This window comes from Hydrogenophaga aquatica (assembly GCF_054780915.1).
The window spans coordinates 1-53,502 of sequence record NZ_BAAGVK010000026.1; the positions used below are offsets into that span (position 1 = coordinate 1).

Genomic DNA, 53,502 nt, shown 5'->3' on the forward strand with positions numbered 1-53,502 from the left:
TGGCCGCCACGGCCGAGGAGATGAGCTCCCAGGCCAACAACCTGCAGCAGCTCATGAGCTTCTTCAACCTGGGCCATGTGCAACGAACGGCACGGACACCAGCAGTGAGTCCGGACAACGCTGCCAGTGCGCATGCCGCCCCAAAGACCACTGCCATGTCCCCCCGCAAGCCACTCGCGCTCAACGGCGTGGACGAGGCCAGCTTCGCGCGGTTCGCCTGAGGGAAGCGGAATGACGCAAGCTCCCTCTTCGGAAACTGCGAGCGGCGCGCAGCCCTCAATGCTACTGGCTAAACCCCTTACCGGCGAGCAACAGCAGCAGTACCTTACCTTCACCCTGGCCGAGGAGATGTTTGCCATCGGCATCCTCTCCATCCGCGAGATCCTGGAGTACGGCCAGCTCACCGAGGTGCCCATGACGCCGCCTTTCATCCGGGGGGTCATCAACCTGCGCGGCGCGGTGGTGCCCGTCATCGACCTGGCAGTGCGCTTCGGCCGCCAGCCGCGCGACGTGACCAAGCGCACCTGCATCGTGATCATCGAGACCGGCACCGGGCAGGGCCAGACCCAGCAGATGGGCATCGTGGTGGATGCGGTGTCCGAGGTGCTGGAGATACCGCCTACCGAGATCGAGCCGCCTCCGGCATTTGGCGCTCGCATCCGCATCGACTTCATCAAGGGCATGGGCAAGATCGCCGGCAGGTTCGTCGTCATTCTCGATGTCAACCGCATCCTCTCGATTGATGAAGTCGCCGTCGTCGCGGCCGCGCAGCAGGAGGCGTTGGCGGCCTGACCTAAACTCCACCCTGCGGTTACTCGTGCCGCAGGGCCTCGATGGGGTCCAGCCGTGCCGCGCTGCGTGCCGGGAAGTAGCCGAACAGCACGCCAATACCGGCAGAGAACACGAACGCCAGCACATTCACGCCCACGTTGAACACGAAGGGCACGCTCATCAGGGCCGACAGGCCCACGCTGGCCGCCAGCGCCAGGGCCATGCCCACCAGGCCGCCCAGCGCCGCCAGCACCACGGCCTCGATCAGGAACTGCAGCAGCACCTCGCGTTCCAGCGCGCCGATGGCCAGGCGCAGGCCGATTTCGCGGGTGCGCTCGGTCACGCTCACCAGCATGATGTTCATGATGCCAATGCCGCCCACCAGCAGGCTGACGGCTGCCACTGCCCCCAGCAGCATGGTCATCACCCGGGTGGTGCCGGAAAGCGTCTCCCCGAGCTGCTTGGTGTCGAGCACGTTGAAGTTGTCCTCGTCGCCATCGGCCAGCTTGCGCCGCTCGCGCAGCAGTTGGGTGACGCCGCGTTTGACGCTGTCGGCATCGGCCCCTTCCACCATGGACACCAGCAGGGTGTGCACGCGCGTGTGTCCCACCACACGGCGGTGCATGGTGTTGATGGGCATGAGGACTAGGTCGTCCTGATCGTTGCCAAAGGCGCCCTGCCCTTTCGAGCCCAGCACGCCGATCACTTCACAGGACATCTGCCGCACCCGCACGGCGCTGCCCACGGGCGAGGTGTTGCCGAACAGCTCGCGCCGCACGGTCTCGCCAATCAGGCACACGGCAGCCCCGGCGCGCAGTTCGTCGTCTGTGAAGTCACGGCCGTCGGTAACGCTCCAGTTGCCCGTGACCAGCCACTCGTTGGTGCTGCCGATGATGCTGCTGGACCAGTTGCGGCCCATGGCCACCACTGTGGTGCTGGTGCGGGTTTCCGGCGCGGTGGTAAGCACGCCGCCGATCTGCGAGGCAATGGCCTCGGCATCGCCCAGCTTGAACGACGGCGCCGAGAAGCCACCGCTGCCTGGGCCCAGCCGCTGGCCGGGACGCACCTGCAGCAGGTTGGTGCCCAGGCCGGAGATTTGCGTCTGTATGGCCAGCGTGGCGCCATTGCCCACGGTGACCATGGTGATGACCGCCGCGACGCCAATGACGATGCCCAGCACGGTCAGGAACGAGCGCAGCAGGTTGCGCCGGATGGAGCGGATGGCAAGGACGAGGGTGTTGAAGAACATCAGTGTGCCTCCACCACTGCCGCAGTCTGGCCCGCCGTGCCGTTGTGGTGCTCACGCTCCACCACGCCGTCGCGGAAATGAACAATGCGCCGGGCGTAAGCGGCAATGTCGTGTTCATGCGTGACCATGAGCACCGTGATGCCGAACTCCCGGTTGAGACGCTGGATGAGTTCCATGATCTCGTGGCTGCGCTGCGAGTCCAGGTTGCCGGTGGGTTCGTCGGCCAGCAGCACCTGCGGCTCGGTGACGATGGCACGCGCGATGGCCACGCGCTGCTGCTGGCCGCCGGACAGTTCGGCAGGCGTGTGGTGCTCCCAGCCCTCCAGACCCACGGCCTGCAGCGCGCGCCGGGCGGCAGCGTGGCGCTGCGCAGCGGGTTCGCCCCGGTACACCAGGGGCAGTTCCACGTTTTCCTGCGCTGTGGTGCGCGCCAGCAGGTGGAAGCCCTGGAACACGAAGCCGAAGAAACGGCGGCGCAGGCGCGCCCGCTCGTCGCGCGAAAGGGATTGCACCGGCACCCCCTGGAACAGGTATTCCCCGGTGGTAGGCGTGTCCAGGCAGCCCAGCAGGTTCATGGCGGTGGATTTGCCCGAGCCGCTGGGGCCCATGATGGCGACGAAGTCCCCCCGGTCAATGGCCAGGTCCACGCCCTTGAGTGCCTGGAAGGCCGTGTTGCCCTGCCCATAGACCTTGGTGATGCCACGCAGCTCGATGAGCGGCGCGCCCGGCGTCGGCTCGCTCATTTGCCTGCCCCGGCACTCATCAGCCCGGTGATCACGGTCATGCCCTCTTGCAGGCCTTCGCCAGAGACTTCGGTGGAGCGGCCGTCGCTGATGCCAGTGGTGACCTGCATGGCCTGGGGCTGCCCATCCTTGAGCACCCAGATCTGGCGCACGCCACCACTGCGTTCGGCACGTGCCGTCTTGGTGCCGCTGCTGGGCATGCGCGGGAACATCTTTGACAGCACCCCGCTGCCCTGTTGCGCAGCACCGTTGCTGTTGGGAGGGGTAAAGCGCAGTGCCGTATTGGGCACCAGCAGCACACCCTTGCGCTCGGTGGCCACGATGCTGGCCGTGGCGGTCATGCCGGGGCGCAGGCTCAGGTCGGCGTTGTCCACGTCCAGCGTGGTGACGTAGGTGACCACGTTCTCCGTCTTGGTGGAACCGTAATCCACGCGCGTCACCTCGGCGGGGTAACGGCGGGTGGGGTAGGAGCTGACCGTGAAGGTGGCCTTCTGCGCAGGTTTGACCACACCCACGTCAGCCTCGTCCACGTACACCTCCAGCCGCAGTTCCTTGAGGTCTTGCGCAATCGAAAAAAGCGTGACCGCCTGCAAGGAAGCCGCCACCGCATTGCCCGGGTCGACCGAGCGCGTGAGCACCACGCCGTCGATGGGTGAGCGGATGGAGGCCTTGGACAGGTTGGTTTCGTTCGTGGACAAGGTGGCCTGCGCCTGCTGCACGGCGGCGCGGGCGCTGGCCTCGGCGGCCACAGCTCGGTCCACGGCGGCGCGGGCACTGTCCAGCTCTGCGGCGGAGGGCACCTTGCCGCCAGACAGGCGTGCCACTTCCTCCTGGCGTTCCAGCTGTGCCTTGGCCTCCTTGAGGGTGGCTGTGGCCTGTGCCACCTGGGCCTGGGCCGACGCCAGCGCGGCACGCGAGCTGTTGACCTGGTCCTGCAGCTTGGCCGTGTCCAGCACCACCAGCACCTGGCCTTTCTTGACGCGGTCGTTCTTGTCCACCAGCACCTCGCGCACGGTGCCCGACAGTTCGCTGCCCACGTTGACCAGCCGGGTGGGTTGCAGCGTGCCGTTGGCCGAGACAGTGAGCGTGAGGTCGCCAGTGCGCAAGGGCTCGGTCACGAAGCTGGGAGCCGCCTTGCTCTTCTGCGTGGACAGGTAGTAGTACCCGCCCCCAGCCAGCGCCGCCACAGCCAGCACCGCCCCCCACAGCAGCGGGCGCTGCCACCACCTGGGCGGCCTGTCATCGCCCAGCAGGGCATGCACGTCGTTGGAAGGGACAGTAGGCTTGGTGTTCATGAGGCGTTGGAAGAAATGGCTTGGACAGCGCGTTCAGCGTCGGCGGGGGTCCAGCCGCCGCCCAGGGCCTTGTAAAGCCGCACATGGTCCGCGCTCCAGGTGGCGCGGGTGGTTTCCAGTTCGGATTGCGCGGAAAGCAACGTGCGCTGCGTGTCGAGCAAGGTGGGGTAGTCGATGAGGCCGCTGGCGTAACGCTGGCGGGCCAGAAGCTCCGCATTCGATGCGGCCTCGACGGCGGCTTCCAGCCGCGCCAGGCGCTCGCGGTTGCCATCCAGGGCCACGAGCACGTCCTCCACATCCTGCAGCGCGGTCAGCACGGCCTGCTCGTGCGCCAGCCGCGCCTGCTCCAGTGCAGCCTGCTGCACGCGCACCTGGGCACGAGCCGCGCCACCATCCAGCAGCGAAGCGGACACGCTGGCCAGCACGCTGCGGGTGAGGGATGCCACGTCCAGCAAATCACCCAGACGGGGGGCCGCCAGGCCCAGGGAACCGCTGAGCGACAGGCTGGGAAAGCGGTTGGCGTCCGCCTGGTGCACACGTGCCCAGGCGGCCACGACGCGCTGCTCGGCCACACGCACATCGGGCCGCTGGCGCAACGCGTCTGCAGGAAAGCGCATGGCCAGTTGCGCTGGCGGCTGCGGCACGCCGCTCAAGGCCGCGTCACCCGCCTGGGCGAGTTCGCGCTGCAAGGCACCCGGCGCGCGGCCCGTGAGCACGGCCAGCGCATTCAGCGTTTGCTGAATGCTGGTCTCCAGCGCTGGCAGCGCGGCGCGGGTCTGTTCGATGGCGGCACGCGCCTGCTCCAGATCCAGCGATGAAGCCAGGCCCGCCTGCACACGCCATTGTGTCAACTGCTGCGATTCGAGCTGCTTGGCCAGGCTCTCGCGGGCCAGGCGCAAACGCGTCTGGTAGCCACGCAGCTGTATGGTGTTGACCGCCACTTCGGCGGCCAGACTGATGCGGGCCTGGCCCAGGTTGGCTGCCGCGGCCCGCAGATCGGCCTCGCTGGCGGCCTCGGCGCTGCTGCGCGCGCCAAAGACATCGGGCTCCCAGCTGGCATCAAAGCCGGCACGGAAGGCGTTGCCTGTGGCGTTGTCACCCGCCTTGCTGCGCTGCGCGGAACCCGATGCCCCCACGCGTACGGCGCCGGACGCGGCCGTCACGTCGCGCTGGGCGCGCGCCTGCTGCAAGGCCGCCTGGGTGCTGCGCAGGCTCTGGTTGGACTGCAATGCCTGCTCAACCCAGCGGCTGAGCAAGGGATCGTTGAAGGCGAGCCACCACGTGGCCACTGCCTCGGCACCGTCAGACGCTGTGATGCCTTGCGGCGCCCGGCTCCACTGGGCTGGCACCTCGACCGAGGAAGCGGGCACCTCGCTGGGTGCAAGACTGGCGCAACCGGCCAATGCCAGCGCCGTTACCGCAACAGCCGCGCGGGCAGCGAAAGTCCCTGGCGTGGGGGCCGCGTCAAGTCGCCTGAACTGATGGAAAGAACGCATGAATACCCTGTGTCTTGCCGTCACGGATTCGAACAGCCATATGTATAGTGTGGCGCAATCGTTTTTCGTTCCGGCGAAACACGGGTAAAGGCTGTGTAAAGCCCCTTGCGGGGGGGTCAACCCGCCGCGATGACTGTGCGCTGCACCAAGCGGTCGTCGCCCAGCACGATCAGCGCGAACAGCAGCTCCTCCAGGCTGTCGGCCTGTGCGGTCTTGCGCGCCAGCAGGGGCGTGGCGCCCGGATCGAGGACGAGGAAATCCGCCTCGCAGCCCGGGGCAAGATTGCCCACCACGCCGTCCAGCCCCAGGGCACGTGCGGCACCCGCCGTGTGCTGCCACCACAGGTGGCTGGGCGCCAGGCTCACCCCCTGCTTGGGCAAGCCACCACCCGTAACGCTGGCCCGCCCCACGTGGTAGGCGGCCAGCATGGTGTGGAAGGGGCTGAAGCTGGTGCCGCCCCCCACGTCGCTGGCCAGGCCGTAGCGGAAACCCGCGCGGTCTGCGCTCGCGTAATCGAAGAACCCGCTGCCCAGGAACAGGTTGCTGGTGGGGCTGACGGCGGCGGCTGTGCCGGTCTCGCGCATCAGGGCGCGGTCGGTGTCGTCCAGGTGGATGCAGTGGGCGTAGATGGCGCGTTCGCGCAGCAGGCCGAAATCGCCATACACGCCCAGGTAGCTGCGCGCGTTGGGGTACAGCGCCTGCACCCACCGCACCTCGTCCACGTTCTCGGCCACGTGGGACTGCACCCACACGTCGGGGTAGCGTGCGGCCAGCTCGCCTGCGCCACGCATCTGCGCATCGGAACAGCTGGGCGCGAAACGCGGTGTGATGGCGTAGCCGAGCCGCCCCTGGCCGTGCCAGCGCTGGATAAGGTGCTCGGTGTCGATCAGGCTCTGCTCGGTCTGGTCACGCACGCCGTCGGGGGAGTGGCGGTCCTGAAGCACCTTGCCTGCGATCAGGCGCAGGCCGCGTGCCTGGGCGCGGCTCATCAGGGCGTCCACCGACGCCGGGTGGGACGTGGCGAAGGTCAACGCGGTGGTCACGCCGTTGCGAGCCAGCTCGTCCAGGAAGAAACCGGCCACCTCGCCCGCGTAGGCGGGGTCGTGAAAGCGTGACTCGTGCGGGAAGGTGTAATGCTCCAGCCAAGGCAGCAGGCCTTCGGCGGGCGAGCCGATCACGTCGGTCTGCGGGTAGTGGATGTGCAAGTCCACAAAGCCCGGGGCGATGAGCCGCCCAGGCAGTTCTTCGATGGGCACGCCGGGAAAGCGGTCTGCCAGCTCCCGGTAGGCGCCCACGGCCCGCACCAGCCGCGGCCCTTTCGCCCCGTCCGGCCCTGGACCGACCACCAGCAGGCCGTCGGCCTCGTAACGGGGGGTGGGAAGATCTGCATCGGGGTCGAACCAGAGAATGGCGGCGCGGTAGGCTTTCATGGCGGCAAGCTTAGCGCGTACAGCCCCGATGCGCATAACACCGGCCCGATAGACTTTATGTGCTGGGCACAGGCACGCCAGGGGCTTGACAGCTTTGCTACGCTGGAAGCAAGGGCACAGTCTGCCCCCGTGATCCACCGTTTTTGAACAAGGGAACAACCATGCGTAACCGCCACCTCCTGTCCATCGCCACCTGTATCGGCCTGCTCTGCGCCCCCGCCTGGGCGCAACAACAACACAGCGACAAGGAGATCAAGGAAGACATCCAGCGCCACCGTGCCATGGCCGCAGCGCACGAGGCCGCCGCCAAGTGCCTGGAATCGGGCAAGGGTGAAAAGGTTTGCCAGGAAGAACTGCAAAAGGCCTGCAAGGGACTGGCCCTGGGCAAATCCTGCGGCATGCGCCACGCGCATTGAGGCCGGACCCGGCAGGGTTTTGAGCGCGGGCACAAAATGGCGCCTTTGCCATCCACTGGACTTGCCGACACCATGACCGCCCGCCTCAAGATCGACTTCGTTTCCGATGTTTCCTGCCCGTGGTGTGCCATTGGCCTGGCTTCACTGGAGAAGGCCCTGTCGCGCCTGGACGGCGAGGTGAGTGCCGACCTGCGTTTTCAGCCCTTCGAGCTGAACCCGCAGATGCCGCCCGGCGGGCAGGACATCACCGAACACCTGACCGAGAAATACGGTTCCACGCCTGAACAGCAGGCACAGATCCGCGAAACCATCCGCCAACGCGGCGCGGACGTGGACTTTGTGTTCAATGCAGCGGGCCGTGGCCGCATCTGGAACACGTTTGACGCGCACCGCCTGCTGCATTGGGCGGCGGTGGAGCACCCTGCCCTGCAGCACACGCTGAAGAAGGCCCTTCTGGTGACTTACCACGGTGAGGCGCGCAGCATGGAGTCGCACGAGGTGCTGCTGGACGTGGCCGGGCAGGTGGGCCTGCCGCTGGAGCGTGCCCGGGCTATCTTGGCCGGCGACGAGTTCGCACAGGACGTGCGCGAACACGAAGCCTTCTACACCGGGCACGGCATCCGCTCGGTCCCGGCCGTCGTCATCAACGACCGTCACCTGATCTCGGGTGGCCAGCCGCCCGAGGTGTTCGTGCAGGCGCTGCGGCAGATCGCTTCGGGCGCAGCCTGAACAGGGCCGCGCAGCGAACCTGGGGGGCTCAGTCGTGCTCGCGCAGGCGGGTGAAGTAGTCCTTGAGCTGGTGTTCCCAGCTGCGTTTTGACGCTTCGTCGGCAAAGCTGGCCTCGAAGCTGTTCCACGCCAGCTGGTAGGCGTGGCGCACGTCCAGGTCAAGCGCAGCGAAGAGCTGCAGGTAGTTTTCGTTCAGGTAACCGCCAAAGTAGGCCGGGTCGTCGGAGTTGACGGTGGCACGCAGCCCCGCATCCAGCAACTGGCGCATGTTGTGCTGCGCCATGGTGGGGAACACGCACAGCTTCACGTTGGACAGCGGGCACACCGTCAAAGGCACCTGTTCGCTGGCCAGGCGTTGCATCAGGGCTGGGTCTTTAACGGCCTGCACGCCGTGGTCGATGCGTTCGGCCTTGAGCACGTCCAGCGCGCTCCAGATGTAGGCCGGCGGCCCCTCTTCCCCCGCGTGCGCCACCACGTGCAAGCCCAGTTCCCGGCACTTGGCGAACACACGTTCGAACTTTTCGGGCGGGTGGCCCAGCTCGCTGGAATCCAGCCCCACACCGATGAAATGGTGGCGCCAGGGCAGCGCGGCCTCCAGCGTGGCGAAGGCGTCTTCCTCGCTCAGGTGGCGCAGGAAGCACAGGATGAGCTTGGCGCTGATGCCGAACTCCTGGTGCGCGCGCTGGCAGGCGTGGTGCAGCCCAAGGATGACCGTTTCCATGGGCACGCCGCGCGCGGTGTGGGTCTGGGGGTCGAAAAAGATTTCGGTGTGCAGCACGTTCTCGGCAGCGGCCTTTTCCAGGTAGGCCCAGGCCATGTCGAAGAAGTCCTCCTGCTTGAGCAGCACGCTCGCCCCGGCGTAGTAGATGTCCAGGAAGCTCTGCAAGTCCTTGAAGGCGTATGCCGCACGCAGCTCATCCACGCTGGCGTAAGGCAATTTCACGTGGTTGCGCTCGGCCAGCTTGAAGATCAGCTCGGGCTCGAGCGAGCCTTCGATGTGGATGTGCAGTTCGGCCTTGGGCATGCGGCGCAGCACCTGCGGCAGACGGGCGGGCGAGACGTGAGGTACGTGGAACATCAGCAGACTCCGAAGGTGACGCCCAGGCGGGCAAGGTAGCGCCGGTAGGCGCTGGAAACGCGGTCGGCCGGGCCGTGGACCTCGCGCACGGGTGGTGCGGCGCTCACGGGCAGGCGCTTGGGGGTTTGTGATTCGACGATGGGTTTGTCCTGCGCGAACACGGCGTCCTGGAAGCGGCGCAATTCTTCGTCGCTGGACGTGTCGTTGAAGGTGGCCATGGCGAACCAGGCCGTGCAGGATTCCGCAGTGCGCGGGCAGATAAAGAGCGCAATGGCGTTGCGGGGCCCCTGCTCTTCTGTCGCGTCCTTGGCCAGCAGCGCCGTGTAAGGCGCTGGGACGTCGTAGCGGTAGGCGATCCACGCACCTTCGTTGGCGCCCGCGTAGGCGCGCGGCTGCCAGGCCCGGCACTGGTTCACCGTCACCCCTTCGGGCAACTCCCGCACGTCTCCGGGGTCCACCTCGGCATGGCCGGGCGTGCCCAGCCAGCCCTCGTGCACGAAGCCGAAGTGGCTCAGGTCCAGGAAGTTCTCCACCAGGCGCGGGGCGCTGGTAGCCACCTCGTAGGGGCCGCAGACCAGTTGGCGCCAGCCTGCCGCCTCGCCCGGGGCGAACTGCGGCGGTGCCAGCAGCGGCTCCGGCAGCCCGGGCGCCGGTGGCGCCAGGCGCACCCACACCAGGCCATGGCGCTCCTGCGCCTCGAACACCCGGGCACAGTGGCTGGCCGGGGGCACAAAGGCGGGCTGCACCGGCACGTGCACGCAGCGCCCGCCAGCCTCGAAACGCCAGCCGTGGTAGGGGCAGGCCAGTTGCCCGTCAGACACCCGCCCCAGCGACAGACGCGCCCCCCGGTGCGGGCAGCGGTCTGCCCAGGCGTGGACGGCGCCCTGGCCGTCGCGCCACAGAACCAGGGGTTCGTCCAGCAGCGTCGCTGCCATGGGTTGCTGCGCCACATCAATGGCTGCTGCCACGGGATGCCAGAAAGTATGCTCGATGGCTTGCATATGGGATTCCAGCCTACCAGAACTGGCCCGGTTACAGCCAGTCAGAATGATGAAAAAAGCCACCGGGCCGATGGCTCCGGTGGCTTGCCTTGACCTGCGTCAGATCAGTTGGGCAGCTTGCCTTCCACGCCCTTGACGTAGAACTTGATGCCGCCCAGGAAGGCGTCATCCGCCACCTGGTCCTTGGCCAGGACTTCCTTGCCGTCCTGACCCACGATCGGGCCTTTCCAGATGGAGAAGGAACCGTCCTTCAGGCCAGCCTTGACGGTGTCGATCTTGGCCTTGATGTCGGCGGGCACGTCCTCGGCGATGGAAACCATGTCGATGGCACCTTCTTTGTGGCCCCACCACACGGCGCCAGTGCTCCAGGTGCCTTCCAGCGCGTCCTTGGTGGCCTTGATGTAGTACGGGCCCCAGTTGATGACGGCGGAACCCAGGTGGGCCTTGGGACCGTAGGCGGTCATGTCGGAATCCCAGCCGAAGGCGCGCTTGCCCATCTTCTCGGCGGTCTGCAGCACAGCGGAAGAATCGGTGTTCTGCATCAGCACGTCAGCGCCGCCGTTGATGAGGGACGTGGCAGCCTCGGTCTCTTTCGGCGGATCAAACCAGCCATTGACCCACACCACCTTGGTCTTGACCTTCGGGTTGACCGACTGCGCGCCCAGCGTGAAGCTGTTGATGTTGCGGATCACCTCGGGGATTGGGATGGAAGCCACCACGCCCAGGGTGTTGGTCTTGGTCATGGCACCGGCAATCACGCCAGCCATGTACGCACCTTCGTAGGTGCGGCTGTCGTAGGTGCGCATGTTGTCGGCGGTTTTGTAGCCGGTGGCGTGCTCGAACTTCACGTCCTTGAAGTCACCCGCCACCTTGAGCATGGGCTCCATGTAGCCGAAGGTGGTGCCGAAAATCAGCTTGTTGCCCTGGCCAGCCAGGTCACGCAGCACGCGCTCGGCGTCGGCGCTCTCGGGAACGTTCTCGACGAAGGAAGTCACGACCTTGTCACCGAACTCCGCCTCCAGGGCCTTGCGGCCGTTGTCATGGGCGAAAGTCCAGCCGCCGTCCCCCACCGGGCCGACATAGGCGAAGGCAATCTTCAGCGGTTCTGCCTTGGGCGCCTCGGTCACGGGAGCGGGCGCCGCAGCCGGCTCCTCCTTCTTGCCGCAGCCAATGAGGGCTGCGCTGGCCAGCGCGGTGAGCGCGGCCACCTTCAGCCAGGAACGTTTGTTGATGTTGGTCATGTCGACTCCTGAGAGCGGTGTTGATGAAACGAAACGAAACGAAAAACGAACCAAACGAAATTATGAGCCCGGATAGAACGGTTTGCCGATGGAGCTGGGCATATTCACGCGAATCCACTGCGGGTTGCGGGAAATCAGCACCAGCACCACCACCGTGGCCAGGTAGGGCAGCATGGTCAGGAACTGGCTCGGCACATTCACGCCCATGCCCTGCAGGTGGAACTGCACCATGGTGACGCCGCCGAACAGGTAGGCACCCAGCAAGACGCGTGCCGGACGCCATGTGGCGAAAGTGGTGAGCGCCAGGGCGATCCAGCCCTTGCCTGCGATCATGCCCTCCACCCACAGCGGGGTGTAGACCGTGGAAACGTACGCACCGGCCAGGCCGCACAAGGCGCCACCGCCAGCCACCGCCATCAGGCGGATGCGTCGCACCGGGTAACCCAGGGCATGCGCGGACTCGGGGCTCTCGCCCACGCTGCGCAGCACCAGACCGGCGCGGGTGCGGTAGAGGAACCAGATGAGCCCGGCGGTGAGCGCCACGGCCACGTACACCATGGGATGGTGACGGAACAGCGCGTTGCCCAGGAAGGGAATGTCCGCCAGGAGCGGGATGGCGTACTGGGCCTGCTCGGGCAGCTTGGCCTGCACGTACGAGGTGCCCGCGAAGGCCGAGAAACCGGCCCCGAAGAGCGACAACGCCAGCCCGGTGGCGTACTGGTTGGTGTTGAGCCAGATGACGAGCACACCGAAGATGACCGCAAGCGCTGCACCCGCGAGCATGCCTGCACCAAAACCGGCAAGCGTGCTGCCCGTGTGGGCCACGGTGGCAAAACCCGCCAGCGCGGCACAGAGCATCATGCCCTCGGCGCCCAGGTTGACAATGCCCGCCTTTTCGTTGATGAGCAGACCCAGCGATGCGATGGCCAGGACGGTGCCCGCATTGAGCGAGGCAGCAATGAGCAGAGCCGTGGATTCCATGTTCACTTCCTCAGCTTGATGCGGTAGGCGATGAGCGTGTCGCAGGCCAGCAGGGCAAACAGCAGCAGGCCCTGAAACACGCCAGTGATGGACTTGGGCAGGCCCAGACGGGACTGCGCAAGCTCACCGCCGATGTAGAACATGCTCATGAGGATGGCCGAGAACACGATGCCCAGCGGATGCAGTCGCCCCACGAACGCCACGATGATGGCGGCAAAACCATAGCCCGCCGGCACATACGGCGTGAGCTGGCCGATGGGGCCGGCCACTTCCAGCGCGCCCGCCAGCCCGGCTGCCGAACCCGACACCAGCAGCGCGATCCACAGCGCGCGCCTTGACGAGAAGCCCGCGTAGCGCGCCGCCGCCGGGGCCAGCCCGCCCACCTGCTGTGCAAAGCCAGAGTAGGTGCGGAACAGGTACACCCACACCGCCGCCACACCCGCCAGCGCCAGCACCAGGCCGATGCTCACACGCGAACCGTCGAACAGGCGCGGCACCATGGCCACCTTCTCAAACGTCTTGGTCTGCGGGAAGTTGAAGCCCATGGGGTCTTTCCATGGCCCATAGACAAGATAGTTGAGCACCTGCACCGCCACGTAGACGAGCATCAGGCTGACGAGGATTTCGTTGGCGTTGAAGCGGTCTCGCAGCAAGGCGGTGATGCCCGCCCACGCCATGCCGCCCAGCACGCCTGCCAGCAGCACGGCGGGCACGATCCAGGGACCCGTGGTCTTGTCGGCCAGCAGGGCCACGCCACCAGCGCAGATGGCACCGATGACGAACTGCCCCTCGGCGCCGATGTTCCACACGTTGGAGCGGAAGCACACCGCCAGCCCCAGCGCGATGAGCAGCAGCGGCGTGGCCTTGACCATCAGTTCGCCCACCGCATACCAGGACTTGAGCGGCTCCACGAAGAACACCTGCAGACCGCGCACCGGGTCCTTGCCGAGCGCGGCGAACAGGATGACGCCGATGACGACGGTGATGACCAGCGCCAGAAGCGGCGAGGCGTAGCTCCAGACCTTCGACGGCTGGGGCCGGACTTCAAGCTTGAGCATGGGCCACCTCCTCGCGCGCACCCGCGGGCGCATTGGCCGGGGCGTCCCACAGGCCCGACATCCATTCCCCGATGCGCTCGACCGTGGCGTCGGCGCGCATCACGCTGGGCGACAGGCGCCCCTTGGCAATCACGTGCATGCGGTCACATATCTCAAACAATTCGTCCAGCTCCTCGCTCACCACCAGCACGGCGCAACCCGCGTCGCGCAGGGCCAGTATCTCGCCGCGTATCTGCGCCGAGGCGCCCACGTCCACCCCCCAGGTGGGCTGGCTGACGATGAGCAGTTTGGGTTTGGCCTCGATCTCGCGGCCCACGATGAATTTCTGCAGGTTGCCCCCCGACAGCGATTTGGCCGCCGCGTCCGGACCGTTGGCCTTGACCTTGTAGCGGGCAATGATGTCGGCGGCCTGTTCGCGCAGCGCGCCCAGCTTGAGCCACCCAAGTGTGCCGATGGCGTCTCGACGCGACAGCAGCAGGTTCTGCGCCAGGCTGAGCGTGGGCACCGCCCCCCTGCCCAGGCGTTCTTCCGGCACAAAGTGCAGGCCCAGCTTGCGGCGGCGCCCCGGCGCCATGCGCGACACGTCTTGTGTGCCCATGCGGATGCTGCCCGCAGGCGAACGCGGGTTCTCGCCGGACAGCGCGTACAGCAGCTCCCCCTGCCCATTGCCCGACACCCCTGCAATGCCCACCACCTCGCCAGCGCGCACCTGCAGCATCACATCGCGCAAATGGGTGCCGAAGGGATCGTCGCTTGCCAGGGTCAGGCCCTTCACGTCCAGCACCACGTCGCCAGGCGCGTACGGGCGCGCTTCCAGCTTGGGCGGCTCGGCCCCGATCATCAGGCGGCTCAGGGAAGCGTTGCTTTCCTGGCGCGGGTCGCACACGCCAGTGACCTTGCCGCCGCGCATCACCGTGCAGGCGTCGCACAGCTCGCGGATCTCGTGCAGCTTGTGGCTGATGTAGAGGATGCTGCAACCCTCGCTGGCCAGCTTGCGCAGCACCACGAACAGTTTTTCCACCGCCTGCGGCGTGAGCACGGACGTGGGCTCGTCAAGAATCAGCAGCTGCGGGTTGGTGAGCAGCGCGCGGATGATCTCGACGCGCTGCATCTCGCCCACGCTCAGGCTGTGCACCGGGCGCGCGGGGTCGATGTCCAGCCCGTACTCGCGCGCCTTGACGCTGATGCTCTCGCTCACCTCCTGCAGCGAAAGCGATTTGTCCAGGCCCAGCCACACGTTCTCGGCCACGGTGAGGGTGTCGAACAGGCTGAAGTGCTGGAACACCATGCTGATGCCCAGCGCGCGCGCCTCCTGAGGGTTGCGGATGTGCACCGGCTTGCCGTTGAAGAGCACCGCGCCATCGTCAGGTTTGACGGCACCGTAGATGATCTTCATGAGCGTGGACTTGCCCGCACCGTTTTCGCCCAGCACGGCGTGCACGCTGCCCGGTGCCACGGTGAGTGAAACGTTGTCGTTGGCCACCACGCCCGGGTAGCGCTTGGTGATCTGTGTCAGCTGTAGACGTGCGTGATGGCTCATGCGGCTGGGGCGTTGGTGCGTTGGGCTCGGGAGGGACGGCCGGACTTGGCCTGCCGGGCGGGAATGGGCGCTTCGTCGGGCTGCGACTCGTCCTGCCGCAGCGCGGATGCCACCGTCTTGATGCTGTCACGCAGCCACTGGGCCGCAGGCGACGCGTGGGTGCGCTCATGCCACAGCTGATAGTACATGAGGCGCGGGAAGGGAACGGGACAGGGAAGGATTTCCACGGGCAACTGGTCGATGAAACGCTCACAGAACTTGCGGCCGGTGGTCAGCACAAGCAAGCTCGATGCCACCATGGAAGGAATCAGGCTGAAATACGGACAGCGCGTGGTGATGTTGCGGGTCAGCCCCAGGGTGCCCAGGTGCAGGTCGATGACTCCCCGCCCGCCCGGGTGCATGGGCATGGGTGCGATGTGGTCCGCCTGCAGCCAGGCGTCCACGTCCCAGCCGCGCCGCACCGCCGGGTGCTCGCGTGACACCAGACAGACGATTTCGTCACCGAACAGGCGGCCCAGGTGGAGGTCGCCCGGTGGTTGCGGCCAGTTACCGATGACAACGTCCACCTCGCCCTGGGCCAGGCGGCGGTGGTAGTCGGAATCACCCGAAAGGGTGTGGATTTCGATGGGACACAGCGGCGCCTGCGTCTTAAGGTGGGTGACCAGCTGTGGCAGGAAGAAGGGGTCAAGGTAGTCGCTGGCCGCCAGCGTGAAGGTGTGGCGCGCAGTGGCCGGGTCGAAGCGGCGCGCGTCGGAGAACATCACCTCGGCGGCCCGCAGGATGTTGGCCGCAGGCTCGATCATTCGCAGCGCAACCGCCGTGGGCACCATGCCCGTGCCCGAACGCACCAGCAACGGGTCGCCCGACAGCTCACGCAGCCGCCGCAGCGCGGCGCTGACGGCCGGCTGGTACATGCCCAGGCGAAGGGCTGTGCGGGAAACGTTGCGTTCAGTGAGCACGGTATGCAAGACCCGGATGAGATGGAGGTCTATCTTGTCGAAAAGCGTTTGATCCTTCATACCTTGCTTCACATTGGCGGCATACAGTGGCATATATGTTGCTGCCGAGCAGGAAACGCTACCCTAGCGCGCATGACACCGAACGGAATTCCCATGGCTGCCGATAGACCACTGCGATTCGTCCGGCGAGCAGAGATTGTCTCGCTCGCCAATGTATCACCCAACCGCACGCTGCTGGACCTGCTGCGCGAGGACCTGGGCCTCACCGCCACCAAGGAGGGCTGCGGCGAAGGCGATTGCGGCGCCTGCACCGTGGTACTGGCCGAACCCGACGGCAAAGGCGTGCGCTACCGGGCCATCAACAGCTGCATCCGCCTGGCGCATTCGGTGGACGGCATGGCGCTGTGGACGGCCGAAGACCTGGCCACCGACCCGCTGATCGACCGCCAGGGCGCCGACTTGCACCCGGCCCAGCAGGCCATGCTGGACGCGCACGGCTCGCAGTGCGGCTTCTGCACGCCGGGCTTCGTGATGAGCCTGTTTGGCATGTACCAGAACCACTGCGCGCAGGGCGATGCCATCGACCGTGCCACGGCGCAGGCCGAACTGTCGGGCAACCTGTGCCGCTGCACCGGCTACCGCCCCATACTGGACGCCGCGCAGGCCATGGAAAAGTTGCCCGCCGCACGCGTGGACGAGCGCAAGCTGCGCGACCTGCTGCGCCAGATTGCCCCGGAAGCCGACGATGGCGACAAGAGTTACCAGGCCCCCACCACACTGGAAGCGTTGTTGCAGGCCCGCGCCCGCCACCCAGACGCTCAGGTGGTGGCCGGCTGTACCGACGTGGGCCTGTGGGTGACCAAGGGCCACCAGCAGTACCCCCAGGTGCTGGACGTAACCCGCGCTGCCGAGCTGCGCCGCATTGAGCGCTACTCGCACCACATTGCCATAGGCGCGGCAGCCACCCTGACCGACGCCTTTGCCGCGTTGGTGAAAGACCGCCCGCAACTGGCCGCCTTTGGCGAGCGCTTTGCCGGGCTGCCGGTGCGCAACTCCGGCACGCTGGGCGGCAACGTGGCCAACGGTTCGCCCATTGGCGACAGCATGCCCCTGCTCATTGCCCTGGGGGCAAGCGTGGTGCTGATGCGCTGGGCCGGTCGCGGCCAGCGCGGCCGCATCGAGCACCGCGAACTGGCACTGGAAGATTTCTACACCGGCTACCGCCAGAACGTCTTGCGCCCCGACGAGCTGCTGGCCTGGATCAAGGTGCCGCGCCCGGGCAAACCCCTCCCAGCTGGACAACCCAGCGGCAGTGGCGAATGGACGCGCGTGTACAAGGTGTCCAAGCGGTTTGACGACGACATTTCCGCAGTGTGCCTGGCCATTTCGCTGCAGATCGAGCGGGGCTTGGTGGCCAAGGCTTCCATCGGCGCGGGCGGCGTGGCGGCCACACCAGCACGCGCCACGGCTGCCGAAGCCGCTCTGACCGGCCAGCCCTGGAACGCAGACACCGTGCGCCGCGCCTTGGCGGTGCTGCGCGAAACCTTCCAGCCCATTTCAGACATGCGCGCCAGCGCCCACTACCGCCGCGAGGTGCTGGGCAACCTGCTGTGGCGCTGCTGGCTGGAAAGCAGCACGCCACCGGGCAGCCAGGTCATCAGCCTGGAGCGCCTGCAACCCGCCCTGCTGGGCGCATCATCCACACAGGAGGGCACACGATGACCACCCTCTCCCCCCAAGGCGGCGCCGTGGCGGCCGCACTGCTCCCCATCTCAGCCCAGGCCACTGGCGCCTGCGGGCAATCGCGCCCCCACGAAAGCGCACGCGCGCAGATCGTGGGCGCCGCCACCTATGTAGACGACATCCCCGAGATCAAAGGCACGCTGCATGCTGCGCCCATCCTCTCGCCGGTGGCGCATGGCCGCCTGCGCGGTGTGGACGCCAGCGCCGCCCTGGCCCTGCCCGGCGTGCGCAACGTGGTGCTGGCCGCCGACATTCCCGGCGACAAGATACTGGCCGCCTTTGGGCACGACGAACCCGTGTTCGCCCTGGACACGGTGCAGCACGTGGGCCAGGTGATTGGCCTGGTGCTGGCCGACGACGTGATGAGCGCGCGCCGCGCCGCCCGCCGGGTGAAGCTGGACATTGAAGAACTGCCCCCCGTGCTGACCCCGCGCGAGGCCCACGCCCGCCAGAGCTACGTACTGCCGCCCGTGCACGTGACGCGCGGCGACGCCGCCACCGCCCTGAAGAACGCCCCGCACACCTTGAGCGGTTCGTTCGAGGTGGGCGGGCAGGAGCACTTCTACCTGGAAGGGCAGATTGCCTACGCGGTGCCGCACGAGCAGCAGCAGTGGGTGATTTACAGCAGCACCCAGCACCCTGGCGAAATCCAGCACTGGGTGGCCCACGCCCTGGGCCTGCACAACCACCGCGTAAGGGTGGAGTGCCGGCGCATGGGTGGCGGCTTTGGCGGCAAGGAAACACAGGCCGGGCACCTGGCCGTGTGGGCCGCCGTGGCAGCGCTCAAAGCGGGCTGCCCCGTGAAGCTGCGGCTGGACCGCGACGACGACTTCCTTATCACCGGAAAGCGCCACCCCTTTGCCTACGACTACACCGCGGGCTTTGACAATGAAGGCCGCCTGCTGGGGCTGGACCTGACCTTGCTGGCCAACTGCGGCTTCTCGGCCGACCTGTCGGGCCCCGTGGCCGACCGCGCCGTGTTCCACAGTGACAACGCCTACTTCCTGGACAACGTGGCCATCCACAGTTTCCGCTGCAAGACCAACGTGCAGAGCTTCACGGCGTTCCGGGGTTTTGGCGGGCCGCAAGGCGTCATCGCCATCGAAACCATCCTGGGGGACATTGCCCGCCACCTGGGGCTGGACCCGCTGGCCGTGCGCCTGCGCAACCTCTATGGCATCAACGAACGCAACGTCACCCACTACCAGATGGCTGTGGAAGACAACATCCTGGAGCCGCTGATCACCCGTCTGGCCGAAACCAGCCGCTACCAGGAACGCCGCCACGAGATCGCCGCATGGAACGTGGACAGCCCCATCGTCAAGCGCGGGCTGGCGCTCACGCCGGTGAAGTTCGGCATCAGCTTCACGGCCACGCTGTTCAACCAGGCGGGCGCCTTGGTGCATGTGTACACCGACGGTAGCGTGATGGTGAACCACGGCGGCACCGAGATGGGCCAGGGCCTGCACACCAAGGTGGCTCAGGTGGTGGCCGACGAGCTGGGCGTGCCGTTTGAGCGCGTGCTGGTGACCGCCAGCGACACCGCCCGGGTGCCCAACGCCAGCGCCACCGCCGCCTCCAGCGGCACCGACCTGAACGGCCGCGCCGCGCAGTTTGCGGCGCGCAACGTGCGGCACAACCTGGCCGCCTTCGTCTGTGGTCTGGACGGCTGCGGCGCGGGCGAGGTGGAGTTCCGCCACGGTCAGGTCATCAGCCCCAAGGCCACGCGCGGCTTCACCGAAGTGGTGGGCATGGCCTACGCCAACCGCATCCAGCTGTGGAGCGACGGCTTCTACCGCACGCCCAAGATCCACTACGACAAGACCACGCTCACCGGGCGGCCCTTCTATTACTTTGCCTATGGCGCGGCATGCACCGAGGTGGCCATCGACACCCTCACCGGCGAAAGCCGCGTGCTGGCGGTGGACATCCTGCACGACGTGGGGCACAGCATCAACCCGGCCATCGACATTGGGCAGATTGAAGGCGGCTTTGTGCAGGGCATGGGCTGGCTCACGACCGAGGAACTGGTTTGGAATGCCAAGGGAAAACTGGCCACCCACGCGCCCAGCACTTACAAGATCCCCGCCACGGGCGACGTACCCGAACGGCTGAAGGTGGACCTGTGGCCCGAACCCAACCGTGAGGACAACGTGTTCGGCAGCAAGGCCGTGGGCGAACCGCCTTTCATGCTGGCCATCAGTGTGTGGGAGGCCATACGCGATGCGGTGGCGCAGGCACGCGGGGATGGCGAGCCTGTACGCATGGACGCGCCTGCGACGGCGGAGCGGGTGTTGGGGGCGTTAACGGTGGGTGGATGAGGCGCCGTATCATCGGCCCCCATTTCAACGCCTTAGCCGCACCCAAAACCACACAATGAAAATCACGATCAGGGAGGCTACCCATGCCGACATTGCACAAGTTGCAGTGCTTTTCGACCAGTACCGCCAGTTCTACGAGCAGGAAGCCAACCCGGCGTTGGCCCTGAACTTCATCACCGAGCGGTTTGAAAAATCGGAGTCGGCTATTCTGGTGGCTGATGCGCCGGGTGATGGCATCGCCGGGTTCTGCCAGCTCTACCCCACCTTCTGTTCGGTGGAAGCGGCGCCCATCTATGCCCTGTACGACCTGTTCGTGCTACCCGCCGCCAGAAAGCATGGCGTGGGGAAACTGCTTCTGCAGGCCGCCGAAGCCAAGGCGCTGGCCACAGGCAAGGCCCGCCTCGACCTGACGACCGCCAAGACCAACCTGCCCGCACAACGGCTATATGAGTCCTTGGGCTGGGTGAGGGACGAGGTGTTTTTTGCCTACAACCGCTGGCCTGAGGTGCGGTAAGTTCAAAACAAATCCATCTGCCCCGCTGCCCCCGGTGGCCTGAAGGCAGACGCGTCCAGCGCCCGCGCCTCGCGCTGGTAGCCCAGCTTGGCGCAGGCCTTGGTGAAGCGCTGGCGCAGCAGGTCGGCCCAAAGGCCCTGCCCTCCCATGCGCTGGGCAAAGTCGCTGTCGTAGTCCTTGCCGCCGCGCAGATCGTGGATGCGCGCCATCACCCGCTCCGCGCGCTGTGGGTAGTGCAAATCCAGCCACTCGCGGAACAGCGGGCCCAGTTCCCACGGCAGGCGCAACACGGTGTAGAAGGCGCGGTTGGCGCCAGCCTCGCGAGCGGCGGCCAGCACCTGCTCCATGTCTTCGTTGATGAAGGGTATCTGCGGCGCCACGCTAACCCCCACAGGCACGCCCGCCTCGGCCAGGGTACGGATGGTGCGCAGCCGCCGCCAGGGCGCGGGCGCTCGGGGTTCCAGCCGCCGGGCCAGTTCGGCGTCCAGCGTGGTGATGGTGACGTACACCGCCGCCTGCCCAGCCTGCCCCATGGGGGTGATGAGGTCCAGGTCGCGCTCCACGCCGCTGCCCTTGGTGACAAGCGCCCACGGGTGGCGCGCGGCGTGCAGCACCTCCAGCGCCGCACGGGTGAGGCGCAGTTCGCGCTCCACTGGCTGGTAGGCGTCGGTCACCGTGCCTATGGCAAGCGTGGCGGGGGTGTACCCAGGGCGCGAAAGCTCGTGCCGTAAACGTTCAGCCAACCCACGCCGGGCAATGATGACCGTTTCAAAGTCCAGCCCCGGCGACAGGCCCAGGTAGCTGTGCGACGGGCGCGCGTAGCAGTAGCTGCAGCCGTGCTCGCAACCCCGGTAGGGGTTGATGGAGCGGTCAAAGCCGATGTCTGGCGAGTCGTTGTAGGTAATGGCGCTGCGCGCGTCTTCCCAGCGCACCTGTGTTGCCGGGGAAGGCGCGGCGTCAGCGTCAGCTTCTGGCGCACCCCAGCCATCGTCAAAAGCTTCTCGCTCGTCTGCGGAAAAGCGGTGGGCCAGGCGGCTGGCACTGCCCCGGCCCTTGATGGCCTGCACGGGGATGAGGGATGAAGACATGGCAGCTGGAATGCGTTACAGGCAAATACTGTATATAAAAACAGTATCTGCCGCAACCCCACGCTGCTTTGGCATGAGGGCCGTCTGCGGCCAGTGCCAGGTTCAGGGGCGTGCCTGCCCTGGCACCACCCTTGTGAACGGCGGCAACCCCTGCAGCAGGCGCTGGCCGTAGCTGGTCTGCGTCAGCCGCCGGTCGTAGCAGGTCACGTGTGCCTCGTCTTCCTCGGTGCGGATGGCGCGGCCTACCCACTGTGCAAGGCGAATGGCCGTGGCAGGCACCACCAGTTCCATGAAGGGGTCCCGCCCCAGGGCACGCAGCCATTCAGCGCGGGCCTCGCCCACGGGGTCGTCGGGCGGCATGAAGGGCAGCTTGGTGATGAACAGGTCTTCACAGAGCTGGCCGGGCAGGTCCAGCCCTTCGCCGAAGGATTGCATGCCGAAGATGATGGAGGGTTGCCCGGCGGCCACGCGTTCGCGGTGGCGCGACAGCAATTGCCCGCGCGGCAAGGCGGTTTGCACCAGCACGCGGTCGCGCAGGTCGTCGGTCAACGCATCTTCGGCGGCGCGCAACTGCGCGCGCGACGTAAACAACACCAGCGCACCGTGTTTCACCTCGCGCAGGTCGCGCAGCAGGGCTTCGATCATCTCGCTGGTGAAGGCAGCGGCATCCTTGGGGTCGGCCCGCGTGCCTGCCAGCACCAGCCGCCCTTGGGCGGCAAAGTCGAAGGGGCTGGGCACTTCCATGGCCACGGCGGCTGGGTCGCCATGCAGACCCACCTCTTTCAGGAAAAAGTCGAAATGCCCGCAACTGGTGAGCGTGGCAGAGGTGAGCACCGCGCCGCGCGCTGCCGCCCACAGGTGGTGGCGCAACGTGGCGCCGGGCAAGGTGGGGCTCGCGTGCGCCTGCAGCACCACGAATTCGCCCACCGTGTCCAGCGTGAACCACTTGGCCACGGGGGCTCCGCCATCTGCCGGGTCCTGCAGGAGCAGTTGGGTGGTGGCGTACACGGCCTCCAGCCGGGGCGCAAGGGTACCCAGCTGGGCGTAGAGCTGCGACAGGCGCCGGGCCTCGTCGGGCTGGTCGCGTATTTCGGTGCGCAAGGCCTTGCTGATGGCGCGCAGCGCGTCCAGAAACACCTGCGACTGGTGGGCCAGCTGGGCCAGCGGTTCTATGAGGTCGGTGGGCAGTTGACCGCGCGGCGCTCGCACACGGCCTGACACGCCGCCACCGGAGCCCTGCGCCCAGCCGCCGCGCTGGCGCGCGGGGGCATCTTCCCCACGCAAGGCACTGCCGTAGTGGTGCATGAGCAACCGGGCCACATCCTGCAGGTGCTGGCGCACCAGCGCCGAGCACTTGGGTACCTCGGCCACCTCCTCCACCGCCAGCAGGCCGCCCGTGCGCAAGGCCTGTGTGGTCAGGCGGTCTATCCATTTCAGGCGGCTCAGGTCCATGCTGCTGGCAAACTGCTCCAGCGCGGTGGCGGGCAGGTGGTGCGCCTCGTCCAGCACCAGCAGGCAGTTGTCCAGCTCGGGCAACAGGCGCGAGCCCAGGGACGACAGCAGCAGGTCGTGGTTGACAACGATGACCTGTGCCCCCACCAGCGCCTTGCGCTGCTCGTAGTAACTGCACTGGTTGTACGCCGGGCAGTGGCGCGCTGTACAAGAGCTGGACTCGGCAGCCACCGCAGCCCACCAGGCGGCCTCGGGTGGTTGGGCCAGGGTGTCGCGGTCGCCGTCCCAGCGGCCTTTTTCCAGATCGTGCGCCAGGCCTGCATACCAGGTGGTGCGTTCGGCCAGTTCCTGTTCTGCGCTCAGACTGCGTGCGGCGCCACCTCCGCTCCAGCGGCGCGCGGCGGCTGCCTCCTCGGCAAACAGGTCGTCATCTACAGCCCATTCGTCATCGTCGGCACCGCTGGCCCAGCGGTCCAGCTTGAGCTTGCAGACGTAGCGCCCGCGCCCCTTGGCCAGGGCAAAGCGAAAGGGCTGCGGCAGGCTCTTGGCTAGCGCGGGCAGGTCTTTGTGGACGAGCTGCTCCTGCAACGCCACGGTGGCGGTGGAGATCATCACACGCGTGTTGCGCGCCAGCGCCAACACGATGGCAGGCACACTGTAGGCCAGCGACTTGCCCACGCCCGTGCCAGCCTGGATGACGGCGATGGAACGCGCAGGTTCCAGCGCCTCGATGGGGCCGTCCTCGTCCTCGGGGGGCTTGCCCAGGTCGGCCTCGGCGAAGGTGCAGGCCACCTGCTCGGCCATCAGGCGCTGGCCCGCACGCGGGCGCAACCCGCTGCCCGCCTGCACCACCTGGTCGAATACCGTCAATGCCTCCCGGGCCCACGCTGCTTTGTCCATGGCGCGGGAGTTTGACACATCGGGCCACGCTCGCGGCCCGGCCAGCTCAAATCGCCACCAGCTGCCGTATGCCCTTGGCCGCCATCTCCGCCCCCGGCCCGCTGGCCACCACTTCGCCCCGCTCCATCACCAAGTAGCTGTCGGCCAGCTCCTCGGCAAAGTCGTAGTACTGCTCCACCAGCACAATGGCCATGGGCTCACCGTTCAGGCCCTCGCGGGCCAGCTTCTTCAGCACCCGGCCAATGTCCTTGATGATGTTGGGCTGGATGCCTTCGGTGGGTTCGTCCAGCACGAGCAGCTTCGGGCACGGTGCCAGCGCGCGGGCAATGGCCAGTTGCTGCTGCTGCCCGCCCGACAGGTCGCCGCCCCGGCGGCCCAGCATCTGCTTGAGCACCGGGAACAACTCGAACAACTGCGGCGGAATGGGTGTGCCCGCCTTCTTGGTGGCCAGGCCCATCTGCAGGTTTTCGTGCACAGTCAGGCGGGCAAAGATCTCACGCCCCTGGGGCACGTAGCCTATGCCCGCGCGGGCGCGCTCGTAGGGGGTGGTCTTTTCTATGGGCTCGCCGTCGAAGACGATCTTGCCCGAGCGGATGGGCACCAGCCCCATGAGGGACTTGAGCAGCGTGGTCTTGCCCACGCCGTTGCGCCCCAGCACCACGGTGATTTCGCCTGCCCGGGCTTCAAGGCTCACGCCGCGCAGGATGTGCGAGCCGCTGTAGTACTGGTGAATGTGGTCGATCTGCAGCATGCTCATCTTCCCAGGTAAACCTCGATCACGCGCTCGTCGGCCTGCACCTGGTCGAGCGTGCCTTCGGCCAGCACCGCGCCGTCGCACAGCACGGTCACCTTTTCGCTGATGGCGCGGATGAAGCTCATGTCGTGCTCCACCACCATCAAACTGTGCTTGCCCTTGAGGCTGAGGAACAGTTCCGCCGTGCGGGCGGTTTCCTCGTCCGTCATGCCCGCCACCGGCTCGTCGAGCAACAGCAGCTTGGGGTCCTGCATCAGCAGCATGCCGATTTCCAGCCACTGCTTCTGGCCGTGGCTCAGGTCGCCGGAACGGCGCGTCACCGCGTCCTTCAGGTGGATGGTCTCCAGCACCTCGGCCAGGCGGTCCTTCTGTTCACCGTTGAGCGCAAAGCCCAGGCTGTGCCAGACGCGCTTGTCAGTCGCCAGGGCCAGTTCCAGGTTCTCGAACACGCTGAGTTCCTCGAACACGGTGGGCTTCTGGAACTTGCGGCCTATGCCCAGCGCAGCGATCTCGGGCTCGCTGTAGCGCAGCAGGTCGATGGTGGAACCAAAGTAAACCGTGCCCTCGTCGGGCCGGGTCTTGCCGGTGATGATGTCCATCATCGTCGTCTTGCCCGCGCCGTTGGGACCGATGATGCAGCGCAGCTCGCCCGGGGCGATGTCGAGGCTGAGCTTGTTGATGGCCTTGAAGCCGTCGAAGCTGACGCTCACGTCCTCCAGATAGAGGATGCGGCCATGGGTGGTATCCACCTCGCCGCGCACCAGCGGGCGCAGGAAAGCGGCGTTGCGGCCACCGGATTCGGTCTTGCCGTGCGCGGCACGTTCCTGCGCGTGGGCGTAGCGCTCGGCACCGGCTTCCATCAGGTCGGGCGTCATGCCTGCCCTCCTTTCTTGGCCTGCAGCTTGTGCATGCCCTTCTTCACCAGGCCCACCACGCCGTGCGGCATAAACAGCGTCACCACAATGAACAGAGCCCCCAGGAAATACAGCCAGAACTCGGGGAAACTCACCGTGAGCACGCTCTTGGCACCGTTGACGATGAACGCCCCCACGATGGGCCCGATGAGCGAGGCACGCCCGCCCACCGCCGCCCACACGGCAATCTCGATGCTGGCGGCGGTGCTCATCTCACCGGGGTTGATGATGCCCACCTGCGGCACGTACAGCGCGCCGGCCACGCCGCACATGACGGCAGAGAGCGTCCAGATGGCGAGCTTGTAAGGCAGCGGGTTGTAGCCACAGAACATGACGCGGCTTTCGGCGTCGCGCACGGCCTGCAGCACGCGGCCGAACTTGCTGCCCACCAGCCAGCGCGCGAACAGGTAGAAGCCCAGCAGCGTCAGCCCCGTCAGCACAAAGAGCGTCATGCGCATTTCAGGCGTGGCCAGGGGCATGCCCAGGATGCGCTTGAAATCGGTGAAGCCGTTGTTGCCGCCAAAGCCCGTTTCGTTGCGGAAGAACAGCAGCATGGCCGCGAACGTGAGCGCCTGGGTGATGATGGAAAAGTACACCCCCTTGATGCGCGAGCGGAAGGCGAAGTAGCCGAAGACGAAGGCCACCAGCCCGGGCACCAGCACCACCAGCAGCAGCGTGGCCACGAAGCTGTCGCTCAGGGCCCAGTGCCAGGGCAGTTCCTTCCAGTCCAGGAAGACCATGAAGTCCGGCAGGTCGCTCTGGTAGTTGCCGTCGCGACCGATCTGGCGCATCAGGTACATGCCCATGGCGTAGCCGCCCAGCGCAAAGAACAGGCCGTGGCCCAGGCTCAGAATGCCGGTGTAGCCCCAGATCAGGTCCATGGCCAGCGCGCAGATGGCGTAGCACATGATCTTGCCCAGCAGGCCGACCATGTAGTCGCTCAGGTGGAACGAGCTGCCAGCGGGCACCCACAGGTTGAGCAGCGGCGCCACCGCGCACACCACCAGCAGCGCCACCAGAATGCCACCCCAGCCGCTGCGTGTGAGCAAGGGGCCTTTGTTGAACTGTTCGTGCGGCAGCAGCGCCGCCGCAGGCAAAGAGGAAATGTTTGTTGTGTTCATGTGGTTCGTCCCCTTGGCTTCAGGCCTGGCGGCCCTTGAGGGCGAAGATGCCCTGCGGACGCTTCTGGATGAAGATGATGATGAACACCAGCACGGCGATCTTGGCCAGCACCGCGCCAGCCCACCCTTCCAGGAACTTGTTGAGAATGCCCAGCCCCAGCGCGGCATACACCGTGCCCGCGAGCTGACCCACACCGCCCAGCACCACCACCATGAAGGAGTCCACGATGTAGCTCTGGCCCAGGTCCGGCCCCACGTTGCCCACCTGGCTCAGGGCCGCGCCTGCCAGCCCGGCAATGCCCGAGCCCAGCGCGAAGGCGTAGGTGTCCACCCGTGCCGTGTTCACGCCCATGCAAGAGGCAATGGGGCGGTTCTGCGTGACGCCACGCACGAACAGGCCCAGGCGCGTCTTGCCGATGAGCAGCGTGACCGCCACCAGCACCGCCAGCGCAAAGCCGATGATGACGATGCGGTTCCACGGCAGCGTGAGGTTGCCCATCAGCACCACGCCGCCGCTCATCCAGCCGGGGTTTTCCACGCCAACGTTCTGCGCGCCGAAAAGGCTGCGCACGCCCTGCATCAGCACCAGACTCAGGCCCCAGGTGGCCAGCAGCGTTTCCAGCGGGCGGCCATAGAGGAAGCGGATGACCGAACGCTCCATGGCCGCGCCCACAAGGGCAGACGCCATGAAAGCCACGGGCAGCGCGGCCAGCAAGTACCAGTCAAATGCATTGGGCAGGTACTGCCGGAACAGCCCCTGCACCACGTAGGTGGCGTAGGCGCCGATCATGATCAACTCGCCGTGCGCCATGTTGATCACGCCCATCAAACCATAGGTAATGGCCAGCCCAAGCGCGGCCAGCAGCAGGATGGAGCCCAGGCTCACACCGGTGAACACCTGGCCCAGCGCGTCGCTGACCATGAGCGAACGCTCCACCTTGGCCAGCGCCTGCTTGAGCGCGGCTTTCACGGTAGCGTCCTCCTCCGCTTCCAGCCGCTGCTGCAGGAGTGCCTTGACGATGGTCTGGGTGGCGCCAGACAGGGCCTGAGCGGCCTCGGCGCGCCGGGCGGGGTCTTCGCTGCTCAAGAGAATGGCCGCGCGTGCCTGCTCAAGTATCTCGCGGGCACGGCCGTCCAGGTGTTGCACATGGTCCGGCTCCAGCGCGTTGTCGATCAGGGGCAACTGGGCGGCATCGGGCTCCTCGAAGGCGCTTGCGCGCAGGCGTTGCGCCGCCTCGCGCTGGCGTGCCGTGTCGTCGCTCAGCAGGTCAAGCCCGGCCAGCGCCGTCTGCAGGGCGCCGCGCATGCGGTTGTTGACCATCACGTCCTCGGCAGCATCGGTCAGCGCTACGGCCTCGCCGCTGACGGCGTCGCGCGCGCTGTCACCCGTGACGATCAGCACCTTGCCGTCCTGCAGGCGCACCGCCTCGTCAGCCATGGCGCGTATGAGTGCAGCCGCCCGCTCGCCGGGCTCGGTGGCCAGACGGTTGAGCGCCTCGATGCGGTCGCTGCTGTCGCCATCGGCCAGGGCCAGCGCGTCTTCGGGCGTCAGGGCCCAGGCCTGCCCCGCCAGGGTCAGCGCCAGGGCGCATGCCGCCAGACCGCGCAACCAAATGTTCTTGTACAGACTCATGCGTGGGGGCAGTTTCATCCTCGTCTTTCCGGGAAGCAGACGGGGGCCTGCTTGCCCCCGTCCGGTGGAAGGGGCGCAATCACCCCTTCCGTTGTCAAGCCAGAATCACTTCTTCTCGGGCTCGTCCTTCTTCTTGTCGTTGCCTTCGATGAAGGGGCTCCAGGGCTGCGCCTTGACCGGGCCCTTGGTCTTCCACACCACGTTGAACTGGCCGTCGGCCTTCACCTCACCGATGAACACCGGCTTGTGCAGGTGGTGGTTCTTCTCGTCCATCTTGGCCACGAAGCCACCCGGCGCTTTGAAGGTCTGGCCAGCCATGGCGGCAATCACCTTGTCCACGTCGGTGCTCTTGGCCTTCTCCACGGCCTGCTTCCACATGTAGATGCCGATGTAGGTGGCCTCCATCGGGTCGTTGGTCAGCGGCTTGTCCTTGTGACCGGCAATGCCCTTGGCCTTGGCGTAGGCGGCCCACTTCTTGGTGAACTCGTCGTTGGTGGGGTTCTTCACGCTCATGAAGTAGTTCCACGCGGCCAGGTGGCCCACCAGCGGCTTGGTATCCACACCACGCAGTTCCTCTTCACCCACGCTGAAAGCCACCACCGGCACGTCGGTCGCCTTCAGGCCCTGGTTGCCCAGTTCTTTATAGAAGGGCACGTTGGAGTCGCCGTTGATGGTGGAGACCACCGCGGTCTTCTTGCCCTCGGAGCTGAACTTCTTGATCTTGGCGATGATGCTCTGGTAGTCGGAGTGGCCGAAGGGGGTGTACTCCTCCATGATGTCCTCGTCCTTCACACCCTTGCTCTTGAGGAAGGCGCGCAGGATCTTGTTGGTGGTGCGGGGGTACACGTAGTCGGTGCCCAGCAGCACGAAGCGCTTGGCGGAGCCGCCATCCTTGCTCATCAGGTATTCCACAGCGGGAATGGCCTGCTGGTTGGGCGCAGCGCCGGTGTAGAACACGTTCTTGCTCAGTTCCTCGCCCTCGTACTGCACGGGGTAGAACAGCAGGCCGTTCAGCTCTTCATACACCGGCAGCACCGACTTGCGGCTCACGGACGTCCAGCAGCCGAAGGTCACGGCCACCTTGTCCTGCGTCAGCAGCTGGCGGGCCTTTTCGGCGAACAGCGGCCAGTTGGAGGCGGGGTCCACCACCACGGGTTCCAGCTTCTTGCCCAGCACACCGCCCTTGGCGTTGATTTCCTCGATGGCCATGAGCACCGTGTCTTTCAGCACAGTCTCGGAAATGGCCATGGTGCCCGACAGGCTGTGCAGCACACCGACCTTGATGGTGTCGGCAGCCTGGGCGGGCAAGGTGGCCAGGCCAAGCGATGCGGCGGCTGCCGCAGCGGACAGGACTTTGAGCGTAGAACGACGTTGCATGGTGAGACTCCGTTTCCAGGGTTCGGACGAGGGTTGGGACATTTGCCCGGCGCTCCGGCACCGAAGGCCTTTGCACCGTGGACAGGTCCATGCTAGGGATTACCCTGGAGGGCGTCTGTACGCCGGGTGGCGTATGCCACACGCTAACCCGCAAAATCGGCAGTTATTACCCATGTGCAATGCCGATCACTGGACTTTGAACGCATAATCCGACAAAAAGCACAACCATTCAGCGTATTCAGGGAGTTGAAGCCATCCACCGAGCCAGACAACACCCATGACGATCGGGTCGAAACCGTTGCCGACCATACGTACCCGCCTGAATGCGGGCCTGGACTCGGCGTTGCAGGCGTTTTCGGCCTACTGGATTCCGTTGTTGGTGGGCATCTTCTCGCTCGTGGCCCTGTTCGCCTGGAACAGCCAGTACCCAGCCAGCCAGGGTCGCACGCTGGCGTTTCACGTCATCACCGAAACGGCAACGGCAGACGCGGGCACCGTCGACCGGCTTCGCGCAACCCCAACCCTTGAACAGTGGGACACCCGGCTGTCGGAGGAGCCCTTGTGGGTTCTGATCCCGCTGCCCGCCGCAGACAACCTTGCCGCGCGCGCATTGGAATTCCCGTCGCGCCACGCCACCGAAACCCGCTGCTGGGACGGCGCCACGCTCACGCCACTCGGGGTTGCCACGCGCGAGGGTGAAGGTGGCATGCGCGCCTCCCGGGCAGGCTTTGCCCTGGACCTGCCAGCGGGCACGGGCAGCGTGTTGTGCGAAGCCCGCTTCCTGGGCCCCGCCCGCTTCACGGCCAAGGTCTGGCAGCTGGACGAGCTGTCCACGCGCGAACAGGAGTTCCACCGCAACGCTGGCCTGCTTGACGGCGGCATGCTGGTGCTGGCGCTGTTCACGCTGATCGCCGGGTTCATCAACCGCGACCGCAACTACCTGGTGTTCGCTGCCTGGCTGGTCATCAACCTGCGCATGGCCGCCCTGTCTGCGGGCTGGGACCAGCAATGGCTGGGGCAAAGCATTCCCTTCGACTGGCTGGTGTACCTGCGCCCGCTGACGCTGGCGCTCTACTTCCTGGTAACGGTCGTGCTGTTCCGCACACTGTTCGACGCAGACCTGGTGAAAACAGGGCGCGACGGGCTGGTGCGTGCCGTGCAGTGGGCGTGCTTCCCGTTGCTGCTGCTGTCGGTCACCCTGCCCTACGCGCGCTTCCTGCCGCTGATCTGGGTCAGCACGGGCATTGGCATCGCCATCCTCGTCTACGCGCTCGCCCGCATATTGCTGGAAACGCGCTCCAGGGTGGCTATGTGGTACGCCGCGTCCATCGGCGTGGCACTGTTCGCCAGCCTTTACGAAGTCATCTCGGCGGCACTGGGCATCAAGGGGCTGATTGGCGCCGTCAACAGCGTGACCGCTGCCCTGGCGTCCAGCCTGCTGGCGTCACTGGCCATTGCTGAGCAGATGCGCCAGGAACACCAGCAGCGGCTGGACATCCAGGCAGAACTGCGCCATGCCTACGATGTCATTCCCATCGGCCTGTTCACGCTCGACCTGCGCGGCCGCTTCGTGAGTGCCAACCCTGCCTTGCGGGAAATGCTGGAAGCCGACGTGATGCAACCCGGCCAGGACCAGTGGCAACACTACTTCAGCGATACCGACTGGGCACGGCTGTCCAGCCGCACCCTCGTGGGTGAACCGGTGGAAATGGAGATCGGCCTTGCGCACCCTGGCCACGCCACCAAGCGTTTCCTGGTGAAGGCGGCGCTGGCCAGCGACAAGATCGAGGGCTCGCTCCAGGACATCACCGAAAAGGCGCTGGCCACGGAGCACCTCCAGTTCCTGGCGAACCACGACACGCTCACCAAGGTGCTCAACCGGCGCGGCATCGAGACCATGCTGCAATCGGGGCTGAACCGCCTGGGGCGCGGCAAGCCCCTGGCGGTGGCCTACCTGGACCTGGACCGCTTCAAGCTGATCAACGACCTGTACGGCCACACCGCGGGTGACGCCGTGCTTCAGCAGGTCTGTGAACGCGCCCAAGGCCCCCTGCTGCCCAACATGCACATCGGGCGCGTCGGCGGCGACGAATTCCTCATCGTGATGAGCGACACCCAGTTGGCCCAGGCCGAGACTGTGTGCCGGGAGATCGTCTCCCGTCTCTCCTCCAGTGCCTACCAGGTGGGTGACCGGGCCTTCCAGGTGCGGGGGTCGATCGGACTCATTGAAGTGGGCATTGGCACCTCGGCCAAGGATGTGGTCTCCACCGCCGACCGGGCCTGCCGTGAAGCCAAGAAGGGCAAGGCCGGCCTGGTGGTGTACGAACAGGGCTCGCACGTCTTCACCGACCACGAAGCCGAACTGCAGCTGGTAGAACGGCTGGCCACCAACCAGACCATCGAAGGCCTCTTCCTGGAAATGCAGCCCATCATGTCGCTGCGCCAGCCGCACGCATCGCTCAACTTCGAGGTGCTGCTGCGCATGCAGGACGCCAACGGCGACCGTGTGCCTACCGACCGCCTCATCCATGCCGGTGAGAACGCCGGTCGCATGGGCGTGATTGACCGGTGGGTGCTCACCACCGCGCTGGACTGGCTCAAGCGCCATGGGGAGCAGTTGCCGCTCAACCAGTTCGTCTGCCTGAACCTGAGCGGCGCGTCGCTGAACGACGAACTGTTCATGGAAGATGTGTTCCGCATGCTGGAGGGCTGCGGCCCGATAGCGCACCGCCTCTGCCTGGAGATCACCGAGAGCGTGGCCTTGCACGACATGGGCAACACCCGGCGCTTCATCGACAAGGTGCGCAGCTACGGCGCCAAGGTGGCGCTGGACGATTTTGGCGCGGGCTACACGTCGTTCTCGTACCTCAAGGATCTGCCTGCAGACCTGCTCAAGATCGACGGCAGCTTCATCGTCAACATGAACCGCCACCCGGCCAACGTGGCCATCGTGGAGGCCATCGTCAGCCTGGCCCAGAACCTGGGCATGAAGACCATTGCCGAGTGGGCCGAAGACTTCGAGACGGTGGAAACGCTGGCCGAGATCGGCGTGGACTACGTGCAGGGCTTCGTGGTGGCCAGGCCGCAGTCACCCGAAACGATCCTGAGCGTGCACTCCGGGGCCGACTTCATCAAGGACAAGGCCCTGCTCGACTACCTCAGCACCCTTGCCGACGATGACGAGCTGGGTCATGTCGACCTTGTCCTGGGGCAACCCGAGGCACCAGCTCTGCCCACCGTGGCCGCCAACGGCAAGCAACCTTGACGGTGCCCGCCCGGCAGCCTGTCAGCGTAGCAGGAGGTCCGGGTGGTGGGTGTGGAACATGTAGTCGCTCAGCGGGTGCTCCATGCTCTTCCACAGGTCCTCCACGTTGAACACGTCCAGGTACATGATGCGGTGCGGCAGGTTGAACACGTGCTGCAGCGGCACGTAGCCCATGCCGGGGTACACATCCTGGAAGAGCAGACGTTCGTACTGGCGGTCGATCGGCGAGCGCGCCGTGATCACCATGTAACGGATGTCGTTGAGCAGGCAGTAGTGGTAGTAGGCCTTGAACAGCACCGTCTTGACGACGCGGCCCACCTTGTCCTGCGTGATGCCCAGCCGTGTGGCTTCGGCCAGACCCTTGCCACGCATCCAGGTGGGCAGGTCGATGGTGCCCTCCATGCCCAGCGGGCGGTACTGGTTGGTCTGGATCCGCATGGTGCCCAAGGGCGAACCGTCCAGCTTGGATTCGGCCAGCAGCAAGGCCACGCCGGGCGCCGTGTCGAGCGGCTCGGGGCGCTGCAACGCTGCGGACAGCGCAGGCTCCAGATGCCTGGCATAGGCGGCATGCCGGATGTTGACCGCCTTCTGGACCTCTTCTTCGGAACGTGCCAGCCTTACAGTGAATGGCAACGATTCGCTGACCCCATGCTGCCGGACTGCTGCATGACCGGACGGCGCCCGTTCGTGCAACACATGCGCATGGCTCCCCAAAACCTCAGAAACAGCACTCGCGTACATGGTGAATCCCTCCAGTGGGCCGTCCGAGGTGTCACGGATCGGCGTGAATTCACTTTACGCAGAGCGCCCCACAACTTAAGTTGGAAGTTCGCTGTTTCTGTTGTCAGCCTTTTTCCTACACGCCTGTCGGCCGTTGCAGCGAGCGCACCCGGTTCATGGCCATGGCGGCGGCGGCCGTGCGGGTTTCCACGCCCAGCTTGGCGTGCACGCGCTCCAGGTGCTTTTTCACCGTGGCGGGGCTGGCGCCCAGGATGTCGGCAATGTCGCGGTTGATCTTGCCCTGGGCCACCCAGTAGAGCACTTCGGCCTCGCGTGCGGTCAGGCCGAAGGCCTGCACCAGGCTTTCGATGGCGACGGCGTCCGAGGTCTCCTCCATCACGATCAGCCAGTCGCCCGCGGGGCCGCTGGTGGCCTCGTCTTCGTCACCAATGTGGCGGTGCAGCCGGAAGGTCAGGCGCCTGGGGCCGAGGGTGAGCGTCAGGCGCGGCGGCTCCACCACCGGCCCGGCTGTTTCTTCGGCCAGGTGGCGGCGCAGCCACTGCAGCACGGGCTCGGGCGTGACCGGTGCTTCGGTGCCGCAGTAGCGCCGCAGCAAGTCACGCGCCAGCGGGGTCTGCCACATCAGCTTGCCGTCGCTGGCGCGCACGGTGATGGTGGCGTAGCCGAACGCGTCAAGCGCGTTGCGCGCCTGCTGGCGCTCCAGCGCGCCCTGACGGGCCTGCCGGGCAGTGCGCAGGTGCACACCCATGCGGGCAATCACTTCCTGCGGCTTCACGGGCTTGGTCACATAATCCACGCCGCCTGCAGCCAGAGCGGCCACCAGGTGTTCGGTCTCGGTCAGCCCGGTCATGAAGATGATGGGGATCTGCGCCGTCTCGGGATCTGCCTTCAGACGGCGGGCCACCTCGAAGCCGTCCATGCCCGGCATCACGGCATCCAGCAGCACCACGTCGGGCTGCGCCTGGCGCGCGCGGGCCAACGCCGTTTCACCGTCCAGCGCCACCAGCACGGTATGGCCGGTTTCGTCCAGGGTGTCGTGCAGCACGGCCAGGTTCTCCGGCACGTCGTCCACGATCAGCACGACCGGGGTGCCGTCATCCTCCAAGGTGTTCAGCCTCATCCAAGGCCTCCTGCAATATCTGTTCAATGGATTCAAAACGGAATTCACGGGCCAGCGCGCGCAGGCGCTGCAGCGGTTGCGTGCAGTCCGCGTGCAGCTCGCTCAGGCGGTCGATCTGCTGCACGAAACCGCGGTAGTAGCCCAGGCGGGCCAGCTCGCGCAGCGTGCCCAGTTCCGTGGCGCCAAGCCCGTGGGCCAGTTGCGTGGCGGGCGGCCAGGTGGAAGCCGGCGCTGGCGATGTCTGCGCTGCAACGTCGGCGGCCTGCCAGGTCAGCCCCAGTCTCTGCCCCAGCCAGTGCAGCAATTCGTCGCGTCGCACGGGCTTGACGAGGAAGTCTTGCGGCGGCAGGCCGATGTCGTTGTCCAGCCCCTTGTCGAAGGCGTTGGCCGACACCACCGCCAGTGCGGGCGCGGGCTGCAGCCGCATGGCGCGGATGTGACGCAGCGCTTGCCAGCCGTCCATGCCGGGCATGGCCAGGTCCATGAAAACCACGTCGGGCCGCAAGCCGTCGCGCAGCACGCGCAAGGCGTCTTCACCGTGGGTGGCCAGCGTCACCTCAAAGCCCAGAGGCTCCAGCCAACGCGCCAGCAACTGGCGGTCGGCTTCCTCGTTGTCCACCACCAGCACCTGGCGGCGCGCCCCCTCGTAGCCCCGGTAAACAGGTGCCAGCACGGGCTGTGCCGCAGGCGCCTCTTCGGTCAGCTCAGGCAGGAACAGGCGCAGACGGAAGGTTGTCCCCTCCCCCAGGCGGCTGCTGGCTGTCAGCTCGCCCCCCATCAAGTCGGCCAGCATGCGGGCAATGGTCAGGCCCAGGCCCGAACCCGGCGCGCCGCCACTGGCGTGTGCCGCGCCACGCGCAAAGGGTTCGAAGATGCGATCCAGCTCCTCCGGCGCAATGCCGGGACCGGTGTCACTCACCTCGAAGGTGGCCATTTCGCGCACGTGGCGAATGCTCAGCCGCACCTCGCCATGCTGGGTGAACTTCACCGCGTTGCCCAGCAGGTTGATGAGGATCTGGCGCACACGCTTTTCATCGGCGCGCACCACGGGTGGCCACCAGGCGGGTGCGTCGAACACAAAGCGCAGCCCCTTGGCCTGGGCCTGCCACTCGAACATGGCCGCCACCTCGCGCACGGTGTCCTGCCAGCGCCAGGGCTTCAAGTCCAGCGTCAGCTTGCCCGATTCGATGCGCGCGATGTCCAGCGTGCCTTCGATGAGCGACAGCAGGTGCTCGCCACCCCGGCGGATGACCTGGATGGCATGCGAACGGTGGGCGGGCATGCCCTCGTCCTCCTGCAGCAACTGCGCATAGCCCAGGATGCTGTTGAGCGGCGTGCGCAGCTCGTGGCTAATGTTGCTGATGTAGCGCGTCTTGGCCTGGTTGGCCTGGTCTGCTTGCTCACGCGCGCGGTCGGCCACCTGCTTGGCCTGCTGCAGTTGTTCGTCGGTGCGGCGGTGGGAGTCGATCTCGTGCATCAACAAGCGCGTCTGCCGGTTGGACTCTTCCTGCGCCACCTCGCGGCTCTTGTGCGCCAGCACCAGCCACCACGCCACAATGGCCGTGACCAGCAGCAGCGCCGCATACACCTTGATGAAGCCCGAGCGCAGCACGGCCTCCATGTCCAGAGTCACACCCTGCAGTTCCTGGCGGTAAAGCACCCCCAGCACGGCGGCCAGCACGGGCGCCATCACCAGCATCAGCAGCGCGTAATGCGCCAGTCCTGCATCCAGGTAGGGCCACCACGCGCGCGGCACCACGCGGCGCAGCGCGGCATTCCACTGCGCCGACAGGCGCGCGTGCGGTTTGCACAGGTCGCCGCAACGGGCGTCCAGCGTGCAGCACAGCGAACAGATGGGCCCCTGGTAGGCCGGGCAGTGTGCGGTGTCGGGCGCTTCGTATTCGCCTTCGCAAATCACGCAGCGGTGCATGCGCAGGCCCATGTAGGCGCCGTCACCCTCGCCAGCCGGTTGTGGCGTGCGTGCCAGGTAGTACCGCCCCTTCGTGGCCCGGGCAATCAGCGGCGACGCCACGAAGGCCGTGACCAGCGCCACCACCGCCGAAAACGCCTGCGCCAAGGGGCCGAACAACCCCATGTGCGCCGTGATGGACAGGGCCGAGGCCAGCGCCATCGCCCCCACTCCCACGGGATTGATGTCGTACAGGTGGGCGCGCTTGAACTCGATGCCCGGTGGCGACCACCCCATGGGTTTGTTGATGACCAGGTCCGCCACCACGGCCATGATCCAGGCGATGGCAATGTTGGCGTACAGCCCCAGCACCTCGCCCAGGGCCTGGAACACATTCATCTCCATCAGCATGAAGGCGATGAGCGTGTTGAACACCACCCACACCACGCGCCCCGGGTGGCTGTGGGTGAGGCGCGAGAAGAAGTTGCTCCACGCCAGCGAACCTGCGTAGGCGTTGGTGACGTTGATCTTGAGCTGCGACACCACCACGAACAGCGCCGTGGCCGCCACCGCCCAGCCGTAAGGCAGCAGGTGCTCGTAGGCGGCCAGATACATCTGGTTCGGGTCCACCGCGCGCTCGGCAGGCACTTGGTACTGCAGGGCCAGGTGCGCCAGCAGGGCACCGCCCAGCATCTTCAGCACACCGGGCACCACCCAGCCCGGGCCGCCGCCCAGCACGCCCAGCCACCAGCGCGCACGCTTGCCCGGTTGTGGCGCGGGCATGAAGCGCAGGTAGTCTGCCTGCTCCCCCATCTGGGTGATCAGCGCAATGCCCACGGTCAAGGCGGCACCAAACAGGTGCCATCGGAACGTCCCACCCCAACCGGATTCACCGGCATAGTGCACAACACTCGTCAATGCACCAGGATCGAGCATCCACACCGCCACATAGGGCACCACCATCATCACCAGCCACAGCGGCTGCGTCCACACCTGGAAACGGCTGATGACCGACACGCCGTGCGTGACCAGAGGAATCACCACCACCGCGCACAAAAAGTAGCCCCATGCGGGCGGTATGCCCAGCGCCAGCTCCAGCGCATAGGCCATCACCGCGGCCTCCAGCGCGAAGAAGATGAAGGTGAACGACGCGTAGATGAGCGAGGTGATGGTGGAGCCGATGTAGCCAAAACCCGCGCCCCGGGTGAGCAGGTCCATGTCCACGCCGTAGCGCGCCGCATAGACGCTGATGGGCAGCCCCGCCAGGAAGATGATCAACCCGGTGGCCAGGATGGCCCAGAAGGCGTTGATGAAGCCGTATTGCACCAGCAGAGTGGCGCCCACCGCCTCCAAGATGAGGAAGGACGCCACCCCGAACGCTGTGTTGGCCACCCGCCATTCCGACCATTTGCGAAAGCGCTGCGGCGTGTAGCGCAGGGCGTAGTCCTCCATGGTCTCGCTGGCCACCCAGCTGTTGTAGTCGCGGCGCACCTTGATGATGCGTTGGGGAGGATCGGTCAGGCCCCCGCTCTCCAGCGCTGCGCTGGCCGCTGCCCCCCGAGGGGGCTGACCCGCCTTGGGGCGGCCCGGCGGCGGGTCGGGCAAATTTTCGGTTCTGGCGTTCACGCGCGGCAAGGTGCAGCTTTCGTGCCATACGCCGGATGCCGGATTCCCCCTGTCCCCCGTCTATCGGCATACTGGCGGCTCAACTGCTGCCCGGCACGCGTTTTGCTGGAACCACACCATGGAACTCACGCCCCGCGAGAAAGACAAGCTGTTGATCTTCACCGCCGCGCTGCTTGCCGAAAGGCGCCGCGCGCGTGGCCTCAAGCTCAACTACCCTGAGGCCATCGCCCTCATTACCGCTGCCGTCATGGAAGGCGCGCGCGACGGCAAAAGCGTCGCCGAGCTGATGAGCGAGGGCCGCACCGTGCTCACCCGCGACGATGTCATGGACGGCGTGGCCGACATGATCGCCGACATCCAGGTGGAAGCCACTTTCCCCGACGGCACCAAGCTCGTCACTGTGCACCAGCCCATCGTCTGAACCGAACCTTGCACCCAGGAAGCCCAACATGTTCTCCACATCCACCCGCCTGATCACCGCACTTGCAGCCTGCGCCATGGCCACGCAGGCCCAGGCCCACGAAGGCCACGGCCTGTTCGGCCCGCACTGGCACGCCACCGACACGCTGGGCTTTGTCGCCCTGGCCGTGGGCGTTGGCGCTGCCATCTGGCTGTCGCGCAAGTGAAGGCAAGGTCATGACCCCTGGCGAATACCTCATCGACGCGGGTGAGCTCCCCCTCAACCGGGGCCGCCGCACGCTTACCGTGGTGGTGAAGAACACGGGTGACCGCCCCATTCAGGTGGGCTCGCACTACCACTTCGCCGAAACCAACGCCGCGCTCAGCTTCGACCGCACCGCCGCACGCGGCATGCGACTGAACATCGCCAGCGGCACCGCCGTGCGCTTCGAGCCCGGCCAGCAACGCACCGTGGAGCTGGTGGACTACGCGGGTGCGCGCATCGTCCACGGCTTTCGCGGGCTGACGCAAGGAAAACTCTGAACCATGCTGAGCCTGTTCACCACCGCTTTTTTGCTGGGTCTGATATTCAACGCAGCCCCCGGTGCGGTTTTCGCCGAAACGGTACGTCAAGGCCTGCGCGGCGGCTACCGCCCGGCCCTGGCTGTCCAGTTTGGCTCACTGGTAGGCGATGCCACTTGGGCCGTGCTGGGGCTGATGGGCATCGGCTTGGCACTCCAGTGGGACGCGCTGCGCTGGCCGATTGGTTTGGCAGGCTCTGCCTACTTATGTTATTTGTCGTGGGACAGCTGGTGCGCCGCGCGGCAGGTGCACGAAGTACACAGTGCGGCAGATAACACCCTGCATCGGCCAATGCGCGCCGGGATGCTGTTGTCGCTGACCAATCCGCAAAACCTGGCTTACTGGGCTGCCATGGGAAGCGCGATGGGGGCAGTCGGTGTAGTCCAACCTAACTCGCTGGATTACGGCATCTTTTTCTCGGGCTTCATGACGGCGTCATTGCTGTGGTGCTTTGTCTGTGCTGCACTGGTGGACCGGATTTTCCGCCGCGCTGGCGCGACTTGGGCTCGCTTCACTTACAGACTGTGCGCCGCGGTATTGCTTTCATTGGCATTGAGCACGTTGCGGGATCTGTCCCAACCCATGGGTCAAAACGCCCTCGCCTCACAACCAGTCGTACACGGCCACCCCTGAGTATTCACAAGGACGCTCCTTCATGGCAAGCATTTCCCGCAGCGCCTACGCCGACATGTTCGGCCCCACCGTGGGCGACCGCCTGCGCTTGGCCGACACCGGCTTGGTCATCGAGGTGGAAAAGGACTACACCCTGGCCTCTGGCGGCTACGGCGAAGAGGTCAAGTTCGGCGGCGGCAAGACCATCCGAGACGGCATGGCGCAATCGCAAAGAACGCGTGCCGAAGGCGCCGTGGACACCGTGCTGACCAACGCGCTCATCATCGACCACTGGGGCATCGTCAAGGCCGACATCGGCCTGAAGGACGGACGCATCGTGGCCATCGGCAAAGCGGGCAACCCGGATACGCAACCCGGCGTGGACATCGTCATCGGCGCGGGCACCGAGATCATCAGCTGCGAAGGCCACATCGTCACCGCTGGCGGCATCGACAGCCACATCCACTTCATCTGCCCGCAGCAGGTGGACGAGGCCCTGGCGTCGGGCGTGACCACCATGCTCGGCGGCGGCACGGGCCCCGCCACCGGCACCTTTGCCACCACCTGCACGCCCGGCCCCTGGCACATCGAACGCATGCTGCAGGCGGCAGACGGCCTGCCCATGAACATCGGCTTCCTGGGCAAGGGCAACGCCAGCCAGCCCGCGCCGCTGCGCGAGCAGATCGACGCGGGCGTGATCGGTCTGAAGCTGCACGAAGACTGGGGCACGACGCCCAGCGCCATCAGCAACTGCCTGGACGTGGCCGAAGAGACCGACACCCAGGTCGCCATCCATTCCGACACGCTGAACGAATCGGGCTTCGTGGAGGACACCATCGCCGCCACCAAGGGCCGCACGCTGTGTGCCTTCCACACCGAAGGCGCGGGCGGCGGCCACGCGCCCGACATCATCCGCGTGGTGGGTGAAGCGAACTTCCTGCCCTCGTCCACCAACCCCACCATGCCCTACACCGTCAACACGCTTGACGAGCACGTGGACATGCTGATGGTCTGCCACCACCTGGACGCAGGCATTCCCGAGGACCTGGCCTTTGCCGAAAGCCGCATCCGCCGCGAAACCATTGCCGCCGAAGACATCCTGCACGACCTGGGTGCCATCAGCATCATGAGCAGCGACAGCCAGGCCATGGGGCGCGTGGGCGAGGTGATCATCCGCACCTGGCAGACGGCCGACAAGATGAAGGCCCAGCGCGGCTCGTTGCCCGAAGACAGCAGCCGCAGCGACAACTTCCGCGTCAAGCGCTACGTCGCCAAGTACACGATCAACCCGGCCATCGCGCATGGCATCTCGCACATCGTGGGCTCGCTGGAAGTGGGCAAGTGGGCCGATCTGGTGATCTGGAAGCCAGCCTTCTTTGGTGTGAAACCGGCACTGGTGCTCAAGGGCGGCAGCATCGCGCTGGCCGCCATGGGCGACCCGAACGCTTCCATCCCCACGCCGCAGCCGGTGCACTACCGCCCGCAGTTTGGTGCCCTGGGCGGCGCGCTGGCCAAAGGCAGCCTGAGCTTTGTGTCGCAAGCAGCGCAGGCTGCCGGGGTGGCGCAACGCTACGGCCTGCAAAAGACCACGGTGGCGGTGCAAAACTGCCGCAACGTCACCAAGGCCAGCATGGTGCACAACAGCTACGTGCCCAAGATGGAGATTGACGCTCAAACCTACGCCGTGCGGGCCGACGGCCAGTTGCTGGTGTGCGAGCCCGCGCGTGTGCTGCCCATGGCGCAACGCTACTTCCTCTTCTGAGAATCATGCCCCCACGCTCACTCTGTTCGCTGCCCCCCGAGGGGGCCTCAGCCTCCTTGAGGCGGCTCTGCGGAGGCTGAAATGCTCCACGCCACCCGTTGCATCCCCCAAGGCCAGGGCCTGGCTCGTCCGGTGCTGGACCGCGCCGCCACGCTCACGCTCGACTGGGACCTGCGCCAGAAAAGCCGCTTCGATGCCGAAGACTCCCAGGGCCGCCGCGTGGGCGTGTTCCTGCCGCGCGGCACCGTGGTGCGCGGTGGCGACGTGCTCGTCACACACGACGGCTCGCTGCTCAAGGTGCTGGCCGCGCCCCAGGCGGTGCTGCGCATCACCCACTGCAGTGAACACGGCACGCCGTTTGACCTCATCCGCGCGGCCTACCACCTGGGCAACCGCCACGTTCCCATCGAACTGCAGCCCGACCACCTCAAGATCGAACCCGACCACGTGCTGGCCGACATGCTGCGCCAGATGCACCTGATCGTGACCGAGGCGCGCGAGCCGTTCGAGCCCGAGTCCGGCGCCTACGCCAGCGGCGGGCACCACCATGGTCATGGCGGCCATGACCACGCGCACGGCCACGACCATGATCACGGCCATGCACACTGAGTCGGCAACGGGCAGCCTGCTGCCCCTGCTGTGGCTGGCATCGCCCGCGGTACCCATCGGTGGCTTTTCCTATTCCGAAGGGCTGGAAGCCGCCATTGACACGGGCCGCGTGACGGACGAAGCCAGCGCTGCCCGCTGGCTGGCCGACCAGCTGCAACTGAGCCTGGCCCGCGCCGACCTGGCCGTGTTGGCCCAAGCCGTGCCTGCCTGGCGGCAAAAAGACTGGCCGCGCCTGCAGGCCCTGGACGCCTGGGTGCGCCAGACCCGCGAAACCGCCGAACTGCGCCTGCAAAGCGAACAGATGGGCCGCTCCCTGGTGGAGTGGCTGAAGTCCCTGCAGCGGCCTGACTTTGACGTGACCGCCCTGCCTGCAGACCTTCGCGCCCCCACCTACCCGGTGGCCTTCGGTCTGGCGCTGGCCTGCCACACCGCGCCCGACAGCCCCGTGCGCGACGGCCTGTTCGCCTGCGCCTTCGGCTGGGCCGAAAACATGGTGCAAGCCGCCATCAAGGCCGTACCCCTGGGCCAGAGCGCAGGCCAGCGCATCCTGGCGCAGCTGTGCGCCCACATTCCCGCTGCCGTGCAAACGGCACTCCAAACCCCCGACGCCGACCGCCAGGCCTTCAGCCCCATGCTGGCCATCCTGTCGGCCCGCCACGAAACCCAGTACTCACGCCTGTTCCGCTCATGAACGCACCTGCCATGCACCACATTCCCGGCCGCACCAAAACCCTGCCCCCGCTGCGGGTGGGCGTAGGCGGCCCCGTTGGCTCCGGCAAGACGACCCTGCTCGAAATGCTGTGCAAAGCCATGCGCGACAAGTACGACCTTATCGCCATCACCAACGACATCTACACCAAGGAAGACCAGCGTCTGCTCACCATCAGCGGCGCGCTGCCGCCCGAGCGCATCATGGGTGTGGAAACCGGCGGCTGCCCGCACACCGCCATCCGCGAGGACTGCTCCATCAACCTTGAAGCCATCGACCGCATGCTGGGCGCGTTCCCCAACGCCGACATCGTGTTCGTGGAAAGCGGCGGCGACAACCTGGCCGCCACCTTCAGCCCGGAACTGTCCGACCTCACCATCTACGTCATCGACGTGGCCGCTGGCGAAAAAATCCCTCGCAAGGGCGGCCCCGGCATCACCAAAAGCGACCTTTTCGTCATCAACAAGACCGACCTGGCCCCGCTGGTGGGCGCCAACCTGGACGTGATGAAGGCCGACACCGAGCGCATGCGCCCCGACGCCGAGCGCCGCCCCTGGGTCATGACCAACCTCAAGACCCAGGCCGGGCTGGACGAGGTGATCCGTTTCATCGAAATGCGCGGCATGCTCACTAGCGCCTGAAGCGGCGGACTTGGCCCGGCGGAGGGTACAATCGCTGCCTTCAACGACCCTACGGAAGCGTGGCAGAGTGGTCGATTGCACCGGTCTTGAAATGAAGTGCATTTGACGCAACGCCAACGCAACCAATTGATTTTTAAAGAGAAATTTTCATTATTTGATGATTTTTTCTTGCAAAGATTTGCAAAGTCTTGCGGTTACGGCAGGAGCTACAATCTCCAGCTGACCCGCTTAAACACACATGGAGGTGTGGCAGAGTGGTCGATTGCACTGGTCTTGAAAGCAGTTGCATCGCCTCCGAGCGCGTTGATTTATAAGGGTTTTTCTTGATCGTTTCCGCAACTTGCGGAAATCATTTCCGCAACCCCCACGGGGCGGCGGGCAGAATTGGAAGCGTGGTCGAGTGGTTTAAGGCAGTGCTCTTGAAAAGCACCGAGGGCTGATACCCCTCCGTGAGTTCGAATCTCACCGCTTCCGCCAGGTGCGAAAACGGCCCCGAGCATGGGGCCGTTTTCATTTGGTCGGCTTCACGGTTTCGCCCACCCGACGATAGACCTTCTCGGTTATCTCCTGCTCGGTGTGGCCCAGCAGCTTGCTGGCGTGTTCGAGGTCCATTTCCGACGCGGCCTTGGGCCGGATGTCGCGGAACTGGAAGGCGCGAATTCTGGCGGCCAGTTGGTCGTCGCCGGCTTCGGCGGCCTTCTTGGCGGCATCGGCTCGCGCGTCGTCAAACCTGGTGCGCAGCGTCCATTGATTCAGCGCGGTGCCGGCGGGTGTGGCGATGAGGAACAGGCTCGCCACCTTGCGCTCGCGCGCCTTGATGCGGTCAATGACCTTGCCCAACTCGGTGCGGGTGCCGCCGTCGTCCAGCAGGATGCGCAATTTCTTCTTGGTCTTGTTCTGCTGCACCTCGATGGCGCCGTCCTTGATGTCGGCGAGGCGCATCTTGAGCACGTCGGCCGGGCGCTGGCCGGTGAGATAGTTCAGGTCCATGGCGTCCTGCAACTCCACGCACGCGGCGGAATACACAGCGGACCACACGGCGTCGTCGGCGTAGAAGTCGCGGGGCTTTTCCTTGTTCTTGCGCACGCCCTTGACCGGGTTTTCCTTGGCGGTATAGCCCCACTCGCGCGCCATGTTCCACACGTGGGAGAGTAGCGCGATTTCACGATTTGCCCGCACCGGGGCCTTGAGGCCGCGCTTGTCGCGGTACTGTGCAATATGCTGCGGGGTGATGGTGTCGATGCCCACGGCGTCGAACACCTTGCGCAGCATGGCGAGGCACCCGAGGTTGTCCTTCTGCGTCTTGGGCGCCTTGGTCGGGATGATGTCGCGCTCGTAGCGGTCGAACACGAACCGCATCAAGCCGGTTTCCGCTGGCGCCTCGCGGCACTCCAACTCGGCCCACTTGCGCTTGGCCTCGTTCAGATCGTGCCCGAGCGGAATCTCGACCCGGCGCCCGGTGGCGTCGCGGCCGTTGTAGTAGAAGGATTCCCAAACCTTGCCGCTTTTCAGCGTGCGCACGCGGCGCAGCATCCTGGGCGGCAAGTCGCGGTGGTTTGACTTCGGGCGCATCATGACAGCTTAATCCAAAGCGGCAAAGTTGGGTCGGCCGGCGGGTTGCATGCTGGTGCCGGCGGCAGTCGGCTGCACGCCGGCCAGGCGCATGCGCGCAGCCCAGCGGCCCACGATGGGGCGGCCCGAGGCATTCACCACGTAGGGCCACCCGTTCTTGTCCAGCCACTCCCGCTGGCTGGCGACGTGCTTGTAGCCTGTCACCTCGGCCAGTTCGTCGGCGGTTAGAAATTCAGTTTCACTCATGGCAGCTTGTACCTGTCACGGCACGGGGCGCAGGCCCCGCGAATCAGTCGGGCGGACCATTCGCCGCACAGATCGCAGTCGCCCGGTACGCCGGGCTCGATGCGGGCTGCCTGCTCGCGCACCTGGTTGAGGGCCGAGGTGGTGGCGATGTGTTCGCGCTCCTGGGCGAGGTCGATTTCATCGGCCATTGCAAGCCACCTCCCGTTGTTTGGCCTCGGCCTTGAGGGCGGCGTAGGCGATGCAGTCGTCGGCGCTGTCCTCGTGGAATCCGGGGCGCTGCCACTGGCGCACGTCCTTGAGAATCTGCAACAGCAGCCAGCCCTCGGCCTCGGTCAGGTTGTGGCCGGTCACGATGTTGAAGGCGGCAACGCATTTACCCATGCTGCGCTCGCCCTCGGGCTTGTCGTATTGCTTGCCGCGCTCGGTCATGATGTCGGCGGCGCGGCGCAGGAATTCAGGCGCGACGCGGTATTCGGGTCGTTCTTCGCTCATCGTTGTTTCCTCTTCATGGCTTCAAGTAGTAGGTCTTGCACCTCGCGCTTCGATTCGCGGCGGGCTATCACAAGCTCGTCCACGGTGTCGGCGGCGACGATGTGATGGATGAATACCGGGCGGTCGTGCCCGGCTTGCGCCTGGCGCGTGGGGCCGATGCGCTCGATGATTTGCTGGAACTGCTCCAAGTCCCACCAGTGGCCGAAGAAGGCCAGGATGTTGCCGCCGTCCTGCAAGTTCAGGCCGTGGCCGGCGCTGGCCGGGTGGGCGAACAAGACCGGGATCTTCCCGGCGTTCCAGTCGCGGATGGTTTGCGGGTCTTTGTCCAGCGTGCGGCCTTTGGGGAAGGCACGCTGCAGGCGGGCGAGGTCACTCTTGAAGTGGTAGGCCACCAGCACCGGCATGCCGGCCGCTTCCTCGATCACGTCCTCAAGCGCTTGCAGCTTCGCGTCGTGGATGTCGGCAAAGGCGCTGCACGTGTCGTCGGTGTAGATTGCGCCGTTGGCGAGTTGCAGGCACTTGATCGTTTTGCTGGCCGCGTTGAAGGCTTCCACCTCGGTGCCGCATTCCAGCGCGAGGAACATCTCGCGCTCCATGTCCTTGTAGAGGCACCGGGCCTTGGCCGGCAACTCCACGCGAATGACGTTGACGATGGGCTGGGAAATGTCGAAGTAATCGCGGGCGTCGAGCGAGAGGCAAAGGTCGCGCATCCTGTCCTCGATTTGTTCCTGGGCGAACGGCAGCGGGTCGAGGCGCGTAGCGTGGCGGTCACTGCCCACCTGGATGGACTGGAACCACCGCGACTTGAAAGCCTCGAAGCTGCGCCCCAGGCGAACGCCCTTGTCAAGGAACCACGCCTGCCCCCACAAGTCCTGCAACCCGTTCGGGCTGGGCGTGCCGGTCAGTTCGATGAAGCGGTCGACCTTGCAATGGGCAACGCGGCCCAGGGCGTGCGCGCGCTTGCCGCCCTGTTGCAGGCGGAAGGACTTGAGCTTGGTCGATTCGTCGGCCACCACTTTGTGGAACGGCCACTTGTCGCCGTAATGCTCGACCAGCCACGGCAGGTTGTCGTAGTTGGTGGTGTATATCGTGGCCGGCCGCTTGAGCGCAGCGCGCCGTTCTTCGGGCGTACCGACGACGGCCGACACTTCCACGTTCGTGAGGTGCGCCCACTTCCGTGCCTCGTCGGGCCAGGTGCTCGCGGCCACGCGCAGCGGGGCCAGCACCAGGGCCGGGCCAGGCTCGGTGATTTCCAGAATGTCGAGCGCAGTCAGCGTGGACACGGACTTGCCCATGCCCATGCCGGCCCATACGGCGCCGCGCTGCAAGTTCAGCACGTGGTCGATGATCGCGTGCTGGTACTCGCGGGGGGTGAATGCCTGGCGGGTCATACCAAACCCTCGGCGCTGTTTCCTCTTGCCCGGATCGCTGCGGCGCACCGGTCGGCAGGTGCCGGCCGGTAGTATTCTTTGCCGCCGTGGTCGAGTGCCATCACCTTGCTGTCGCATAGTGCTGCGCAGGCTTCCCGCTCGGCTTCCGCTGCGGCGCACATGGCCGCACCCATTGCGGCCCGCATTTCATCGAGCGTTTTCTGCATCGAGTAATAACGCAACCCCGAGCCGGCAGCGCGAAGCACAGCGTCAAGGTATTGGTCGACGTTGCTCATTGCCGGGCCTCCACGTATTCGAAGCCGACGCCGGCTTCCAGGAACATGGCCGAGGCGCTGCACATGTCGTCGGCCCAGCGCTCGCCGAAGCCCTCGGCGGGCATCTGCGCGACGACGCGGGCAATGCCGGCCTGTATCAGCTTGGCCGCGCAGCGTGCGCACGGCGGGTGGGTCACGTAGAGGGTGCAGCCTTCCACCGGGCGGCCGGCGAACAGCAGGGCGTTTTCCTCGGCGTGGATGGTGCGGCGCAGCTTCTCGTCCCGGTCGAACAGGGCCTCGTCGGAATCGCACACGGCGCGCGGGAATCCGTTGTAGCCCAGCGAGACAACCCGGTTCTTGGCATCGACGATCACGGCGCCCACGCCCGTGCTCGGGTCTTTGCTCCACGTGGCGACCAGATTCACCAGGCCCAACATGCGACGATCCCACTTGCTCATGCTTGCACCTCGGTTTCAACGTGCAGCGTCATGCCTGCGATTTGCGGGCAGTGGCCGACTTTGCGGCGTGACTCGATGGCGTGGGCGTTGTAGCTGGCCGTGCTGACAATCTCGCCGGCTTCGTTCAAGCCAAGCAGGTGGGCGCCGCCGCGTTCGGTGATGGCGACGACCAGCCAGAAAGCGGTGTTGCTGCTGTTGCCGCCAGCGGCGTACAAGTCGCCGACCTTGAAGCGCAGCGAATTGGTGACGGCTTCGGGAATAGCGATCTTCATGCCAGCACCTCGTCCACACCCTCGAAGGAATCGACAACCTCGACGCGCTGGCCCATGCGGCGCATGCGTTCGTGCTCACGGATTTGATGTGGCCGGCACTTCTCGCCGGGTGCCTTGAGTTCCACCCAAATGGTGCGGTCGGGCAGCATGACGATGCGGTCGGGCGCGCCGTTGCGTCCGATCCACTTCACCTTGCGGACTTCGCCGCCCTTGGCCTTGACCTGCTCGACCAGGTATTGCTCGACGTCGCGCTCACGCATGGCGAACCCTCCGCCATGCCATGCGAAGGCTGGGCATGTGGTCGAGCCCCAGCGAACGGTAGAAGCGATAAAACCGGATGAATTTCATGGGTCAGTCCTTGCGGTAGCGATAGGCTTCAAAGCCGGCCGCTGCGAGCGGCAGGCCCTCGGCCCAGGTGGGGGTGGTAGCCATCAGCCCGGCCAGGTGGCCGGCGTTGAATTCGTCGCGGTCGTCGGCTTCGGTGATGTTTTCGTCATGCACCGAGAGGACGATCTGGTAGCCGGCCGACTCGATGGCCGGCATGTTCCCGGCGAGCACGTCACGGGCTACAGCCTGGGTCACGTTCTCGGCCAACTTGCCGCCGTAGGTCTTGAGGCGCGACCACTTGCGGCTGTACTGATTGACGCCCATGTACGAGAGCTTCCCGGTTTCATCCGCCTGAGGGCTCGGGTAGCAAAGGAACCGGCCGGACGGCAGGCGGATACGCAGCCAGGCGCCGTCGCGGCGCAGCTTGAGCATGCGGCAGGTGAAGGTCACGCCGGGCCGCTGCACGGCAAGCACGGCGGCTTCCTGCAACTCTTTCCAGAATGAGGCGATGGCCGGGTGGCCGTAGCGCCACGCCCGCTTGAACGAATCGCAAACCAGCCAGGCGCGGTCGGACAGGCCGAAGGTCGGGCGCTTGTTGAGCTTCGTCCAGGCCAGCGCGCTGTTGGCCTCGTTGAGGATGGGCTGCGGGATAGATTCGATGGCCTGCTCGCCCATGGCTTCAAGGTCGATGCTGTAGGCGGCCGCGAACGTGAGGAAGGCACCGACGCCGCCTTCATAGCCGAGGGCGAGTTCCTGCACCTTGCCGACCTGCCGGTTGTCCTTGGTCACGGCCTCGGGCTTGATGCTGAACGACTTGGCATAGGCCAGCTTGTAGAGGTCGTGGCCCATGCGGATGGGCTCGTCCTTCTCGTCGAGTTCCAGGGCGATGGGCCGGCCGGTCAGCGCGGCATGGGTCAGGGCCGTGCCGGTGTGCCACTTGCCGTCCAGGCCCTTGCAGGTATCGAAGTCACGGAAGGCTTGCAGCTTCCATTCCTCGCCGGCCAGCCAAGCGAGCACGCGCCCTTCGATGTTGGAGAGGTCGGCGACCACCAGCTTCTTGCCCTGGGGTGCGACGATGCAGCCCCGGATTGCGCTGCTGGTCAGTTCCATGACGTTGCTGAACAGCAGATCCTCGCAATTCGCTTTCAGGGCCTCGATGCCCTGGTCAATGGCTTTCTGCTTGAGCACCGGGCGCGGCAGGTTTTGCGGCTGGAACAGGCGGCCAGCCCAGCGGCCGGTGCGGCTGGCGCCGTTGAATTGCAGCGTGCCGCGCAGCCGGCCGTCGCTGCTCACCGCCTTGGCGAGAGTCTTGTACTTGCTGGTGCTGGTGGTGCTGGCCTGCAAGCGGATGGCAAGCAGTTCGCGCAACTCGACCGGCAGGTCGGGGTCGGCAATGCGCCGTTCCAGCGTGCTCTGCTGCATGTCCGGCAGGTCGATGCCGTAGGCCGCGACCAGGTGGCGCAGCAGCGCATCGCGCTGGGTGGCCGCCTGCACCACGCCCAGGGTCAGGTCACTGGTGCGCGCGGCGAGTACCTTCTGCGCGCGTTCCACGGCGCGGATGGCAGCGTGCGCCAAGTCGGTGTCGACCATGACGCCCCGGTCGTTGATCGCCTGGTCGAGGTGCCACAAGGCGAGTTCCCCGGCCTGGTAATTCCACGCCGGCAGCTTCTTGTCGATGGCGCGCATGGCCTCGATGTCGAGCCCGGCGTACTCCACGAACTTGGCCCACTCGGCGGGGTGCGTTTCGCGCGTGGCGCGGCGCACCTTGCTGGTGGCCGGGCGCGGCTTGCAGAACAGTTGAATCAACTGGCGGCCGGCCTTGTCCTTGGCCTTGTCGGTCGGCACCTTGAGGATGTCGCACAGATCGCCCAGCGAGCCCGGCAGGGAGTGGGCCAGGGCCTTGACCATGGTGTCGCGCCAGCGCTCGCGCGGCAGGCGGTAGCCGGAATGCCAAAGCACCGTGCGGTCGAAGTGGGAGTTGTGGGCGTAGAGGATGACGGCCGGGTCGTCGAGCGCGTCGGCGAGGTCGTCGGGCATCAGGGGCCGGGCGGTGCAGTCCCACACTTTCACCGGGCCGTCGTCGAGGGCGTAGGCGAAAAGCATGATTTCCGCGCCTTCGGCGTAGGCGTGGGTGCCGTTGGTGATGGGCACCGCGCTATAGGTTTCAAGGTCAAGCCAGAGGGTCGTCATGTTCTTTTCCGTGTTCGCTTTGGTGAGGCGGCGGGCATGTGCGGTGCCGTCTGTACGGCTGGGGAGAGGCCCTAGGCAATCCCCAGGCTGCGCGCCGCCTCACCAAAGCGCCCGGCCCGAAGGCCGGGGCTTGGGGTGGTTAAACGAGGTCGTCGGCGGTAGCGCCTTCGGCGATGTCGTCGAACTCGTCCTCGCTCGCGGCACCGCCACCCGCGAAGGCGTCGCCGTCCTTGAAGAACTGAACACCGCGCAGGCTGGCGTTGATGCGCTTGCCGTAGTTGTTGTCCTGCGCCCACAGTTCGACGCTGGCATTCACGTAGCAGCCGGCGTAGGGCTTGCCGTCCTGCTCGGTGAGCGGGCTCTTGTCCTTGTCGATGACCAGCGGCCGGGTGGTGCTGCGCGCGGACACATAGAGGTTGCCGGGGAAGCCGTCATAGTTGGACTTGAGGTCGCCGTCGTGCAGGGCCACCTTGTCCTGGGCGCGCATCTGCTTGAGGATGGCGTCGGCCTTGGCGCCCCACTTTTCCTTGGCGACTTGCTCGATGGCCTGGTTGAGGGCCTTCACTTGCGGGTCGGCCGGGTCCATCAGGAAGGAAGCGGAAAACGCCGGCTTACCTTCGCCATTGACGGTCTTGGCCTCGAACAGCACGGGGAAAGCGAGGCGCACGTTGTTGAGTTTCAGTTTCATGGTTAAAGCTCCTTGGTCTGGAAAAATTGGGGGTACTCACGCTTGACCCGCTCGATGGCTTTCTCGATGGCTTTCACACGCGCGAGCGGGTCGGCCCGCGTGATGGGGGTTTGTGCCGCCTGTTGCAGCAGCTTTGCGGCGTCGCGGGGCAGCACGTTGGCAGGCGGCAGGTTCTTCACACCAAGTCCTCCACGGCTTCGGACACGTCGGCGAATTCGTCGGCGGTGGCCTGGATGACGAGGGCCGGGCGCTTGTCGGACTCGGGCGCCACGCTGGGCTTGCCTTCGCTCTGCGTAATGAGGCCCTGCAACTTCGGCCACTGGCGCGGGCCGATGGTCCCGGCCTTGTGCAGCTTCTCGGCGGTGGTCGGCGAAATCAGCGAGAAGTCGTACATTTCTTCCAGCTTCATGCGCATGGACTTCATGGTGGCTTCGACTTCCTTGTCGTCGGCCCAGCGGCGAGCGCCGCGTCGTCCTTCCACCAGCTTGAAGCCGGGCACCGGGCGGCCGGCGAGCAGTTCGGCCTCGGCCTTGGCGCGGATGGCCTTGCACCAGGACTCGACCAGATCAACGGCGCCCAGCAGGTTGCCGAGGATGGCGTTGTCGAAGGTGCGCTCGGCGGCGTGCTCGATCTGCGGCGCCACCGGCTGCGTGGTATCGACGAAATCGTCGGCCACCGTGGCGAGCACGTGCTCGGTCAGCGTCGGGCAGATCGCCTTGGCCTTGCAGAAGCGGCATTGATCGTTGCCGGGGTTGAGGTACTTCTCGTGCAGTTCCTGATAGTTGCCGTGGTACTGCATGGCCGCGAAGCAGCGCTCGGCGCCGCGCTTGACGTGCTCGGCGAACAGCGTGCGCAGGTCCGGCACGTTGCGCACCCACTCGCTGATATGGTCGAGGCGAGGCTGCACGATGACGACGCGCGCGGTATGGAAGTCGCCGAGGAATTCGAACTCGTTGAGCGCTGCCAGGGCGTAAATCTGCAACTGCTCGTTGTTCTCGGCATCGACCTTGACGCCACGGCCATACTTCAAATCGACGATGACCAGTTCGTTGCCGGCCAGGATCACGGCGTCGGACGTGCCTTTGGCGCCGGCCTCGCTGGTAATCGCTTCGATGCTCAAGCGCTGCTCGACCATGAGTTCGCCGTCGATGCTGCGCACGTAGTCGAGGTACTTCTGCACGTGGCCGGCCATGTCGTCGGTGACTTCCCAGCCCTTGCCATTCACCTGGATGATGCGGCCCAGGTAGGCGGTGGCGTCGTTGCCGTTCGCCAGTGCCATGGCGGCCAGTTCGTGCGCTGCGGTGCCCTCGTCGGCGAAGTCGCTGGAATCGTCCGGGCAAGTCGCCTCAAGGGCTACGCTGCCGGGGCAGTTCAGCCAGCGGTGCGCGCTGGATGGGGAGAGTTTGGCGTGTTCGCTCATTCGGATACTTCCTCGGTTTCGGGTTCAACAAATTCGCCTTGGGCGTTGAGGGCGTACCAGGTGTCCGGCTTGATGCCGTTCTCGCCCACCTTGCTGGCGCGGATGTGGATCAGGCGGCCGTCGTTCTCGTCGCGGTAGCAAAGGACGATGGCGCCGCCGGCTGCTGCGCGGGCACGGCCTTGGATACCCAGCGAGGCCGCGACGGACTCGGCCCCCTTCACCTCGGCCGCCGAGCGGTAGCCCGTGTTCGTGGCCGCCGAGCGGTTGCCCGTGTTCGTGGCCGCCGAGCGGTTGCCCGTGTTCGTGGCCGCCGACTGGTAGCCCGTGTTCGTGGCCGCCGAGCGGTAGCCCGTGTTCGTGGCCGCCGACTGGTAGCCCGTGTTCGTGGCCGCCGACTGGTAGCCCGTGTTCGT

At 66.1% G+C, this 53,502-nt stretch carries 51 protein-coding genes, 1 tRNA gene and 2 pseudogenes; 18 read left to right on the forward strand and 36 right to left on the reverse strand.

The window, feature by feature from the left end; genetic code table 11:
* Both ACYVHH_RS17140 and ACYVHH_RS17145 read left to right on the forward strand, forming a co-directional pair.
* Positions 1-221, forward strand: a pseudogene (locus ACYVHH_RS17140) (methyl-accepting chemotaxis protein); the annotation flags it as partial.
* 58 nt (positions 222-279) lie between these two features.
* Positions 280-792 (forward strand): chemotaxis protein CheW, encoded by a 513-nt coding sequence (locus ACYVHH_RS17145; protein ID WP_460566457.1) that lies wholly within the window; start codon positions 280-282, stop codon positions 790-792.
* 19 nt (positions 793-811) lie between these two features.
* Here the strand turns inward: ACYVHH_RS17145 and ACYVHH_RS17150 are convergent, their stop codons facing one another.
* The 5 genes from ACYVHH_RS17150 to guaD form a co-directional block, all read right to left on the reverse strand.
* Positions 812-2,020, reverse strand: a complete 1,209-nt coding sequence (locus ACYVHH_RS17150) for an ABC transporter permease (protein WP_460566459.1) — start codon at positions 2,018-2,020, stop codon at positions 812-814.
* Positions 2,020-2,763, reverse strand: a complete 744-nt coding sequence (locus ACYVHH_RS17155) for an ABC transporter ATP-binding protein (protein WP_460566461.1) — start codon at positions 2,761-2,763, stop codon at positions 2,020-2,022. The genes ACYVHH_RS17150 and ACYVHH_RS17155 overlap by 1 nt, the downstream gene beginning before the upstream one ends.
* Complete coding sequence (locus ACYVHH_RS17160; RefSeq protein WP_460566462.1) at positions 2,760-4,058, reverse strand: efflux RND transporter periplasmic adaptor subunit; 1,299 nt, start codon at positions 4,056-4,058, stop codon at positions 2,760-2,762. The genes ACYVHH_RS17155 and ACYVHH_RS17160 overlap by 4 nt, the downstream gene beginning before the upstream one ends.
* Positions 4,055-5,554: an efflux transporter outer membrane subunit gene (locus tag ACYVHH_RS17165; protein ID WP_460566464.1), complete on the reverse strand. Its 1,500-nt coding sequence runs from the start codon at positions 5,552-5,554 to the stop codon at positions 4,055-4,057. The genes ACYVHH_RS17160 and ACYVHH_RS17165 overlap by 4 nt, the downstream gene beginning before the upstream one ends.
* A 116-nt stretch (positions 5,555-5,670) precedes the next feature.
* A complete protein-coding gene (guaD, locus tag ACYVHH_RS17170) occupies positions 5,671-6,984 on the reverse strand; it encodes a guanine deaminase (RefSeq protein ID WP_460566466.1) in 1,314 nt (437 codons plus the stop codon).
* A 161-nt stretch (positions 6,985-7,145) separates the two neighbouring features.
* Between guaD and ACYVHH_RS17175 the strand changes: the two genes are divergently transcribed.
* Together ACYVHH_RS17175 and ACYVHH_RS17180 are read left to right on the forward strand one after the other, a co-directional pair.
* Entirely contained in the window at positions 7,146-7,400 is a 255-nt protein-coding gene (locus ACYVHH_RS17175) for a hypothetical protein (protein ID WP_460566468.1), read from the forward strand.
* A gap of 72 nt (positions 7,401-7,472) precedes the next feature.
* On the forward strand, positions 7,473-8,129 hold the full coding sequence (locus tag ACYVHH_RS17180) for a DsbA family oxidoreductase (RefSeq protein ID WP_460566470.1): 657 nt from the start codon (positions 7,473-7,475) through the stop codon (positions 8,127-8,129).
* Positions 8,130-8,157: 28 nt separating this feature from the next.
* On the opposite strand, the gene ACYVHH_RS17185 is transcribed toward ACYVHH_RS17180, so the two are convergent.
* The 7 genes from ACYVHH_RS17185 to ACYVHH_RS17215 all read right to left on the reverse strand — a co-directional run bounded on the left by ACYVHH_RS17185 (position 8,158) and on the right by ACYVHH_RS17215 (position 16,047).
* On the reverse strand, positions 8,158-9,207 hold the full coding sequence (locus tag ACYVHH_RS17185) for an adenosine deaminase (protein ID WP_460566472.1): 1,050 nt from the start codon (positions 9,205-9,207) through the stop codon (positions 8,158-8,160).
* On the reverse strand, positions 9,207-10,208 hold the full coding sequence (locus ACYVHH_RS17190; RefSeq protein WP_460566474.1) for a Rieske 2Fe-2S domain-containing protein: 1,002 nt from the start codon (positions 10,206-10,208) through the stop codon (positions 9,207-9,209). The genes ACYVHH_RS17185 and ACYVHH_RS17190 overlap by 1 nt, the downstream gene beginning before the upstream one ends.
* 104 nt (positions 10,209-10,312) lie before the next feature.
* Entirely contained in the window at positions 10,313-11,449 is a 1,137-nt protein-coding gene (locus ACYVHH_RS17195; RefSeq protein ID WP_460566476.1) for a BMP family ABC transporter substrate-binding protein, read from the reverse strand.
* Between the two features lie 60 nt (positions 11,450-11,509).
* Positions 11,510-12,430 (reverse strand): ABC transporter permease, encoded by a 921-nt coding sequence (locus ACYVHH_RS17200; RefSeq protein WP_460566478.1) that lies wholly within the window; start codon positions 12,428-12,430, stop codon positions 11,510-11,512.
* A gap of 2 nt (positions 12,431-12,432) precedes the next feature.
* Positions 12,433-13,488, reverse strand: coding sequence for an ABC transporter permease (locus ACYVHH_RS17205; RefSeq protein WP_460566480.1), 1,056 nt, complete (start codon positions 13,486-13,488; stop codon positions 12,433-12,435).
* Positions 13,475-15,028: an ABC transporter ATP-binding protein gene (locus ACYVHH_RS17210; RefSeq protein WP_460566482.1), complete on the reverse strand. Its 1,554-nt coding sequence runs from the start codon at positions 15,026-15,028 to the stop codon at positions 13,475-13,477. Before ACYVHH_RS17210 ends, ACYVHH_RS17205 begins: the two co-directional genes overlap by 14 nt.
* Positions 15,025-16,047, reverse strand: coding sequence for a LysR family transcriptional regulator (locus ACYVHH_RS17215; protein WP_460566484.1), 1,023 nt, complete (start codon positions 16,045-16,047; stop codon positions 15,025-15,027). The genes ACYVHH_RS17210 and ACYVHH_RS17215 overlap by 4 nt, the downstream gene beginning before the upstream one ends.
* Before the next feature lie 93 nt (positions 16,048-16,140).
* Here ACYVHH_RS17215 and xdhA point away from each other — a divergent pair, with 93 nt between their 5' ends.
* The 3 genes from xdhA to ACYVHH_RS17230 are packed head-to-tail and all read left to right on the forward strand — an operon-like array spanning position 16,141 to position 20,565.
* A complete protein-coding gene (xdhA, locus tag ACYVHH_RS17220; protein ID WP_460566486.1) occupies positions 16,141-17,709 on the forward strand; it encodes a xanthine dehydrogenase small subunit in 1,569 nt (522 codons plus the stop codon).
* A complete protein-coding gene (gene xdhB, locus ACYVHH_RS17225) occupies positions 17,706-20,051 on the forward strand; it encodes a xanthine dehydrogenase molybdopterin binding subunit (RefSeq protein ID WP_460566488.1) in 2,346 nt (781 codons plus the stop codon). The genes xdhA and xdhB overlap by 4 nt, the downstream gene beginning before the upstream one ends.
* Before the next feature lie 55 nt (positions 20,052-20,106).
* Entirely contained in the window at positions 20,107-20,565 is a 459-nt protein-coding gene (locus tag ACYVHH_RS17230; protein WP_460566490.1) for a GNAT family N-acetyltransferase, read from the forward strand.
* 2 nt (positions 20,566-20,567) lie between these two features.
* Here the strand turns inward: ACYVHH_RS17230 and ACYVHH_RS17235 are convergent, their stop codons facing one another.
* The 7 genes from ACYVHH_RS17235 to urtA form a co-directional block, all read right to left on the reverse strand.
* Positions 20,568-21,653 (reverse strand): PA0069 family radical SAM protein, encoded by a 1,086-nt coding sequence (locus tag ACYVHH_RS17235; protein ID WP_460566492.1) that lies wholly within the window; start codon positions 21,651-21,653, stop codon positions 20,568-20,570.
* A gap of 102 nt (positions 21,654-21,755) precedes the next feature.
* Positions 21,756-24,005: an ATP-dependent DNA helicase DinG gene (gene dinG / locus ACYVHH_RS17240; protein WP_460566494.1), complete on the reverse strand. Its 2,250-nt coding sequence runs from the start codon at positions 24,003-24,005 to the stop codon at positions 21,756-21,758.
* A gap of 46 nt (positions 24,006-24,051) precedes the next feature.
* Positions 24,052-24,756: an urea ABC transporter ATP-binding subunit UrtE gene (gene urtE, locus ACYVHH_RS17245; RefSeq protein WP_460566552.1), complete on the reverse strand. Its 705-nt coding sequence runs from the start codon at positions 24,754-24,756 to the stop codon at positions 24,052-24,054.
* Positions 24,757-24,758: 2 nt separating this feature from the next.
* The gene (urtD, locus tag ACYVHH_RS17250) at positions 24,759-25,634 is read right to left on the reverse strand and encodes an urea ABC transporter ATP-binding protein UrtD (protein ID WP_460566496.1); all 876 of its coding nucleotides are present in this window, start codon (positions 25,632-25,634) and stop codon (positions 24,759-24,761) included.
* Positions 25,631-26,794: an urea ABC transporter permease subunit UrtC gene (urtC, locus tag ACYVHH_RS17255; RefSeq protein WP_460566498.1), complete on the reverse strand. Its 1,164-nt coding sequence runs from the start codon at positions 26,792-26,794 to the stop codon at positions 25,631-25,633. Before urtC ends, urtD begins: the two co-directional genes overlap by 4 nt.
* Before the next feature lie 19 nt (positions 26,795-26,813).
* Complete coding sequence (gene urtB, locus ACYVHH_RS17260; RefSeq protein WP_460566500.1) at positions 26,814-28,445, reverse strand: urea ABC transporter permease subunit UrtB; 1,632 nt, start codon at positions 28,443-28,445, stop codon at positions 26,814-26,816.
* A gap of 87 nt (positions 28,446-28,532) precedes the next feature.
* Positions 28,533-29,804, reverse strand: coding sequence for an urea ABC transporter substrate-binding protein (urtA, locus tag ACYVHH_RS17265; RefSeq protein ID WP_460566502.1), 1,272 nt, complete (start codon positions 29,802-29,804; stop codon positions 28,533-28,535).
* Between the two features lie 277 nt (positions 29,805-30,081).
* On the opposite strand from urtA, the gene ACYVHH_RS17270 reads away from it, so the two are divergent.
* Entirely contained in the window at positions 30,082-33,069 is a 2,988-nt protein-coding gene (locus ACYVHH_RS17270) for a putative bifunctional diguanylate cyclase/phosphodiesterase (RefSeq protein ID WP_460566504.1), read from the forward strand.
* A gap of 21 nt (positions 33,070-33,090) precedes the next feature.
* On the opposite strand, the gene ACYVHH_RS17275 is transcribed toward ACYVHH_RS17270, so the two are convergent.
* The 3 genes from ACYVHH_RS17275 to ACYVHH_RS17285 form a co-directional block, all read right to left on the reverse strand.
* Entirely contained in the window at positions 33,091-33,702 is a 612-nt protein-coding gene (locus tag ACYVHH_RS17275) for an N-acyl amino acid synthase FeeM domain-containing protein (RefSeq protein WP_460566505.1), read from the reverse strand.
* A 223-nt stretch (positions 33,703-33,925) separates the two neighbouring features.
* The gene (locus tag ACYVHH_RS17280) at positions 33,926-34,930 is read right to left on the reverse strand and encodes a response regulator (RefSeq protein WP_460566507.1); all 1,005 of its coding nucleotides are present in this window, start codon (positions 34,928-34,930) and stop codon (positions 33,926-33,928) included.
* Complete coding sequence (locus ACYVHH_RS17285) at positions 34,905-38,291, reverse strand: hybrid sensor histidine kinase/response regulator (protein WP_460566554.1); 3,387 nt, start codon at positions 38,289-38,291, stop codon at positions 34,905-34,907. The genes ACYVHH_RS17280 and ACYVHH_RS17285 overlap by 26 nt, the downstream gene beginning before the upstream one ends.
* Positions 38,292-38,583: 292 nt before the next feature.
* On the opposite strand from ACYVHH_RS17285, the gene ACYVHH_RS17290 reads away from it, so the two are divergent.
* The 10 genes and pseudogenes from ACYVHH_RS17290 to ACYVHH_RS17335 all read left to right on the forward strand — a co-directional run bounded on the left by ACYVHH_RS17290 (position 38,584) and on the right by ACYVHH_RS17335 (position 44,256).
* A complete protein-coding gene (locus ACYVHH_RS17290) occupies positions 38,584-38,886 on the forward strand; it encodes an urease subunit gamma (RefSeq protein ID WP_460566509.1) in 303 nt (100 codons plus the stop codon).
* 28 nt (positions 38,887-38,914) lie between these two features.
* Positions 38,915-39,091: a hypothetical protein gene (locus ACYVHH_RS17295; RefSeq protein WP_460566511.1), complete on the forward strand. Its 177-nt coding sequence runs from the start codon at positions 38,915-38,917 to the stop codon at positions 39,089-39,091.
* Positions 39,092-39,101: 10 nt separating this feature from the next.
* On the forward strand, positions 39,102-39,407 hold the full coding sequence (locus tag ACYVHH_RS17300; RefSeq protein ID WP_460566513.1) for an urease subunit beta: 306 nt from the start codon (positions 39,102-39,104) through the stop codon (positions 39,405-39,407).
* Between the two features lie 3 nt (positions 39,408-39,410).
* The gene (locus tag ACYVHH_RS17305; protein WP_460566515.1) at positions 39,411-40,079 is read left to right on the forward strand and encodes a LysE family transporter; all 669 of its coding nucleotides are present in this window, start codon (positions 39,411-39,413) and stop codon (positions 40,077-40,079) included.
* Between the two features lie 22 nt (positions 40,080-40,101).
* Positions 40,102-41,820: an urease subunit alpha gene (gene ureC, locus ACYVHH_RS17310; protein ID WP_460566517.1), complete on the forward strand. Its 1,719-nt coding sequence runs from the start codon at positions 40,102-40,104 to the stop codon at positions 41,818-41,820.
* An 81-nt stretch (positions 41,821-41,901) separates the two neighbouring features.
* Positions 41,902-42,426, forward strand: a pseudogene (gene ureE, locus ACYVHH_RS17315) (urease accessory protein UreE); the annotation flags it as partial.
* On the forward strand, positions 42,383-43,120 hold the full coding sequence (locus ACYVHH_RS17320) for an urease accessory protein UreF (protein ID WP_460566519.1): 738 nt from the start codon (positions 42,383-42,385) through the stop codon (positions 43,118-43,120). The pseudogene ureE and the gene ACYVHH_RS17320, both read left to right, overlap by 44 nt.
* Entirely contained in the window at positions 43,117-43,779 is a 663-nt protein-coding gene (ureG, locus tag ACYVHH_RS17325; protein ID WP_460566521.1) for an urease accessory protein UreG, read from the forward strand. Before ACYVHH_RS17320 ends, ureG begins: the two co-directional genes overlap by 4 nt.
* A 102-nt stretch (positions 43,780-43,881) precedes the next feature.
* Complete coding sequence (locus tag ACYVHH_RS17330; protein WP_460566523.1) at positions 43,882-44,106, forward strand: hypothetical protein; 225 nt, start codon at positions 43,882-43,884, stop codon at positions 44,104-44,106.
* Between the two features lie 59 nt (positions 44,107-44,165).
* Positions 44,166-44,256 (forward strand) — tRNA-Ser (locus tag ACYVHH_RS17335).
* A 33-nt stretch (positions 44,257-44,289) separates the two neighbouring features.
* Here ACYVHH_RS17335 and ACYVHH_RS17340 read toward each other — a convergent pair.
* The 14 genes from ACYVHH_RS17340 to ACYVHH_RS17405 form a co-directional block, all read right to left on the reverse strand.
* Complete coding sequence (locus ACYVHH_RS17340; protein ID WP_460566525.1) at positions 44,290-45,354, reverse strand: tyrosine-type recombinase/integrase; 1,065 nt, start codon at positions 45,352-45,354, stop codon at positions 44,290-44,292.
* A 6-nt stretch (positions 45,355-45,360) separates the two neighbouring features.
* The gene (locus ACYVHH_RS17345; RefSeq protein ID WP_460566527.1) at positions 45,361-45,597 is read right to left on the reverse strand and encodes a DUF4224 domain-containing protein; all 237 of its coding nucleotides are present in this window, start codon (positions 45,595-45,597) and stop codon (positions 45,361-45,363) included.
* Entirely contained in the window at positions 45,594-45,785 is a 192-nt protein-coding gene (locus ACYVHH_RS17350; protein WP_460566528.1) for a conjugal transfer protein TraR, read from the reverse strand. Before ACYVHH_RS17350 ends, ACYVHH_RS17345 begins: the two co-directional genes overlap by 4 nt.
* A complete protein-coding gene (locus tag ACYVHH_RS17355) occupies positions 45,775-46,089 on the reverse strand; it encodes a hypothetical protein (RefSeq protein ID WP_460566530.1) in 315 nt (104 codons plus the stop codon). Before ACYVHH_RS17355 ends, ACYVHH_RS17350 begins: the two co-directional genes overlap by 11 nt.
* Positions 46,086-47,480 (reverse strand): SNF2-related protein, encoded by a 1,395-nt coding sequence (locus ACYVHH_RS17360; RefSeq protein ID WP_460566532.1) that lies wholly within the window; start codon positions 47,478-47,480, stop codon positions 46,086-46,088. Before ACYVHH_RS17360 ends, ACYVHH_RS17355 begins: the two co-directional genes overlap by 4 nt.
* The gene (locus ACYVHH_RS17365) at positions 47,477-47,755 is read right to left on the reverse strand and encodes a hypothetical protein (protein WP_460566534.1); all 279 of its coding nucleotides are present in this window, start codon (positions 47,753-47,755) and stop codon (positions 47,477-47,479) included. The genes ACYVHH_RS17360 and ACYVHH_RS17365 overlap by 4 nt, the downstream gene beginning before the upstream one ends.
* Positions 47,752-48,192, reverse strand: a complete 441-nt coding sequence (locus ACYVHH_RS17370) for a deoxycytidylate deaminase (protein ID WP_460566536.1) — start codon at positions 48,190-48,192, stop codon at positions 47,752-47,754. Before ACYVHH_RS17370 ends, ACYVHH_RS17365 begins: the two co-directional genes overlap by 4 nt.
* Entirely contained in the window at positions 48,189-48,464 is a 276-nt protein-coding gene (locus ACYVHH_RS17375; protein ID WP_460566538.1) for a hypothetical protein, read from the reverse strand. The genes ACYVHH_RS17370 and ACYVHH_RS17375 overlap by 4 nt, the downstream gene beginning before the upstream one ends.
* Positions 48,461-48,724, reverse strand: a complete 264-nt coding sequence (locus ACYVHH_RS17380) for a PDDEXK family nuclease (protein ID WP_460566540.1) — start codon at positions 48,722-48,724, stop codon at positions 48,461-48,463. The genes ACYVHH_RS17375 and ACYVHH_RS17380 overlap by 4 nt, the downstream gene beginning before the upstream one ends.
* 91 nt (positions 48,725-48,815) lie before the next feature.
* Complete coding sequence (locus ACYVHH_RS17385; RefSeq protein WP_460566542.1) at positions 48,816-50,981, reverse strand: DNA polymerase family A protein; 2,166 nt, start codon at positions 50,979-50,981, stop codon at positions 48,816-48,818.
* Positions 50,982-51,120: 139 nt separating this feature from the next.
* Positions 51,121-51,669: a DUF2815 family protein gene (locus tag ACYVHH_RS17390; RefSeq protein ID WP_460566544.1), complete on the reverse strand. Its 549-nt coding sequence runs from the start codon at positions 51,667-51,669 to the stop codon at positions 51,121-51,123.
* Positions 51,670-51,671: 2 nt separating this feature from the next.
* Positions 51,672-51,848, reverse strand: coding sequence for a hypothetical protein (locus ACYVHH_RS17395; RefSeq protein ID WP_460566546.1), 177 nt, complete (start codon positions 51,846-51,848; stop codon positions 51,672-51,674).
* The gene (locus ACYVHH_RS17400; RefSeq protein ID WP_460566548.1) at positions 51,845-53,089 is read right to left on the reverse strand and encodes a DUF2800 domain-containing protein; all 1,245 of its coding nucleotides are present in this window, start codon (positions 53,087-53,089) and stop codon (positions 51,845-51,847) included. Before ACYVHH_RS17400 ends, ACYVHH_RS17395 begins: the two co-directional genes overlap by 4 nt.
* A partial coding sequence (locus tag ACYVHH_RS17405; RefSeq protein WP_460566550.1) for a YdhT family protein occupies positions 53,086-53,502 on the reverse strand: 417 nt, incomplete at its 5' end. The genes ACYVHH_RS17405 and ACYVHH_RS17400, both read right to left, overlap by 4 nt.

Bases quoted from the DNA above. Each gene is read 5' to 3' on its own strand.
- ACYVHH_RS17155 (WP_460566461.1), bottom strand. From the start codon at position 2,763: ATGAGCGAGCCGACGCCGGGCGCGCCGCTCATCGAGCTGCGTGGCATC.
- ACYVHH_RS17400 (WP_460566548.1), bottom strand. From the start codon at position 53,089: ATGAGCGAACACGCCAAACTCTCCCCATCCAGCGCGCACCGCTGGCTG.
- ACYVHH_RS17165 (WP_460566464.1), bottom strand. From the start codon at position 5,554: ATGCGTTCTTTCCATCAGTTCAGGCGACTTGACGCGGCCCCCACGCCA.
- ACYVHH_RS17190 (WP_460566474.1), bottom strand. From the start codon at position 10,208: ATGCAAGCCATCGAGCATACTTTCTGGCATCCCGTGGCAGCAGCCATT.
- ACYVHH_RS17365 (WP_460566534.1), bottom strand. From the start codon at position 47,755: ATGAGCAACGTCGACCAATACCTTGACGCTGTGCTTCGCGCTGCCGGC.
- urtD (WP_460566496.1), bottom strand. From the start codon at position 25,634: ATGACGCCCGACCTGATGGAAGCCGGTGCCGAGCGCTACGCCCACGCG.
- ACYVHH_RS17150 (WP_460566459.1), bottom strand. From the start codon at position 2,020: ATGTTCTTCAACACCCTCGTCCTTGCCATCCGCTCCATCCGGCGCAAC.
- ACYVHH_RS17295 (WP_460566511.1), top strand. From the start codon at position 38,915: ATGTTCTCCACATCCACCCGCCTGATCACCGCACTTGCAGCCTGCGCC.
- ACYVHH_RS17360 (WP_460566532.1), bottom strand. From the start codon at position 47,480: ATGACCCGCCAGGCATTCACCCCCCGCGAGTACCAGCACGCGATCATC.
- ACYVHH_RS17320 (WP_460566519.1), top strand. From the start codon at position 42,383: ATGACCACGCGCACGGCCACGACCATGATCACGGCCATGCACACTGAG.
- ACYVHH_RS17375 (WP_460566538.1), bottom strand. From the start codon at position 48,464: ATGAAGATCGCTATTCCCGAAGCCGTCACCAATTCGCTGCGCTTCAAG.
- ACYVHH_RS17390 (WP_460566544.1), bottom strand. From the start codon at position 51,669: ATGAAACTGAAACTCAACAACGTGCGCCTCGCTTTCCCCGTGCTGTTC.
- ACYVHH_RS17210 (WP_460566482.1), bottom strand. From the start codon at position 15,028: ATGAGCCATCACGCACGTCTACAGCTGACACAGATCACCAAGCGCTAC.
- ACYVHH_RS17355 (WP_460566530.1), bottom strand. From the start codon at position 46,089: ATGAGCGAAGAACGACCCGAATACCGCGTCGCGCCTGAATTCCTGCGC.
- urtC (WP_460566498.1), bottom strand. From the start codon at position 26,794: ATGAACACAACAAACATTTCCTCTTTGCCTGCGGCGGCGCTGCTGCCG.
- ACYVHH_RS17195 (WP_460566476.1), bottom strand. From the start codon at position 11,449: ATGACCAACATCAACAAACGTTCCTGGCTGAAGGTGGCCGCGCTCACC.
- ureC (WP_460566517.1), top strand. From the start codon at position 40,102: ATGGCAAGCATTTCCCGCAGCGCCTACGCCGACATGTTCGGCCCCACC.
- ureG (WP_460566521.1), top strand. From the start codon at position 43,117: ATGAACGCACCTGCCATGCACCACATTCCCGGCCGCACCAAAACCCTG.
- ACYVHH_RS17215 (WP_460566484.1), bottom strand. From the start codon at position 16,047: ATGAAGGATCAAACGCTTTTCGACAAGATAGACCTCCATCTCATCCGG.
- ACYVHH_RS17160 (WP_460566462.1), bottom strand. From the start codon at position 4,058: ATGAACACCAAGCCTACTGTCCCTTCCAACGACGTGCATGCCCTGCTG.
- ACYVHH_RS17290 (WP_460566509.1), top strand. From the start codon at position 38,584: ATGGAACTCACGCCCCGCGAGAAAGACAAGCTGTTGATCTTCACCGCC.
- ACYVHH_RS17305 (WP_460566515.1), top strand. From the start codon at position 39,411: ATGCTGAGCCTGTTCACCACCGCTTTTTTGCTGGGTCTGATATTCAAC.
- ACYVHH_RS17280 (WP_460566507.1), bottom strand. From the start codon at position 34,930: ATGAGGCTGAACACCTTGGAGGATGACGGCACCCCGGTCGTGCTGATC.
- dinG (WP_460566494.1), bottom strand. From the start codon at position 24,005: ATGGACAAAGCAGCGTGGGCCCGGGAGGCATTGACGGTATTCGACCAG.
- ACYVHH_RS17180 (WP_460566470.1), top strand. From the start codon at position 7,473: ATGACCGCCCGCCTCAAGATCGACTTCGTTTCCGATGTTTCCTGCCCG.
- ACYVHH_RS17380 (WP_460566540.1), bottom strand. From the start codon at position 48,724: ATGCGTGAGCGCGACGTCGAGCAATACCTGGTCGAGCAGGTCAAGGCC.
- ACYVHH_RS17345 (WP_460566527.1), bottom strand. From the start codon at position 45,597: ATGAGTGAAACTGAATTTCTAACCGCCGACGAACTGGCCGAGGTGACA.
- ACYVHH_RS17200 (WP_460566478.1), bottom strand. From the start codon at position 12,430: ATGGAATCCACGGCTCTGCTCATTGCTGCCTCGCTCAATGCGGGCACC.
- ACYVHH_RS17145 (WP_460566457.1), top strand. From the start codon at position 280: ATGCTACTGGCTAAACCCCTTACCGGCGAGCAACAGCAGCAGTACCTT.
- ACYVHH_RS17385 (WP_460566542.1), bottom strand. From the start codon at position 50,981: ATGACGACCCTCTGGCTTGACCTTGAAACCTATAGCGCGGTGCCCATC.
- urtB (WP_460566500.1), bottom strand. From the start codon at position 28,445: ATGAAACTGCCCCCACGCATGAGTCTGTACAAGAACATTTGGTTGCGC.
- ACYVHH_RS17285 (WP_460566554.1), bottom strand. From the start codon at position 38,291: ATGGAGGACTACGCCCTGCGCTACACGCCGCAGCGCTTTCGCAAATGG.
- ACYVHH_RS17300 (WP_460566513.1), top strand. From the start codon at position 39,102: ATGACCCCTGGCGAATACCTCATCGACGCGGGTGAGCTCCCCCTCAAC.
- ACYVHH_RS17235 (WP_460566492.1), bottom strand. From the start codon at position 21,653: ATGTCTTCATCCCTCATCCCCGTGCAGGCCATCAAGGGCCGGGGCAGT.
- ACYVHH_RS17270 (WP_460566504.1), top strand. From the start codon at position 30,082: ATGACGATCGGGTCGAAACCGTTGCCGACCATACGTACCCGCCTGAAT.
- ACYVHH_RS17350 (WP_460566528.1), bottom strand. From the start codon at position 45,785: ATGGCCGATGAAATCGACCTCGCCCAGGAGCGCGAACACATCGCCACC.
- urtA (WP_460566502.1), bottom strand. From the start codon at position 29,804: ATGCAACGTCGTTCTACGCTCAAAGTCCTGTCCGCTGCGGCAGCCGCC.
- ACYVHH_RS17230 (WP_460566490.1), top strand. From the start codon at position 20,107: ATGAAAATCACGATCAGGGAGGCTACCCATGCCGACATTGCACAAGTT.
- ACYVHH_RS17370 (WP_460566536.1), bottom strand. From the start codon at position 48,192: ATGAGCAAGTGGGATCGTCGCATGTTGGGCCTGGTGAATCTGGTCGCC.
- ACYVHH_RS17205 (WP_460566480.1), bottom strand. From the start codon at position 13,488: ATGCTCAAGCTTGAAGTCCGGCCCCAGCCGTCGAAGGTCTGGAGCTAC.
- ACYVHH_RS17175 (WP_460566468.1), top strand. From the start codon at position 7,146: ATGCGTAACCGCCACCTCCTGTCCATCGCCACCTGTATCGGCCTGCTC.
- xdhB (WP_460566488.1), top strand. From the start codon at position 17,706: ATGACCACCCTCTCCCCCCAAGGCGGCGCCGTGGCGGCCGCACTGCTC.
- urtE (WP_460566552.1), bottom strand. From the start codon at position 24,756: ATGCTGCAGATCGACCACATTCACCAGTACTACAGCGGCTCGCACATC.
- xdhA (WP_460566486.1), top strand. From the start codon at position 16,141: ATGGCTGCCGATAGACCACTGCGATTCGTCCGGCGAGCAGAGATTGTC.
- ACYVHH_RS17185 (WP_460566472.1), bottom strand. From the start codon at position 9,207: ATGTTCCACGTACCTCACGTCTCGCCCGCCCGTCTGCCGCAGGTGCTG.
- guaD (WP_460566466.1), bottom strand. From the start codon at position 6,984: ATGAAAGCCTACCGCGCCGCCATTCTCTGGTTCGACCCCGATGCAGAT.
- ACYVHH_RS17340 (WP_460566525.1), bottom strand. From the start codon at position 45,354: ATGATGCGCCCGAAGTCAAACCACCGCGACTTGCCGCCCAGGATGCTG.